55 protein-coding genes, 2 tRNA genes and 1 other annotated feature (2 of these 58 running past the window's edge) are annotated in these 56563 nt (G+C 53.5%); of the genes, 29 read left to right on the forward strand and 28 right to left on the reverse strand.

What is annotated here, in order from left to right; all coding sequences use genetic code 11:
• The 4 genes from CKL79_RS09235 to CKL79_RS09245 form a co-directional block, all read right to left on the reverse strand.
• Positions 1 to 1416 carry the beginning of a chemotaxis protein CheB gene (locus CKL79_RS09235; RefSeq protein WP_121969295.1) on the reverse strand. 2799 nt of this gene lie to the left of the window's left edge, so 1416 of the gene's 4215 nt are visible here — the first part of the coding sequence; the start codon lies at positions 1414 to 1416; its stop codon lies beyond the left edge, outside the window.
• Positions 1417 to 1624: 208 nt separating this feature from the next.
• Positions 1625 to 1777, reverse strand: a complete 153-nt coding sequence (locus tag CKL79_RS23155; protein WP_170944016.1) for a hypothetical protein — start codon at positions 1775 to 1777, stop codon at positions 1625 to 1627.
• A gap of 38 nt (positions 1778 to 1815) precedes the next feature.
• Positions 1816 to 2415 carry a dCTP deaminase gene (gene dcd, locus CKL79_RS09240; RefSeq protein WP_121969296.1) on the reverse strand — a complete coding sequence of 200 codons (600 nt, stop codon included), beginning with the start codon at positions 2413 to 2415 and terminating at the stop codon, positions 1816 to 1818.
• Between the two features lie 65 nt (positions 2416 to 2480).
• Positions 2481 to 3032 (reverse strand): P-loop NTPase family protein, encoded by a 552-nt coding sequence (locus CKL79_RS09245; protein ID WP_121969297.1) that lies wholly within the window; start codon positions 3030 to 3032, stop codon positions 2481 to 2483.
• Between the two features lie 171 nt (positions 3033 to 3203).
• Here CKL79_RS09245 and rph point away from each other — a divergent pair, with 171 nt between their 5' ends.
• The 3 genes from rph (at position 3204) to CKL79_RS09260 (ending at position 6984) form a co-directional block, all read left to right on the forward strand.
• A complete protein-coding gene (rph, locus tag CKL79_RS09250) occupies positions 3204 to 3926 on the forward strand; it encodes a ribonuclease PH (protein WP_121969298.1) in 723 nt (240 codons plus the stop codon).
• Between the two features lie 104 nt (positions 3927 to 4030).
• A complete protein-coding gene (locus tag CKL79_RS09255; RefSeq protein ID WP_121969299.1) occupies positions 4031 to 5542 on the forward strand; it encodes a UbiD family decarboxylase in 1512 nt (503 codons plus the stop codon).
• Positions 5543 to 5697: 155 nt separating this feature from the next.
• Positions 5698 to 6984 (forward strand): cation:proton antiporter, encoded by a 1287-nt coding sequence (locus CKL79_RS09260; RefSeq protein ID WP_121969300.1) that lies wholly within the window; start codon positions 5698 to 5700, stop codon positions 6982 to 6984.
• Positions 6985 to 7002: 18 nt separating this feature from the next.
• Here CKL79_RS09260 and CKL79_RS09265 read toward each other — a convergent pair whose 3' ends face one another.
• From CKL79_RS09265 to pgl, 4 genes are all read right to left on the reverse strand, one after another.
• Positions 7003 to 7692, reverse strand: a complete 690-nt coding sequence (locus CKL79_RS09265; protein ID WP_121969301.1) for a lecithin retinol acyltransferase family protein — start codon at positions 7690 to 7692, stop codon at positions 7003 to 7005.
• Positions 7693 to 7782: 90 nt separating this feature from the next.
• Entirely contained in the window at positions 7783 to 8163 is a 381-nt protein-coding gene (locus CKL79_RS09270; protein WP_121969302.1) for an FHA domain-containing protein, read from the reverse strand.
• Between the two features lie 64 nt (positions 8164 to 8227).
• Entirely contained in the window at positions 8228 to 9028 is an 801-nt protein-coding gene (locus CKL79_RS09275; protein ID WP_121969303.1) for an FHA domain-containing protein, read from the reverse strand.
• Positions 9029 to 9084: 56 nt separating this feature from the next.
• The gene (gene pgl / locus CKL79_RS09280) at positions 9085 to 9840 is read right to left on the reverse strand and encodes a 6-phosphogluconolactonase (protein WP_121969304.1); all 756 of its coding nucleotides are present in this window, start codon (positions 9838 to 9840) and stop codon (positions 9085 to 9087) included.
• Positions 9841 to 10009: 169 nt separating this feature from the next.
• Here pgl and CKL79_RS09285 point away from each other — a divergent pair, with 169 nt between their 5' ends.
• Both CKL79_RS09285 and CKL79_RS09290 read left to right on the forward strand, forming a co-directional pair.
• A complete protein-coding gene (locus tag CKL79_RS09285; protein ID WP_121969305.1) occupies positions 10010 to 10792 on the forward strand; it encodes a glycosyltransferase in 783 nt (260 codons plus the stop codon).
• Positions 10793 to 10927: 135 nt separating this feature from the next.
• A complete protein-coding gene (locus CKL79_RS09290) occupies positions 10928 to 11710 on the forward strand; it encodes an HpsJ family protein (protein WP_121969306.1) in 783 nt (260 codons plus the stop codon).
• A 29-nt stretch (positions 11711 to 11739) separates the two neighbouring features.
• On the opposite strand, the gene CKL79_RS09295 is transcribed toward CKL79_RS09290, so the two are convergent.
• On the reverse strand, positions 11740 to 12570 hold the full coding sequence (locus CKL79_RS09295; protein WP_121969307.1) for an SWIM zinc finger family protein: 831 nt from the start codon (positions 12568 to 12570) through the stop codon (positions 11740 to 11742).
• A 106-nt stretch (positions 12571 to 12676) separates the two neighbouring features.
• On the opposite strand from CKL79_RS09295, the gene CKL79_RS09300 reads away from it, so the two are divergent.
• On the forward strand, positions 12677 to 13432 hold the full coding sequence (locus CKL79_RS09300) for a DUF4058 family protein (RefSeq protein WP_121969308.1): 756 nt from the start codon (positions 12677 to 12679) through the stop codon (positions 13430 to 13432).
• Positions 13433 to 13470: 38 nt separating this feature from the next.
• On the opposite strand, the gene CKL79_RS09305 is transcribed toward CKL79_RS09300, so the two are convergent.
• Complete coding sequence (locus CKL79_RS09305; RefSeq protein WP_121969309.1) at positions 13471 to 14877, reverse strand: aspartate ammonia-lyase; 1407 nt, start codon at positions 14875 to 14877, stop codon at positions 13471 to 13473.
• A 128-nt stretch (positions 14878 to 15005) separates the two neighbouring features.
• Between CKL79_RS09305 and CKL79_RS09310 the strand changes: the two genes are divergently transcribed.
• Positions 15006 to 16517: a DEAD/DEAH box helicase family protein gene (locus tag CKL79_RS09310; protein WP_121969310.1), complete on the forward strand. Its 1512-nt coding sequence runs from the start codon at positions 15006 to 15008 to the stop codon at positions 16515 to 16517.
• Positions 16518 to 16549: 32 nt separating this feature from the next.
• On the opposite strand, the gene CKL79_RS09315 is transcribed toward CKL79_RS09310, so the two are convergent.
• Complete coding sequence (locus CKL79_RS09315; protein WP_121969311.1) at positions 16550 to 19543, reverse strand: tetratricopeptide repeat protein; 2994 nt, start codon at positions 19541 to 19543, stop codon at positions 16550 to 16552.
• A 197-nt stretch (positions 19544 to 19740) separates the two neighbouring features.
• Here CKL79_RS09315 and CKL79_RS09320 point away from each other — a divergent pair, with 197 nt between their 5' ends.
• Complete coding sequence (locus CKL79_RS09320; protein WP_170944017.1) at positions 19741 to 21357, forward strand: SagB/ThcOx family dehydrogenase; 1617 nt, start codon at positions 19741 to 19743, stop codon at positions 21355 to 21357.
• Here CKL79_RS09320 and CKL79_RS09325 read toward each other — a convergent pair.
• From CKL79_RS09325 to CKL79_RS09335, 3 genes are all read right to left on the reverse strand, one after another.
• Complete coding sequence (locus CKL79_RS09325) at positions 21326 to 22225, reverse strand: NAD(P)-dependent oxidoreductase (protein ID WP_121969313.1); 900 nt, start codon at positions 22223 to 22225, stop codon at positions 21326 to 21328. The genes CKL79_RS09320 and CKL79_RS09325 overlap by 32 nt on opposite strands.
• Before the next feature lie 146 nt (positions 22226 to 22371).
• Positions 22372 to 22581 carry a hypothetical protein gene (locus CKL79_RS09330; protein ID WP_121969314.1) on the reverse strand — a complete coding sequence of 70 codons (210 nt, stop codon included), beginning with the start codon at positions 22579 to 22581 and terminating at the stop codon, positions 22372 to 22374.
• Positions 22582 to 22906: 325 nt separating this feature from the next.
• Complete coding sequence (locus CKL79_RS09335; protein WP_121969315.1) at positions 22907 to 23452, reverse strand: metal-binding protein; 546 nt, start codon at positions 23450 to 23452, stop codon at positions 22907 to 22909.
• Between the two features lie 137 nt (positions 23453 to 23589).
• On the opposite strand from CKL79_RS09335, the gene CKL79_RS09340 reads away from it, so the two are divergent.
• Positions 23590 to 23662, forward strand: a tRNA-Val gene (locus CKL79_RS09340).
• Positions 23663 to 23731: 69 nt separating this feature from the next.
• On the opposite strand, the gene CKL79_RS09345 is transcribed toward CKL79_RS09340, so the two are convergent.
• The 5 genes from CKL79_RS09345 to CKL79_RS09365 all read right to left on the reverse strand — a co-directional run bounded on the left by CKL79_RS09345 (position 23732) and on the right by CKL79_RS09365 (position 27854).
• Positions 23732 to 24454, reverse strand: a complete 723-nt coding sequence (locus tag CKL79_RS09345; protein WP_121969316.1) for a molybdopterin-dependent oxidoreductase — start codon at positions 24452 to 24454, stop codon at positions 23732 to 23734.
• A 36-nt stretch (positions 24455 to 24490) separates the two neighbouring features.
• Positions 24491 to 25105, reverse strand: coding sequence for a cytochrome b/b6 domain-containing protein (locus tag CKL79_RS09350; RefSeq protein ID WP_121969317.1), 615 nt, complete (start codon positions 25103 to 25105; stop codon positions 24491 to 24493).
• Between the two features lie 20 nt (positions 25106 to 25125).
• A complete protein-coding gene (locus CKL79_RS09355; protein ID WP_121969318.1) occupies positions 25126 to 25863 on the reverse strand; it encodes a cytochrome c biogenesis CcdA family protein in 738 nt (245 codons plus the stop codon).
• A gap of 18 nt (positions 25864 to 25881) precedes the next feature.
• Entirely contained in the window at positions 25882 to 26478 is a 597-nt protein-coding gene (locus CKL79_RS09360; protein ID WP_121969319.1) for a thioredoxin family protein, read from the reverse strand.
• 95 nt (positions 26479 to 26573) lie between these two features.
• The gene (locus CKL79_RS09365; protein ID WP_121969320.1) at positions 26574 to 27854 is read right to left on the reverse strand and encodes a DUF389 domain-containing protein; all 1281 of its coding nucleotides are present in this window, start codon (positions 27852 to 27854) and stop codon (positions 26574 to 26576) included.
• A 91-nt stretch (positions 27855 to 27945) separates the two neighbouring features.
• On the opposite strand from CKL79_RS09365, the gene CKL79_RS09370 reads away from it, so the two are divergent.
• Positions 27946 to 28449 carry an MFS transporter gene (locus CKL79_RS09370; protein WP_240518764.1) on the forward strand — a complete coding sequence of 168 codons (504 nt, stop codon included), beginning with the start codon at positions 27946 to 27948 and terminating at the stop codon, positions 28447 to 28449.
• Here CKL79_RS09370 and CKL79_RS09375 read toward each other — a convergent pair.
• Positions 28446 to 29480 (reverse strand): CHAD domain-containing protein, encoded by a 1035-nt coding sequence (locus tag CKL79_RS09375; protein WP_170944018.1) that lies wholly within the window; start codon positions 29478 to 29480, stop codon positions 28446 to 28448. The genes CKL79_RS09370 and CKL79_RS09375 overlap by 4 nt on opposite strands.
• A 547-nt stretch (positions 29481 to 30027) precedes the next feature.
• Here CKL79_RS09375 and CKL79_RS09380 point away from each other — a divergent pair.
• On the forward strand, positions 30028 to 31854 hold the full coding sequence (locus tag CKL79_RS09380) for an MASE1 domain-containing protein (RefSeq protein WP_121969322.1): 1827 nt from the start codon (positions 30028 to 30030) through the stop codon (positions 31852 to 31854).
• Between the two features lie 61 nt (positions 31855 to 31915).
• Here CKL79_RS09380 and CKL79_RS09385 read toward each other — a convergent pair whose 3' ends face one another.
• Positions 31916 to 32581: a class I SAM-dependent methyltransferase gene (locus CKL79_RS09385; RefSeq protein ID WP_121969323.1), complete on the reverse strand. Its 666-nt coding sequence runs from the start codon at positions 32579 to 32581 to the stop codon at positions 31916 to 31918.
• Between the two features lie 1183 nt (positions 32582 to 33764).
• On the opposite strand from CKL79_RS09385, the gene CKL79_RS23160 reads away from it, so the two are divergent.
• From CKL79_RS23160 to CKL79_RS09405, 4 genes are all read left to right on the forward strand, one after another.
• Positions 33765 to 33908, forward strand: coding sequence for a hypothetical protein (locus CKL79_RS23160; RefSeq protein WP_170944012.1), 144 nt, complete (start codon positions 33765 to 33767; stop codon positions 33906 to 33908).
• A 271-nt stretch (positions 33909 to 34179) separates the two neighbouring features.
• Complete coding sequence (locus tag CKL79_RS09395) at positions 34180 to 35121, forward strand: PstS family phosphate ABC transporter substrate-binding protein (RefSeq protein WP_121969325.1); 942 nt, start codon at positions 34180 to 34182, stop codon at positions 35119 to 35121.
• A 198-nt stretch (positions 35122 to 35319) separates the two neighbouring features.
• Entirely contained in the window at positions 35320 to 36150 is an 831-nt protein-coding gene (locus CKL79_RS09400; protein WP_121969326.1) for a hypothetical protein, read from the forward strand.
• A 145-nt stretch (positions 36151 to 36295) separates the two neighbouring features.
• A complete protein-coding gene (locus CKL79_RS09405; RefSeq protein ID WP_121969327.1) occupies positions 36296 to 37375 on the forward strand; it encodes a hypothetical protein in 1080 nt (359 codons plus the stop codon).
• A 16-nt stretch (positions 37376 to 37391) separates the two neighbouring features.
• On the opposite strand, the gene map is transcribed toward CKL79_RS09405, so the two are convergent.
• Positions 37392 to 38222: a type I methionyl aminopeptidase gene (gene map / locus CKL79_RS09410; protein WP_121969328.1), complete on the reverse strand. Its 831-nt coding sequence runs from the start codon at positions 38220 to 38222 to the stop codon at positions 37392 to 37394.
• Positions 38223 to 38389: 167 nt separating this feature from the next.
• On the opposite strand from map, the gene rplS reads away from it, so the two are divergent.
• The 8 genes from rplS (at position 38390) to rplL (ending at position 42647) form a co-directional block, all read left to right on the forward strand.
• A complete protein-coding gene (rplS, locus tag CKL79_RS09415) occupies positions 38390 to 38752 on the forward strand; it encodes a 50S ribosomal protein L19 (RefSeq protein WP_121969329.1) in 363 nt (120 codons plus the stop codon).
• A gap of 81 nt (positions 38753 to 38833) precedes the next feature.
• A tRNA-Trp gene (locus tag CKL79_RS09420) sits at positions 38834 to 38906 on the forward strand.
• A gap of 199 nt (positions 38907 to 39105) precedes the next feature.
• Positions 39106 to 39363 (forward strand): preprotein translocase subunit SecE, encoded by a 258-nt coding sequence (secE, locus tag CKL79_RS09425; protein WP_121969330.1) that lies wholly within the window; start codon positions 39106 to 39108, stop codon positions 39361 to 39363.
• Between the two features lies 1 nt (position 39364).
• A complete protein-coding gene (gene nusG / locus CKL79_RS09430) occupies positions 39365 to 40030 on the forward strand; it encodes a transcription termination/antitermination protein NusG (RefSeq protein ID WP_121969331.1) in 666 nt (221 codons plus the stop codon).
• A 164-nt stretch (positions 40031 to 40194) separates the two neighbouring features.
• Positions 40195 to 40620 (forward strand): 50S ribosomal protein L11, encoded by a 426-nt coding sequence (rplK, locus tag CKL79_RS09435; protein WP_121969332.1) that lies wholly within the window; start codon positions 40195 to 40197, stop codon positions 40618 to 40620.
• A 79-nt stretch (positions 40621 to 40699) separates the two neighbouring features.
• The gene (rplA, locus tag CKL79_RS09440; protein ID WP_121969333.1) at positions 40700 to 41428 is read left to right on the forward strand and encodes a 50S ribosomal protein L1; all 729 of its coding nucleotides are present in this window, start codon (positions 40700 to 40702) and stop codon (positions 41426 to 41428) included.
• Between the two features lie 20 nt (positions 41429 to 41448).
• Positions 41449 to 41630: a sequence feature (ribosomal protein L10 leader region), on the forward strand.
• Positions 41631 to 41679: 49 nt separating this feature from the next.
• Positions 41680 to 42207, forward strand: a complete 528-nt coding sequence (gene rplJ / locus CKL79_RS09445) for a 50S ribosomal protein L10 (protein ID WP_121969334.1) — start codon at positions 41680 to 41682, stop codon at positions 42205 to 42207.
• Positions 42208 to 42260: 53 nt separating this feature from the next.
• Positions 42261 to 42647, forward strand: a complete 387-nt coding sequence (gene rplL, locus CKL79_RS09450; protein WP_121969335.1) for a 50S ribosomal protein L7/L12 — start codon at positions 42261 to 42263, stop codon at positions 42645 to 42647.
• A gap of 347 nt (positions 42648 to 42994) precedes the next feature.
• Here the strand turns inward: rplL and CKL79_RS09460 are convergent, their stop codons facing one another.
• From CKL79_RS09460 to CKL79_RS09485, 6 genes are all read right to left on the reverse strand, one after another.
• Positions 42995 to 43270, reverse strand: coding sequence for a MoaD/ThiS family protein (locus tag CKL79_RS09460; RefSeq protein ID WP_121969337.1), 276 nt, complete (start codon positions 43268 to 43270; stop codon positions 42995 to 42997).
• 42 nt (positions 43271 to 43312) lie between these two features.
• Entirely contained in the window at positions 43313 to 44617 is a 1305-nt protein-coding gene (gene thrC, locus CKL79_RS09465; protein WP_121969338.1) for a threonine synthase, read from the reverse strand.
• 300 nt (positions 44618 to 44917) lie between these two features.
• The gene (locus tag CKL79_RS09470; RefSeq protein WP_121969339.1) at positions 44918 to 45358 is read right to left on the reverse strand and encodes a hypothetical protein; all 441 of its coding nucleotides are present in this window, start codon (positions 45356 to 45358) and stop codon (positions 44918 to 44920) included.
• A 36-nt stretch (positions 45359 to 45394) separates the two neighbouring features.
• Entirely contained in the window at positions 45395 to 46180 is a 786-nt protein-coding gene (locus CKL79_RS09475) for a HAMP domain-containing sensor histidine kinase (RefSeq protein WP_121969340.1), read from the reverse strand.
• Between the two features lie 48 nt (positions 46181 to 46228).
• Positions 46229 to 46825 carry an L-threonylcarbamoyladenylate synthase gene (locus CKL79_RS09480; protein WP_121969341.1) on the reverse strand — a complete coding sequence of 199 codons (597 nt, stop codon included), beginning with the start codon at positions 46823 to 46825 and terminating at the stop codon, positions 46229 to 46231.
• A gap of 71 nt (positions 46826 to 46896) precedes the next feature.
• Complete coding sequence (locus CKL79_RS09485) at positions 46897 to 47655, reverse strand: chitin deacetylase family protein (RefSeq protein ID WP_240518765.1); 759 nt, start codon at positions 47653 to 47655, stop codon at positions 46897 to 46899.
• A gap of 112 nt (positions 47656 to 47767) precedes the next feature.
• On the opposite strand from CKL79_RS09485, the gene CKL79_RS09490 reads away from it, so the two are divergent.
• From CKL79_RS09490 to CKL79_RS09515, 6 genes are all read left to right on the forward strand, one after another.
• Complete coding sequence (locus tag CKL79_RS09490) at positions 47768 to 48712, forward strand: VOC family protein (protein ID WP_121969343.1); 945 nt, start codon at positions 47768 to 47770, stop codon at positions 48710 to 48712.
• A 61-nt stretch (positions 48713 to 48773) separates the two neighbouring features.
• Positions 48774 to 49250, forward strand: coding sequence for a DoxX family protein (locus tag CKL79_RS09495; RefSeq protein WP_240518768.1), 477 nt, complete (start codon positions 48774 to 48776; stop codon positions 49248 to 49250).
• Positions 49251 to 49425: 175 nt separating this feature from the next.
• Positions 49426 to 51300, forward strand: a complete 1875-nt coding sequence (gene treZ / locus CKL79_RS09500; protein ID WP_121969345.1) for a malto-oligosyltrehalose trehalohydrolase — start codon at positions 49426 to 49428, stop codon at positions 51298 to 51300.
• Between the two features lie 69 nt (positions 51301 to 51369).
• Positions 51370 to 54183, forward strand: coding sequence for a malto-oligosyltrehalose synthase (gene treY / locus CKL79_RS09505; protein ID WP_121969346.1), 2814 nt, complete (start codon positions 51370 to 51372; stop codon positions 54181 to 54183).
• A gap of 9 nt (positions 54184 to 54192) precedes the next feature.
• The gene (locus CKL79_RS09510; protein ID WP_121969347.1) at positions 54193 to 55458 is read left to right on the forward strand and encodes a TldD/PmbA family protein; all 1266 of its coding nucleotides are present in this window, start codon (positions 54193 to 54195) and stop codon (positions 55456 to 55458) included.
• Between the two features lie 91 nt (positions 55459 to 55549).
• Positions 55550 to 56563, forward strand: the start of a protein-coding gene (locus CKL79_RS09515; protein WP_121969348.1) for a hypothetical protein. It continues 1578 nt past the right edge of the window; the window shows 1014 of its 2592 coding nt (coding positions 1-1014); the start codon lies at positions 55550 to 55552; its stop codon lies off the right edge, out of view.

A 56563-nucleotide genomic window follows, 5' to 3' on the forward strand; every position in this document is an offset into this window, starting at 1 on the left:
GAGACTGTAATGAAACAGCGACATCAGGCGTTTTTGCAGCGGGTCTGACAAATAAATCAGCACGTTGCGACAGCTAATTAGATCGAGATTGGAGAAGGGGGGGTCGCCTACTAAGTTATGACGGGCAAACACACACAGTCCGCGGATAGCGCTGCTAATTTGATACCCACCGCTAGGTAAGGACACAAAGAAGCGGCGTTGACGCTCCGGTGAAACCCCTTTCATCTCGCTGTCTAAATAGAAGCCGGATCTGGCTTTGCTAATGGCCGTTTCGCTGATGTCGGTGGCAAAAATCTGAATCGGCGGCACGGTCGCCTGATCGTCGAAAAACTCTAGCAGGCAAACGGCGATCGAATATACTTCTTGCCCAGTGGAGCAGCCTGCCACCCAGATCCGCAGCGGCGCATCGAGCGATTTGTTTTCGCTAATCTTGGGGAAAATCTGCACCTTCAATTGTTCAAAGACTTGGGGATCGCGGAAGAAACTGGTGACGTGGATCAGAATTTCTTCATACAATGCCTGCACTTCTTCCGGATGCGCTTGCAGATATTCAGCGTACTCTTCCAGGCTTTCGAGTTGATACAACACCATCCGGCGCTGCATCCGGCGATTTAAAGTGTTCGGTTTGTAGCGCGTGAAATCAACCCCGGTTGTTGTCCGCAAGAGCGCAAAGATTTTCGCCAACGCATCACCCGGCGGGGGCGGCACCTCCTTCACCGCTTGGATTAGATCTGCGGCAAACAACAAGGGGCTGCGGCTCAGTTTGGTTAGTTCTGCGGCGATTTGTTCCGGCGGCAGCACAAAATCCACGTTGCCCGTCGCCACTGCCGTATTTGGCATACTGTCGAACTTGGCTGTACTTTCGCACTGAGCAAAGGTGACGCCGCCAGCCACCTTGACCGCTTTCAACCCATGGGAACCATCGCCATCGGTGCCGGATAACACGACGGCGATCGCTTTAGTGCCGCGATCAAGCGCTAACGACTCAAAAAACGCATCTCCCGGATGATGTTTCCCATTAGTTTTCTGTCGCGGAACTAGATGTAGCAGTCCGTCCTCCAGCGTCATCTGGGTGCCGGGCGGAATCACGTAGATTTCGTTTGGCTCGACTGTCATCCGGTCTGTCACCTGCTGCACAGGCATGGTGGTAGCTCTGCCCAAAATTTCAGACAGCAAGCTTTCGTGGTCAGGCGATAAATGCTGAATCAGCACGAACGCCATGCCCGTATCGGTGGGCAGGTGACAGATCAGTTCCGTAAATGCCTCTAATCCTCCGGCGGAAGCGGCAATACCCACTACTGGAAAGGGAGCATCGGTTTTGAAGGATTGCTCCGAGTCCATGGTTTTAATCGCAACCGCTTGTGAGTCACTCGCAACGAGCGCGCCAGATGAATTGTCTTCGGAGGGGGACATCATGATTTAAGGGTGGCGATCAGCTCGGCAGGGTGAATTCAACGGTCTTTTGTAAAGTCTGGCTAGCCGTTGAGTTCACTACGACGCAGCCGACGCCAATACTTTTTTGTCAGTCAGCCAGGTGGAAACCGCTTGTTTCCTACCTTACTACTTTTTTTGCGAGGAGACTCGTGAGGGAAAAATCGATAAAGCAGCCATTACGCACAGCTTTCTACCAGCAGCTTTCTACCAGCAGCTTGCGAATCACCTGCGCATGGGACTTTGATATCTGCGATCGCTCTTCACACACCTGCGCCGACTGGCAGCGATCGCGCCCCTCTGCGTTTCTGGCCATCACCAGCGCCACATTAGCGCGCTCTTCCATCGCTCTCATTACACTAAGCGCTTTTTGCCCAATGCCCTTTAAACGCGAGCAATGGTGACGGCTTCAGGCTGGTCTTGATACTTACCGCGCCGGGCTTCGTAGCTGACCTGGCAGGGCTCGCCTTCTAAAAACAACAGTTGCACGACGCCTTCGTTGGCATAGATCCGGCAGTCAGCGCTAGAAGAATTAGAAAACTCCAGCGTCAAGTAGCCGCGCCACCCAGCCTCAGCGGGCGTCAGATTAGCGATGATGCCACAGCGAGCGTAGGTGCTCTTACCAATGCAGACAGTGGTGATATTGTCGGGCATTTGCAGCCGCTCCAAAGCCACGCCGAGCCCGTAAGAATGCGCGGGCAAAATAAAATAGCTGCCGTTCTCATCTTGCTTGAGCTTAGTCGGCTCCAGATTTTCAGGATTGAAGTTCTTAGGATCGATCACCGTGCCGGGCACATGGCGAAAGATGCGAAACTCATTTGGCGATAGGCGAATATCGTAGCCGTAGGAGGAGAGGCCATAGCTAATCACCGGCGTCTCGTGAGGCTGAGATGAAAGCTGCGCCCGGCGAATCAGCGACGGCTCAAAAGGCGCAATTAGGCCCTGGCCAGCCGCTGTTTTAATCCACGCATCGTTTTTGATCATTTGAATGTCTCCTACTACTTAAAAGCTGTGTGTATACGCTGACGAGGCTAAGCTAAACCACAGTCCTAAACCACATAGTTTCGCCGAAATTCTGTAATCTGATCGGCGACTACCAGCAGCGAATCGGGCATCTGCGGCCCGGTCAAAATCACTTCTACATGAGCGGGGCGATGCTTGAGCAGATTTAATACTTCGTTTTCTTTAATCAGGCCAAAGTCAATCGCCAGGCTCAGCTCATCGAGCACGATCAGCCCGTATTTACCTTCGTTGACGACAGCTTGAGTGTGCTGCCACAGGGCCAGTAGCGCGGTCTGAGCCTCGGCAGTCACTTCAGGCCCGCTAATGCACTCACAGCATCCACATCTGATCCAGTCGAGGTTTTGACCCATCTGCGCCGGATGCTCCGGGCCCTGACCAATGCCCCCCTTTAAGAACTGAACCACTAAGACAGGCACACCCTGTTCGGCCACGCGCATCGCCTGCACCATCACATTGGTAAAAAAGGTGCGGTGCTGCGAGATAAAGACCTGCACCGTACCTTCGATGGCGTGAAGCATGGGATGGCGACGGACAGGGGGGAAGGGGTCGCCGGGCAATGCTCTAAGCTGGGGAACCATAGGGCCGTAAGACGGATGACCAACCAAATATAGCGTATTAGGGCGATGATCTAGCGACGATTACGCTACATGTTGCAAATTAGCCCTGTGGTATGGCAAAGGACGAATTACGAGGTACATGCCCTACTGAACGGTCTATGCTGAACGGTGGTAGCTATGTAGTGACTCCTTATGGCCTGGCAACGCCCCGACAACCGACAGCCCGATCAGCTGCGACCCGTTAAGTTTGAACGACAGTTTACCCAGTATGCAGCGGGGTCTGTGCTGGCTCACTGTGGCAATACGCGGGTGTTGTGTACTGCTTCTGTAGAGGAGGGGGTGCCGCGCTTTCTCAAAGGTTCTGGCCAGGGCTGGTTGACGGCTGAATACCGGATGCTGCCGGGGGCGACGCAGACGCGCAAGTCGCGTGAATTTATGAAGCTGTCGGGGCGCACTCAAGAAATTCAGCGGCTGATTGGGCGCAGCCTGCGGGCGGCGCTAGATTTGTCGGCGCTCGGTGAACGGACTATCACCATTGATGCCGATGTGCTGCAAGCGGATGGGGGTACACGTACGACGGCGATTACCGGGGCTTATGTGGCGCTCGAAGATGCGATCGCCCATCTCCTCAAATCCAACGCGATCGCCGCTTCCCCCCTCCGCCACCAGATCGCCGCCATTTCTGTGGGCCTGCTAGAGGGCAAACCGTTTTTAGACCTCAACTATCCTGAAGACTTTGCCGCCGACATTGACTTTAACGTGGTACTCAACGAAAAGCTGGAATTCATTGAAGTGCAGGGTACCGCCGAGGCCGGTAGCTTTACCCGCGCTCAGCTCAATGCCATGCTCGACTACGCCGAAAAGGGTATTGGCGAACTGATGCAGCTACAAAAAGCGACCTTAGCGGGTGCATAAACCCAAAAGCTCATTGGTTCAAATCCGCTCAGAAAAATTGGTATCACCCGCTATAAGTGTTAAATTCTCTCCATAATTAATACCGGCCTTTATACGGTTCCACCATGGCGAAGGATCTACGAGATTTTCTCAAAACAGTTAGGGCGCGCGGGCAGCTCATTACCGTCCAGGCGCAGGTAGATCCCGATCTGGAAATCGCCGAGATTGCTAACCGCCTCTTGCAGGCCGGGGGGCCAGCAGTCCTGTTTGAAAATGTCAAAGGATCGCCCTATCCGGTTGTCGTCAATCTGCTAGGAACCGTCGAGCGGGTGTGCTGGGCGATGGGTATGGAGCACCCAGAAGAGCTAGAGGTGCTAGGTAAAAAACTGGGCATGTTGCAGCAGCCTAAGCCACCGAAAAAAATCTCTCAGGCGATTGACCTGGGCAAGGTGCTGTTTGACGTGGTGAAAGCTAAGCCCTCCCGCGACTGGATGCCGGTCTGCCAGCAGGTAGTCACGCTAGACGACAAAGTAGACCTGACCAAGATTCCGATGATCCGCCCCTACCCTAAAGACGGCGGAAAGGTGGTGACGCTGGGTCTGGTGATTACTAAAGACTGTGAGACCGGTGTGCCCAATGTGGGGGTCTATCGCTTGCAGTTACAGTCTGCCAATACGATGACGGTGCAGTGGCTCTCGGTGCGGGGCGGGGCCAGACATCTGCGCAAGGCGGCAGAGCAGGGAAAAAATCTGGAAGTGGCGATCGCCATCGGCGTAGACCCATTAATCATTCTAGCGGCGGCTACCCCCATCCCAGTAGATCTTTCAGAGTGGCTATTTGCGGGTCTGTACAGCGGCAAAGGCATTTCGCTAGCCAAGTGCAAAACGGTCGATCTAGAAGTCCCTTCGATGTCGGAGTTTGTGCTAGAGGGCACCATCACCCCGGGTGAGACCGCAGCCGATGGCCCCTTTGGCGATCACATGGGCTACTACGGCGGGGTGAATGACGCGGCGCCGCTGATTCGCTTTCACTGTATGACCCATCGTAAAGCGCCGATATACCTCACTACCTTCAGCGGTCGCCCGCCCAAAGAAGAAGCGATGATGGCGATCGCCCTCAACCGCATCTATACGCCGATACTTCGTCAGCAAGTGACAGAAATTGTCGATTTTTTCTTGCCGATGGAAGCCCTCAGCTACAAAGCGGCCATTATCTCCATTGACAAGTCCTATCCGGGACAGGCCCGCCGTGCGGCGATGGCGTTTTGGACGGCGCTACCCCAGTTCACCTACACCAAATTTGTGATCGTCGTGGACAAAGATATCAACATTCGCGATCCGCGCCAGGTAGTGTGGGCAGTAACTTCTAAGGTAGACCCAATCCGTGACGTGTTTATCTTGCCCGACAGTCCGTTTGACTCTTTAGACTTTGCTAATGAACGGCTAGGGTTAGGCAGCCGCATGGGCATTGACGCCACTACCAAAGTATCGCCAGAAACCGACCATGAATGGGGAGAGCAGCTGGAATCTGACCCAGAGATGGCAGCACTGGTCTCGCAGCGCTGGCAGGAGTACGGCCTCGGTGATATTCAGCTCGGCGAAGCCGACGCCAATGTATTTGGCTACGATATGCATTAATTTTTTAGCTAGGTATAGACCCAGCCCCTATAGTCTATGTTCTGCGACATACGACAAGCTGAGTGGGGTAGTGGAGTATTAGATCAGGCGCAGCCAACCGGATATGCCATAGCATTGGCGTTGTCGCTATTTTTCTATCCCTGTCTATTAGCCTTATGGATGACAAGCTAGTCTTTTACATTGCCTTTGGAATGGCGGTGCTCGGCCTGACCTGGTTGCCGAATCTTCGTGGGGCTCGCTTTATTAATGTGCCGCTGATTTACTTTCTGCTAGCCCTACTTCTGTTCAGCCAGGCTTTGGGCCTACCCGAACTCGACCCGGTCGATAATGAAACTCACACTATTGTCGTCGAGTACCTGACCGAAATTATTGTCATTATCTCCCTCGCTGGAGCCGGATTAGCAATTGACCGGACGTTTCGGCTGCGCGGTTGGGAGTCAACCTGGCGGCTGCTCGGTATAGCGATGCCCCTCTCAATCAGCGCGGCGGCGCTATTAGGTCACTGGCTGTTTGGCTTGCCGCTGGCAGATGCGATTTTACTAGGGGCTTGTCTGGCACCCACCGATCCGGTGATGGCTAGCAGTGTACAGGTGGGGCCCCCCAATGAAGGTGGCGAAGACCCGGTACGCTTTGGCCTGACAACTGAAGCGGGGCTCAATGACGGGCTGGCCTTTCCGTTTGTTTACCTGGCCTTAGGCGTTGTTGACCACAAAGGTCAACTAGGCCCCTGGCTGTTTGAGTGGGCTGCCTATGACCTGGGCTATAGAGTAGTGATGGGCGTCATCGTTGGGATCGGCGTCGGCTGGCTGATAGGCCACTATGCGTTTCGTGTTTCCGATGAAGCGGTGCGCGAAGAATCCCGCGAAGGGCTGTTCGTCACAGCCGCTATCTTTTTGTCTTATGGGCTGGCCGAAGCACTGCACGGCTATGGCTTCTTGGCGGTGTTTGCAGCAGCGGTGGCCAGTCGGCAATACTTTTCAAAAAACCATGAGTATCACCGCAAACCCTATCAGTTTGCCACTCAGCTAGAGCGCATTTTTGCGGGGCTGCTGCTGCTGGCATTGGGTGGCTTTGTCGCAACCGCTGATCTGGGGTTGCTCACCTGGAAAAACTTTGCTTTTGCGGCGCTGTTTATGCTAGTAGCTAGACCAGTGGCGGGGTTGGTTTCGCTGGCCGGGCTGAAGATGAGAGGACTAGAGCGTGTGGCAATCTCCTTTTTAGGCATTCGTGGCTTTGGCTCGTTTTACTACTTGGCCTATGCTCAAAACAATGGATCTTTTCCTAATATGGATCTGCTCTGGAGCATTGTCACGCTAACGGTGCTGGCGTCGCTGCTGATTCACGGCAACAGCGCTAATCTGGCGCTGACATGGATAGACAATCGGTACTATCACGGTCGAAAACGGTTGTCTAGTTCGCCCAAAAAAACTCGCCGTCAGTGACTTCAAGCCAGCTAGCCATCAAATCAGACGGCTCTGTACCAGGGTTTGGTTTTGCTCTAGAGATAGCTGCAACTCTGAAAGCTGGCTCAGGTAGGTCTTGATGCCTTCGGCCTGCTTTTGGGCGGCGACTTTACGATGCAGGGCAGCGCGGGCGAGATCTTCTCGGCCTTTGGCTAGGGCGCGCTGGGCTACCCGGTGCCAGGCCAGGGTGTCGTCGGTGGCCGCTTCGTATTGGGGCAATAGGGTGCGAGTGGCGATCGCTACATTACTCAGTGCCTCCTGAAACAGGAGCATAGTCTGCTCAGGCGGCTCACCTTGAGCGGCGCGATTGACCAGGTCGCTGACTTGAGGCTGCTTAATCTGACTGGGGTCGAGGCCAAAGTTGCTGAGCTGAATGCACTCGCTGCGGCCCGTCTTGCACCAGTTGGCAAAATGCTCGCAGTTATTAAAAAATAAGTCGTACTGGCGCTCACCCAGACGGCTTTCGGCCCGTCCAATGACCACCTCGGGGATAAAGGCAGTCGCTGGCTGCGCTTTGACATAAACCCGGCTGCCTCGGGCAAATCTGTCTCGGGGCGTGCGGGCAACGGTGGCCTCGCCGACTTTGCTGTAGTGAATAACGCCCTCACTGCCGCAGTCAATCCCGTGGTGCTCGTAAGGAATGCCGATAATCTCACGGATTGCGTAGATCTGGTCGCCCCTGGCCATAAGTCTTTAAAGCGCGCTGATTTTTTGGGTCAGCTCAAAATTTAGCACGCTGAGGGGGGTAGGGGGCGCGGGGGTGCTTTTTGTGAGATCTTATTTGGCTGTCTGCTGTTGCTTTGCTATCAGGGCATGGATGGATGACATGCCTTTGGTTTGGGTGATGACGTTGATTTGAATATTGGGGCCTGAGCGCGCTAGTCGAATCACCAGACCATCGTGTACGGGCCTGTGCTCAATTCGCTGACCGGCCAGGTAGGTGCCATTGGTGCCGATATTGTGAATTTCCCAGCCGTCTTCACCCTGCCGCAGCTCTGCGTGATGGCGGGAGACGACGGCGCTGTAGAGAACAACATCATTACTGACGGAGCGGCCAATGCGGACGACAGGCTCTTCTTCAAAAGACCAGCTCTGCACGGGCGTTTTATCGACGGGGTGCAGCAGAGACAGCGTGATGACGTTATTTAAAGCGGACACAGCGCAACACCAAGCGAAAAGGACATATATTCAGACATAGCCGCCAGGGGAGGGCACCTTCCGGTTAGCCAGCGGCCTCAAAGACAAAGCTGACTTTGTCGCCTTTGCCAAGGGCAATGCGATCGCCCGGACGCAGCCGATGACGGTTGCCCGCCGGTAGGGGTAACCCATTGATGTAAGTGCCATTGGAGCTGCCAACATCTTCGACGTAGTAGACATCGCCTTCGACGCGAAGGTTGGCATGCACCCGTGAAACAATCTCTGAGTCGGGAAACCCGGAGACATCAATATCGGGCGGCGTTTGATCGTTAGGTTTCCCAATTCGGATAAGAGATAGCTGTCGGGGGAGTTCGATTGGGGTGTCGGTTTGTACCTGTCGGAGGCGGGCGGTGAGGGTTTGGAGCTGGGTGGCGTTGGCGGGGGGCTGGGGAGAGGGGGGACTGGGGAGAGGGGGGGAGTTCTCTGGGGATGTGCTCTCTGGGCTGGCCTCGGCAGGTTCTGGTGGCGCGGCGCTGCTGATAGGTTCGGGGGTGACGAGCGGATCGGGCTCTATAAGATCGGGTAGCTCAAAGTCTGGATCGCTGCCTGAGCTTTCGCTAGTGCTGGGTTCCCCTGTGCTGCTTTCACTATCGGGATCGATAAAGTTTTGAGTTTTGATGGTTGAGTCGGGCGCTGAGACCTCGGCACTTGGGCTGGTAGCTGTCTCCCTGAGGTCAGCGCCGCATTGTCCGCAAAAGCTGGCATTGGCTTGAATGGCGGCTCCGCAGCTAGGGCAGGCTACTGTGGCGGGGAGGGGGGTGTAGCAGGCTTCGCATTGGAGGGCTCCGTCGGGGTTTTGGTGGTTGCAGTTGGGGCAGGTGATCATGGGGAGGAGGGGAAAGGGGAAAAGGGGAAGGGGAAAGGGGGAAAGGGTGGCTAAGTCTAGAGATCGTTGGGGTTGAAGGGTTTGGGGAGACCTTGGCCAGCAGCGGCGTCGAGTAGCCAGTGTTCACCGTTGGCAGGTTCGATCAGTTTGCTGGGGTAGTCGTGACCGTCGGCTGCGGTGGAGAAGACGTGAGCGATCGCATCTTGCTTGTTTTCGCCCGCCACTAAGAAGACGACTTTGCGGCCCTGATTGATCAAGGGCACGGTGAAGGTGATGCGGGGTTCGCCTTCGTGGTTGCCGACGGTGACTAAGCGATCGCGCACGTCTAAGGCTTCGGTATGCGGAAACAGGGAGGCCGTATGACCGTCGTCGCCCATGCCCTGTAACACAAAGTCTAAGGCGGGAAATTCGCCGGGCTGAGTTTGAAAGAATGTTTTTAGGGTTTCTTCATACTTAGCGGCGTCGGCTGCTGGGTCGTCAGCGCTGGTGGGGACGGGAAAGACGTTTTCGGTCGGGATCGGCACTTGATTGAGCCAGGCTTCTCTGGTCATACGGGCGTTGCTTTTGGGATCGTCTTGGGGAACGTAGCGCTCATCTCCCCAAAAAACGTAAATTTTTTCCCAAGGCAGATCTGCTTTAGCTAGCAATTCGTAGAGCGGTCGGGGTGTGCTGCCGCCAGAGAGGGCCAGGGTGGCGCGATCGCGCTGGGCGATCGCTGTTTCTATCGCGGCAACGGTCACCTGATAGGCCCGATCAATCAGGGCGGCCTTGTTGGGCAATACTTCAACGATCGTGTCAGTCAGAGAAGGCATGGCGGTCTCCTGTGGGTATTTATTGATGGGGCTTAATCTGGCTTTCAGCAGTCTCTAATCATCTTGAGCTAACCTGCAGCTCAAGATTAGCGCGGTGCCTGTGGTCTACTGCCTACCCTTTGGTAGGGCTAAAATCATCTATGGCACGCAATGTACAACTTCCTAGCCTATGTTCTCCGTTGTTTTGCCTTGTTTTAACGAATCTCGCTACGGTTATTTGCCCAAAATTTTAGAGAACCTCTGCCAGCAGGCGGGCGATAAGCAGATCATTGCGGTGGTTAGCCCTAGCTCAGATGACACCCTGACGATTGTTAGACAGTTTCCGGTAGACGTGATTGAGATAGCGGCGAGCAACCGGGCGCAGCGGCTGACTGCCGGGATTGAGGCCAGTAGGGGCGATATTGTTTTACTACACCATCCGGCGACGCTGCTGCCTGAGGGTGACGCTTTGATTCAGGCGGAAGCAGCACTGACAGCGGCTGGGGCCGTGTGGGGCGGGTTTACCCATAGCTTTGATCTTGACCACTGGCTGCTGCGGTTTACCTCGTGGTATTCGACGACGCAGCGATCGCAGCGACAGCGCATTCTCTATTTAGATCACTGCATTTTTGCGCGGCGGCAGGTGTTGATGAGCCTTGGCGGGGTGCCCGATATGGATATTTTTGAAGATACGGCGCTGAGCCTGGCGTTGGGCAAGTGGGGTAAGCCGGCGATCGCGTCGGGTAAGGTTGTCACTTCAGCGCGGCGGTTTCAGAGCCGGGGCATTTACCGGCAGGCGCTGACTAATCAGCTACTCAAGGTGATGTACCATGCCAAACTGGACCCCAAGCGGCTCAACTGGCTCTATGAGGGTAAAAGTCAGATCAATGTCAGCTATCCTGTGAACCATTCAGAGGCTACTGAGCACCGCGATGCTGCTTACACCGAATCACCTGAAGTTGAGCAGCACTAGCGCTGAAAATAGCTAATCTTGAGGCCTGATTGAGGTTCGCTATTTCATCAACTTTGATTTATTCTGTTGAGACTGTAATGACTGTGACCACCTTCAAGCGCAAAATGGTGTGATTGCACCTCTAGCTAAATTTTTATGACCTCTCCACCTCCTACGACTATCCCGTCGCCGCTGGCCGCGATTTCTCTCAAGCTAGTGGGAGCGATCACCATCTTGGCTGCCCTGATCGATTTTATTACGCTGCTGTTTCCGCCTGAGTTTGGCGATCGCGCCTGGCAGCTCGCGACCACAACTCAGCTCGTTGATCGGGGCATTGTGCCGCTGGTGGGAATCGCTCTCCTGTTTACTGGCTACTGGATCGATAGCAGTCTGGGCAATGCCCCCCGGCGAGTGAGCCTAGCGACCGATCCCCGGTTTTGGGTCTGTCTGCTGGCCTGCTTGCTTGGGCTGGTTTTTCTCTTGACGGCGGTGCTCCACCCCAACAATGTGCGCTTGCAGAGCCGTGATGCGATCGCTCAGGTAGAGGCCGAAGCGCAGCAAGCCTCTTCTGAGCTAGAAGGCCGCCTGAATGCCGATATCTCTCAGCGTCGGGCTCAGATCGATGCGCTGTTACAAGATGAGGACCAGCTGCAGGCAGCGATCGCCAGCGACAATCTAGACGAGGCGCAGCGAGCCCAAATTGAGCAGTTCCGCGACGATCCTGAAGCGCTGAACGAATTTCTCAATTCTCAAGTCGGTGAAGCCCAGACTCAGTTGCAAACCCGCATCGGTGAGCAAAAGCAAGATGCGACCAAGCGGCTCCGATCAGAAGCGCTAAAGGCAACGATCCGGGTTACCCTCAGTAGCTTACTGCTGGCAGTTGGCTACACGTTTATCGGTTGGGCCGGACTGCGCCGTCTGCTGTCTATCGTTAGCTAGGCTGACATAGCCCGCGTCAGTGTCGCCAATCAACTCAGAGCGGTCATCATCGCCTGCTGAGCGACCGCCTGGTACAGCGTTTTGAGATGCGTCATGACGATCTGAGCTTCGGTAGCGGCTAGCGGCAGGTCGCCAATGACTTCGAGCACGGTTTGCTCGGCAGGCGTGATGACGACCAGAGATGAGTCCAGCGGTACATCATATTGCCAAAAGTCGGCTACTTGTACAGTGGAAGCAGTGCGAGGGCGCGGCTGGACTGGGCTATCGTTTGCATCGGTAGGTGCAGCGGTGACCTCTCCGGCCTGGGCCATTGCCTGCTGTCGCTGCTGACGAAGCGCATCCAGAATTTGTTCTTTGGTCCGGCCCCGCAGCTGAAAGAGCACGAAAGGATCTTCGCGAAAGAAATCGCCGAGTTGATAGTAGACAGCCGCGATATGCTTACAGGGATTTTTGGGATCGGGGCAGCTGCATTTGGAATTGACATCGGCTAGCGTGAAGGGAAACAGGCTCAGGCCGTTGCTGGTAAAGACAGCTTCGATATCGTCGGGCATGACCCCGGCCAATAGCTGAGCGGAGTAAAGCGCCTTTTTGCCTAGTGTGTCAATCACAAAGCCCCAGTCTTCGTCAGCAAAGCGCTCGATCCAAATGGAGAGCTGATAAGGCTCGGTAGCCGTGCCCTGGACGCTAGCGTGAACTTTGGAATTCTTGAATTCGAGGCTGAGAATGTTGCCTTGTCGGGCATAGTTGCGGCCTCGCTCCAGGCGCTTTTTAAAGCGGTAGGAATTGAGCAGGTCTACCCATTGCTGTACCCACCAGGCGTCTTCGGTGGCGGCGGGCGGTTGGGTGGTGGTGTAGGTCATGGGGAGATCAGTAGCTGAGATTGGTATTTTAACGGATCGGCGGTAGCGCTGTGAGCGGAAGATATTGGCTCCCTGCCCGGTCGGGCGTAGTCTCTCCAGCTAGACCATGACGACTGCGCCGCCGTTTCCGGGAATGAATCCCTACCTTGAGAGCCCATATCGCTGGCCAGAAATTCACCACACGCTCATTTCTGAACTGGCCAGAACGCTCAACCTGCAAATAGTTCCTAAATATCGGGCAGCGATTGAGATACGGGTCTACATTGATACGTCACTGGTCGGCATTCCAGATGTTTATGTGCAAGAGCGGCCAAAGCAACCTGTGCGATCATCCGCAGTGGCTATTTCTACAAAACCCGAAAGGGTGATGCTGCCGACACCCTGTGAAGTGACAGAAGGTTACTTGGAAATCAGAGAGCCTGCCACAAAGCGAGTGGTCACTGTAATCGAGGTGCTCTCACCCGCCAATAAGCGAAAGGGAGAGGGCCGTAAGCAGTATCTCAAGAAAAGAGAGGCTGTTCTCAGCAGCGCCACTCACTTTGTAGAGATAGATCTGCTTCGACGGGGCGAGCCGATGCCGCTTGCTAGTGGGCAGCAGGCAACCTACCAGATTTTAGTCAGCCGCGCAGACGAGCGTCCTAGCGCAGAGCGTTACGCCTTTGACTTGCGCGATCGCCTGCCAAAGTTTTTGCTGCCGCTAGATACAGAAGATCCAGAACCTGCTGTAGATATTAAGGCGCTGCTCGATCAGGTTTGCCAGAATACGGCTATCGATATCGATATTGACTATACAGTTCAGTCACAGTCGCCCTTGTCCGACGACGACTTTGCCTGGTTACAAGCGCTGTGCCGCCATGACTAGCGGTGGCGATCGCACTATTCACAGTCAACTATTCACAGTCAATTTTTCTCTGTCGGCATCTGACTCATCTTCTGCAAGTCTAGGACTTCATTTAGCGTCGTTTCATCCATCAGCTCATGCTCTAAAACGAGCTGACGAAGGGGCTTGCCAGTTTCGAGCGATTCTTTGGCGATCGCTGCCGCGCTCAGATAGCCAATATGCGTATTCAAAGCCGTTACTAGCGCCAGGCTGCCCTCTGCGTAATTCATACAGCGTTCAGGAAAGGCCGTGATTCCCTGCAGACAGTTCGTGTCGAGTGCTTCCACTGTGTTGCCTAAGATCTCGATGCTGTGGATCAAGTCATAGGCGATCAGCGGCATCATCACGTTGAGTTCGAGCTGTCCGGCTTGGGCGGCAAGGGCGATCGCACTGTCATAGCCCATCACCTGAAAGCACACCATTGAGGTCATTTCGGCCATTACCGGATTGTATTTCCCCGGCATAATTGACGAACCGGGCTGTACAGGCGGTAGCTGAATTTCCTTCAGACCAGTTTTAGGGCCAGAGTCGAGCAGACGCAGATCGTGAGAGATTTTGATCAAATCTTGCGCCAGGTTTCGCAGGGCGCTGCTGACCGCTACAAAAGGAGCCATACTCTGCATTGCGGCCATTAAGTGCGGCGCAGTCGTCATCGGCTGCTGGAGAAAATCGCTGAGCAGCTCGGCCACGCGACAGCGATAGCGCGGATGCGTGTTGAGCCCGGTGCCCGTAGCGCTACCGCCCAATCCTAAGACGGCGAGTTCTTCAGCGGCAGTCTTAATCCGGCGATTGTGCCCGGTGAGAATATGCTCCCAGGCACGGAAGCCTTCACCCAAGCGCACAGGAACCGCATCTTGCATGTGAGTGCGACCTGAGCGGACAACGTCTTGAAACTCGGTAGCTTTGGTCTGCAGGGTGGCGATTATCCCTTCTAAAGCCGGATACAGCGAATGCTCCAGCGCTAAAATGCCGCCGACTCGAATCGCCGTGGGAATGACATCGTTGGTCGATTGGCCATAGTTTACATGGTCATTGGGGCTGACCCGGCTGTAGTTGCCTTTGGCATCGCCGAGAATTTCTAGCGCGCGGTTGGCCAACACTTCATTGACATTCATATGGTGAGAGGTGCCCGCCCCGGCCTGGTACACATCGACGACGAACTGATCGCGCAGGCTGCCGTTTAAGATTTCATCAGTCGCCTGGACGATGGCCTTGCTGATGTCAGCGGGGATGCAGTCGAGTTCGCCATTGGCGATCGCTGCTGCCTTTTTAATCAGCAGGCAGGCATCGACGTAGGTTGGCAAAGGTCGCAGTCCACTAATCGGAAAATTTTGAACGGCTCTCAGCGTTTGAATGCCGTAATAGGCCCGTTCGGGAATCTCTAGCTCCCCCATCGAGTCTTTTTCAATGCGAACTGTTGCAGTCATCGCCAATAGCCTTAGCATAGATGTAAAGATTTTAAGGCCCTATTGCCATAAAAACATCTGAAAAGTGAGAAGCGCAGGGCTGCTGGCCGATCTCTGGCTTATCCAATACGTTTGAAACGACTGCAACTATGGCTAGAATGCCGACCCTCAAGTTTGATCGCGGTACCTTAGTGCTGCACCCACCGCCGAGGGGCAAAGCCTGGGTTGACTACGCGGTTTGGGATGATCGCATTGAGCGCTTTCGGGTGCCTGCTGACCAATATCGCCCGCTGGTAGAGGCGCTGCGAGCTGAGGGCGTGCGTTTTGAAGACAAGGTGCAGACGTTTGAGCCGATAGATTTGCGCTCTGAGCTGATCCTGACGCCCTATGCCCATCAGCAAGAGGCTTTGCAGGCTTGGAAGGAAAATGCCCGGAAAGGGGTCGTGGTGCTGCCGACCGCAGCGGGTAAGACCTATCTGGCGCAGATGGCGATGCAGGCGACGCCGAGGCGAACGCTGATCACGGTGCCGACGCTGGATTTGATGCATCAGTGGTATGCCAATTTGGAAGCGGCGTTTCCGGGGGTAGAGGTAGGGCTATTGGGGGGCGGATCGCGCGATCGCTCGCCCATTCTCGTCGCCACTTACGACAGTGCCGCCATCTACGCCGAGTCTTTAGGCAATCAGTATGCCTTGCTAATCTGCGATGAGTGTCACCATTTGCCCAGCGACTTTCACCGCAGCATTGCCGAATACTCCATTGCGCCCTATCGTCTGGGGCTAACGGCCACACCAGAACGATCTGACGGTCGGCATGAAGACTTAGAAAAGCTGTTGGGCGCTGTGGTTTATCGTCGCACGGCTGAGGAACTGTCAGGAACGGCCTTAGCTCCCTATCAGATTGTGCAGATCAAAGTGCAGCTGAGTGAGGAGGAGCGCGATCGCTATGCCAAGCTTCAGCAGCAGCGCAATGATTTCTTGCAAAAGTCCAACATTTGGCTGAGTAGCCCGGAAGGTTGGCAGCGCTTTGTGCAGGCCAGTGCCCAGTCGCCTGCCGGTCGTCGGGCAATGCTGGCTCACCGCGAGTCTAAAAATATTGCCCTGGGGACAGCTGGTAAGCTCACGCTGCTAGAGGAGCTTTTGAACAAGCACTATCCTGAACGCACGCTAATTTTTACCAACGATAACGCCACCGTCTACAAAATCTCTCAAGACTTTCTCATCCCAGCTATTACTCACCAAACGCCCGTTAAGGAACGTCACACCATTCTGCAAAAGTTCCGCAGCGGCGACTACAGCGTGATTGTAGTGTCTCATGTGCTGAATGAAGGGGTAGACGTACCCGATGCGCGAGTGGCAATTTTGCTCTCAGGCAGCGGCTCTCCCAGAGAGTATATTCAGCGGTTGGGCCGGGTGCTGCGTAAAGGCAGCGATGGCAAAATGGCGCTGCTCTATGAAGTCGTTGCTGAGGAAACCAGTGAAGAGGGCGTCTCTCGTCGCAGGAGGCAACAGCCCGCACCGCCAAAGCCCAACACCGGGCAACTGTCTCTTATTCCCGATTCACCTATTCCTCCAAAAACACCGTATAAAGTTGTTGAGTTTCCAGACACTCATCGCCGTGCAGCGGAAGATCCAGCCAAATGGACAGAAAGCGATCGCTAATGTAGTGAGCTAAGTGGCCAAAACCATAGCGTCTATTGGCCGACTAACTCCTTAAACCAATCGTCGCTCCAGATATCTTCAAAGATTTCGTCGGCGAGGGCTTCTTGCTTATAGCTGGGTTCTAGTCGGACGGCCTGCTGAAGGTTTTCCAAGGCCATATCGTTTTCGCGCTGGAGGGCGTAGCAAAGCGCGCGGTTGTAGTAGGCTTTGGCGTAGTTGGGGTTGGCGGCGATCGCTTTATCAAAGCTCTTCAGCGCATCTCTATCTCTCCCTAGCTTCATCAGCACATAGCCCCGGTTATCCCAGGCTTTGGCTAGCTGAGGGTTAAAGCGGGTGGCTTTGTCAAAAGAGGCGACAGCTTCTTCGTAGCGCTCTAGTTCGGTCAGGGCCAGACCGCGATTTAGCCAGGCGACGGCGTCGTTTGCTTGGAGGGTAACTGCCTGATCAAATGACTCGAAGGCTTCTTTATGCGCTTGCAAGATGCCAAAGGCAACGCCCCGATTTACCCAGGCTTCGTGATATTCGGGGTTGATATCGAGCGCGCGATCAAAGGCGGCGATCGCCTCTTCTCGCTGACGCAGACGGCTGAGCACCATGCCCTGATTGAGCCAGGCTTTGGCGTCGGTCGGCTCTTGCTCAATCACGGTATTAAACGCACTGAGGGCCTCTTCATAGCGGCGCTGTTCTCGTAGCAGCAGGCCGCTTTGATACCAGGCTTCGCTGTTGCTAGGGTCGAGCCGGGTGACTTCGTTCAGAGCGGCTAAGGCGTCTTCTTTACGGCCTAGCTCGCTCAGGCAGCGACTGCGGCTAAACCACAGATCCGGATTGCCAGGCTGCACTTCTAAGGCGCGGTCGTAGGCGGCGAGGGCAGCTTCATACTGTTTGTTTCCTAGCTTTTGGTCACCGTCGGCGATGAATTCGTCTGCCGTCAAAAACAGCTCAGGGCGATTGTCTTTGAGCCGGTTAACCTGCTCGGAGAGATCGGCAAGCTGAGTTTGGGAGGTGCTCATAAAGGAATCGGCGACGTACTCGGGGGTGACTTTCCCGAGCTGTTGCATAATCTGTTGCTTTTCGGCTTCGGCTTCGGCGTTGAGCGCTGAGAGCTTGGCCTGAATTTCTTCTTTGGTTTGAGTGACAGCGGCGATCGCCTGCTCTTGGCGCTGGTTCATGCTGCCCTGCAAAGCTTCTAAGGTCTGAGCAAATTTTTCTTCGATTTGCCCGAGCCGGGTTTGCGCAGCCTGCTGCCGCTCAGCGGCGGCCTGAGCGAGTTCGCCGATTTGTTCACCCAGGCGGGCGTCAAAGCTGTTGAGCTTTTCGATGATCACATCGCGTCTGCCAAAGACGGTGTTGCGCACGCTGCCGAGTTCGCCGGTAAAGCTGCTTTCAATTTCTTTGAGCGATCGCAATAGCTGCTGCCGTTCGCTACCAATCCCGGTTTGCAGCTCGTTTAGCTCGCGGGTAAAGTCTCCCTGAAGCTGTTGGACAATATCCAGCGCCTGATTACGCTGTTCGCCGAGATCTGTCTGCAAGCCGGTGAGCTGGTCGGAAAACGTGCGCGCTGTTTCTGTTAGCTCAGTGTAGAGATGGGTTTTGCGAGTGTCCAGATCGTTGCCTAAGTTGGCGAGCTGGGCGCGAAAGCCTTCGGCAGTGGCTTGCAACTGCATCACTGTATGGCTGCGCTCTTCGCTGACGCCTGACTGCAGATCGGAGATTTGCGACTTAAAGTCATTCGCCACCCGATCCATATCGCCTAAGATAGTGCCTTTACGGCCTTCGACATCGGCCTTGAGCGTGGCAAACTGGGTTAAAAAGCCATCGGCAGACTGGCGAAAGCTCTGCATCATATTGGCTTTGCGGCTTTCTACCTCATTGCGAATGGCGTTGAACTGCTGCTGCAATTCTTCGGTAGAGCGCTGAATGTTTTGCAGCGCCAGATCGCGGTGGCCCAGGGCGCTGGCCTGAATCTCCGAGAGTTCTTTGACGACTTCTTCTTTGGAGAATTGGAGGTCGGCGATCGCCGCATCACGCTGCTGCTCGATCTTCGCCTTGGCAGCGGCTTCTGCCTCACTGAGCTGCGGGCCAAACTCATTGCTCAGCTTCACCAGCCCAGAAATCACCCGCTCTTTTTCTGCAATAGTCTCTGCCTGCAGACTACCGAGTTGGTCAGAGAGCACCGATTCTTTTCGCTCAATTTCATCAAAGAAAGCCGTTTTGCGACGCTGAGTCTCTTCTTTAATCACGCCTACATGACGAGAAAATTCGGCTTCGGAAGTGGTAAAGCGCTGCAATATACGCTGACTTTCTACCGCGCTCTCAGTCCGCATTTCTTCTAAACGCTGTTTGGCCTGAGCCTGCATCTCTACCGTCATTTTGGCAAAGTCAGCAGCGGTCATCTCTAGTCTGTGCTGAATGCCTTCTAGCTGCTGCTCCCAGTTTTTAGTCGTTTGCCCTTTAAATTCGTCTAGTTCTTCGATTAGCTTGTATAGCACTTCGCGCTGGGCGACGACTTCACGCTGAAAGCCGCTGGAGCGCCCTTGCAGTTCACCCGAGAGATCGTCTGCGTCGGCCAAAATCCGGTTGAGGCTACGGGTCGCATTGTGTACTTTGTTCTCTAGCTCAGTCATTTCATTGAGCTGAGTGCGAACGACTGTAGCGACTTCGTTGACCACCGAGCGCCGCAAAAACCACAGCATGACAATGCCAATACCGAGCAAGAGCACCAGCGCCCCTAGCATCACGGCAAACAGCGTGGTCGCACGGTCAAGCGTCTCTTCAGCCTGCCGCTGCTGTAAGGCGCTCGCTGGAATGGGACCTGCTGACTCTACGGCTGGTTCCACTGTCTGAGAATCGACCGTCTGAGAATCGACCGTCTGAGCCTCGTCTGTCTGGGCCAGTGCCAGGCTGGTAGCCCTAAAGCTAAAGCTCTCTGCACTGGTGCCTACGCTGGTTAACGCGCCTGCTAGCCCGCCCACAAGCAAACTGCTGATGACCATCACCAATCGCCAATTTTTCTGATTCCCCTGCATGGGCGACCCCTTACTGTGCGCTGACTGTGGCTGACGTTCGCAGTTTGCACTAGCATTCTACCTGAATGGTCAGGTTAGCAGATATTTTGCCTCGCTTCCCTGACCTCTCCGCTCCCTTACACCCCTTCCTGCGGCTATATTGAGTTAATCAAAGAGACAAGCCTTTACATAGTTACCCCTCCCCTCCTCAGCTGCCAATGGCCGATTCGATTGCCCAGCACTACCATCAGCGCACCAAGTACGATCCGGAGACCATTGCAGCTAAAGGTCAGGGTGGGCTGAACTGGGCGCAGCAGCCCCTGCCGTACAAAGACTATAAGCTGGGCCACAGCATAGACCTGAAGCCTTATCTAGAGAAAGAACCGCCCGCCGCCGATGATGATTGGCGCTGGTGGCAGCGACTCTCTCGGCTGTTAATTGACAGCTATGGGCTGACGGCCAAGGTGATGACCTATTCTGGGGAGCCGATGTATTTGCGGTCTGCGCCGTCGGCGGGGGGGCTGTATCCGGCTGAGATTTATCTGGTGTCGCGGGGAACCGCTTTGCTGCCAGCAGGGCTGTACAACTATCAGGTGCGGACGCATTCGCTGTGGCGCTATTGGGATGACCATCCCTGGGCAGACCTGCAGGCGGCTTGCTTTTGGCATCCGGCACTAGAAACGACGCAGCTGGCGCTGGTGGTGAGTGCCGTTTTTCAGCGTTCGGCCTGGCGCTATCAGGACAGGGCCTACCGGCGAGTGTTTCTCGATACGGGTCATCTGCTGGGTAATTTGGAGGTGGCGAGCACTCTCTGTGACTATCGGCTCCACTTAATCGGCGGGTTTGCTGACGAGCAGGTCAATCAGCTTCTGTATTTAGACGGGGCTGAGGAAAGCGCGATCGCCCTACTCGCCTTAGCCGATCTCTTCCAGGTCAATCAAAATCTATCGCCTGCCCGTAGCGCTTTGCCAAGCCCGATTCATACCGATATTGTGCCGGTTGACGATGGCGAGCTGCTGGGCTATCTGCATTTGCATACGGCGATCGCTGCCGACGCTGGTTTTGGTCAGCTAGAGCAAAAGAGTAATGATTCTCACTTGCCGACGCCGATGCTACCGGCTGATTCAGCCCCGTCCCAATCGCTAGCTCAAGCCAATGCTCGCAGCGCCGATAAGTACAATTTTCCGTTTGGTATTACTGTCTCAACAAAGACTCAGCCGATTCTGTGGGGCGATGGCAACGCCTCTCCACCGGAGAATCGCCTCCAGGCGCTAGAAGATACCCTGCTGGCCCGCCGCTCGACCCGTCGCTATACAGCGGCCCCTTTAGGCCGCGCTGATCTATTTGCCCTGCTCGATTTTGCCTACCATCCGGCGCACTACCGTCTGCAAGAGTTTGACCAGGCTCCTGACTATTTCGACCTGAGCCTGATTGAGACCTTTGTTGCCATTTCAAACGTGGAGACATTGGAGCCCGGCTGCTATTACTACGCGCCGCAGGCCGAAGAGCTGAGACAGATTCGTTTTAACCAGTTTCGCAAAGACCTGCATTATCTCTGCCTGGGGCAGAATCTGGGTCGCGACGCGGGCGCGGTGATTTTCCATACGGCTGATCTGGCGGCGGCGGTGGCTAAGTATGGTGACCGGGCCTATCGCTACCTGCATATGGACGCGGGGCATTTGGGTCAGCGCCTGAACCTGGCGGCGACTCGCCGTCAGATCGGGGTTAGCGGCATCGCGGGCTTTTTTGACGATCAGGTAAATGAGCTGCTGAGCATTCCGGCTGAAGAAGCGGTGCTCTACATTACGACGGTTGGCCAGAAGGCTGATCGCTAATGCCGCCGGGCTCGCGTACGCTGCGGGCGATCGCCGAAATATCTTCGTCACCATAGCCTCTGGCAATCAGGCCGTTTTCTATCTGTTCTACATAGGCGGCCATCGGCAGCGGCAACCCGAGATCGCGGGCGGTGTCTAGCGCTATCTTCAAATCTTTTTGATGCAGCCGTACCCGAAATCCGAGCGGATAGTTATTGGCAATCATGTTGCCAGAGCGGTTGGTCAGCCCCCAGGAGCCCGCTGCGCCACTGCCAACGGCCTGTACAACCTTCTCCATATCCAACCCCGCCTTTAGCCCCAGGCTCATGCCCTCAGCGACCGACCAGTAGGTACCCGCTACGATGATTTGATTGATGGCTTTGGTGGTTTGCCCTGCGCCAATGGGCCCGACGTGGGTGACTGTGCGGCCCATTGCTGTGAGTACTGGCATTGCTCGCTCTACGTCCGCCGCCTCGCCGCCCACCATAATTGAGAGGGTGCCCTGCTGTGCGCCTTCTGAGCCACCAGAGACGGGCGCGTCGATCATGCGCATCTCCTTTTTGGCCAGCGCCTGAGCGATGCGCCGGGTGACTTCGGGGCTGATGGTAGACATGTCGATTACCAGGGTGCCGGGGCGATCGCTGTGAATCACGCCAGACTCTCCCAAAATCACCGCCTCTACATCCGGGCTGTCGCTCACACAGGTAATCACAATCTCGGCAGCTGCAGCAGCTTGCTTGGGCGACTCAGCGGCGGTAGCTCCAGCGGCGATGAGCGATTGTTCTTTTTCTCTGGTTCGGTTGTGCACAGTGACCGAATGACCTGCCCGTAAGAGATTGCGAACCATCGGGTCGCCCATAGTGCCCAGTCCGATAAATGCGATGTCCATAGAAGTAATGGCCAATACCAACAGTATCAATAGTAAGCATGAAAAAGTCCCTAGCTTTGTTAGGGACTTTCTCTAGATCGGCGCTAAACCGTTATTAACAGTCAGTGACTGCGCGGTCGTTCAAGTGTGATAATTTAAGCGATCGCTTACTCAGCCGCACAAGGATCAGCAGGCTCTTCCATTGCGCCTTCTTCTCCCATGGCAGGATCTTCCATTGCAGGATCTTCCATTGCGCCTTCCTCAGGGGCAATTTCTCCAGTTGCATCAGGTTCTGTTGTCTCGGGGCCACAGCTCGCTAGGGTGCCAACGCTGAGAACTGAAACGGCAGCTAGAGCAGCTAAATACTTAACTTTCATTGAATTATTCCTGGTGGGGGGTGGTTAAGGCTGAAAGCGATATCAGCTTAGGTGAACGGCAAAAGTGCCGCCCTGATCGACAACTTAGACTTTGCAATTGTGCATTGTCAAGCGGGGGAAAAAGTGAGAATTGGCTGAGACTAGTAGAGAGTCAGGGTAAGGGCGATTTATTACTTTTCGGTCATTTTTCGGTCATTGTTTTGTCATTTTTGGCTGTTTATCTCCGGTCGTTATCGCGTTGTTATCAACATGTTATCAACAGCGGCTCGTCTGCGTGATTCGCTCTAATGAAATCAGTTGTCATTATTTCAGCATCCCTTAAACTCTAAAACCTCCGAGGCGGCTTCCGGGTTTTCTTCTGCTTGTGCTGACGGCGCTTGCGTCCGATTTGGCTGCCTATGGTATCACTGACTGAGTGACTGACGGCCCCTAGCTCTAGGCCGATCAATATCGCTAGCCATTCTGTGAGGTAGTGGTTGATTAAAAAGCGAAACGTCACGCTGAGATTTTGCCAGGTGAGCCGAGCATCCCACAAAACGTTGAGAACTTCGGCGATCGCAATGGTGAATAGGGCTATCCATACCGCCAGATAGACTACCCGTAGCGCGGTGCCCACAATCGGTCCGTGAGAGAGTCGGGAGCGGTGTCTGAGCGTCTTTTGATAGGGTAGCCAAATCCAGCGCAGCAGCCCCCACCGTTTGTACTGGATAGATCGAATGTCTAAATCAGGGCCGAGCATAAACCCGCCGACTAAAAAAGACAGCGCCGTGATGATGGTGAGCGGTAGGCTGTTGGTCGCCAAAAAGGCGAATCCAGCAATTAGCGGGAGGCACCATAGCGTTATTTTGTCGTGGGTTCGACCGGATGGCATAGGGCACAAGAGATGCAACACCCTATAGAGTAATACGGATGAATTAGTTAAGAGAAAAAATGTCGGATTTTGCTGATCGGTGCGTTTCTTATTCTGCTATTATTTTATTTCGGCGGTGCGACTTTGCACTGTACCGAGGGCGGTTAGCTCAGTTGGTAGAGCGCCTCGTTTACACCGAGGATGTCGCGGGTTCGAGTCCCTCACCGCCCATACGCTACAGTCTACGCTCGCAGTCTGTACTCAAAGATTGTGGCTACAGAATTTGGCCATAGCATTTTCCTACAGCCCAGCAAACCACTCATAGCCCCGATCTTCCCAGTAGCCCTGTCGCTCTGATAGATCAGCTGTGAAGGTAATGCGGGTGACCCATTTGCTGTGTTTGTAGCCCAGCTTGATCGGCGCGGCTAGCCGCAGCGGTGCGCCATTTTCGGCGGGTAGCGGTGCGCCATTCTTTTGATAGACCATCAGCGTTTGGGGGTGCAGAGCCGAGGGCAGATCCCAGCTTTCGTAGTAGTCATCAGCAGATTCAAAGTAGACGTAGCGGGCTTCAGGCCTGGGTTGCACCAGTGCCGCAATATCTTGTAGCCGAACGCCGCCCCACTGCACAATCGCGGCCCAGCCCTCTACGCACACATGGCGAATGACCATCGTTGTCAGCGGCATTGTTTGCAAGTCTGCCATGCTGAGCTGCATCGGTGAATTGACCGCGCCATCAACGGTGAGCTGGAAGGTGTCTGGGTCAATTTGCGGCGTGCCATTGAATGAATTGATCAGCAGCGCCTCGGGCTGAACCGCGCTGGCAGCATATTCTGGCGCAGGGGTTTGGGGGCTGAGCAGCAGTTCTTCAACCCGCTGATTGAGCGGCTCAAAGACTTTGCTCACCTGGCGAGAATAGAGCGGTGCGCCACAGCCATTGAGCAGCAGACCGGCACCAGAGAGCCCAGACAGTTGCAGCAGTCGGCGGCGAGTGAGGATGCGGCGAGGGGAAGAGGGGAGTTGCATAGGGCTGGGGGTGGAAAGTTATTGCGTGCATCTTTCTCAGGTGAAGATGGATTTGACCAGGCGAAACTGACCGACTTTTAGAGCCAGCAAAGAGTGCGCAAAGGTGAACAAAACCACAGTGGGCACCGTAATGAAGTGAACCGTGCGGAGGATCTGCCAGTTGATAAACAGCGCTGAGAGCCAGGAGAATTGAACGGGCTTGTACATGGCCAGGCCAGAGGCGACCGCTAGCACCAGCACCGGCATGATCCCCGTGTAAACCACGCGATGCCAGGCATAGTTTTTGCGCTTGGGGTTTTTCCCGGTCTGCAGCACCTGAATATCGCTGCTAGAGGCATACCGGCGTTTCCAGCGGCGCGTGATAAAGATATAGATGCCATATATCAGCAGATTCATCGAAAATAGCCACATCGCGGCAAAGTGCCAGTGGCGACCGCCCGCTAGCCAGCCGCCAAGGGTAACAGCCACCGGAAAATGCCAGCCTGCTCGCCCGCCAAAGACCGGGTTGGCATTATAGATTTGCAGGCCGCTGGTAATCATCAGCGTCAGGCTAATGATATTGAGCCAGTGAAAGATTTTGGTAAAGAGGGCTTGCTTAGGGGCAGGCGGTGTCTTTTTGGGGCGTCGTGCGGGTTCTGAAGAACTGCTCATAGGTTGTGACCAAAAAGTTGCTACAGGGGTAAGGCTGGAAAAAACGGCGCAAGCCAAAGCTGAATTTGAACATCCCAACCGAGGAGAATAGCGATCGCCGTACTCACTACAATCGCCCCACCTGCTCTCTGTAATTTGCGACTGTGTGCACGCAGCGCTAACAATCGACGGCTGAGATATCGCCCACCATAGGCAAATACTAACATGGGGATAGCAGCCCCGATGCCATAGAGCAACAGCAGTAAAAATGCGCTTTCGACTTGATGATCAACAGCTGCCAATACTAGAATGCTGCCCAGCACCGGACCAGCGCAGGGAGTCCAGAGTAAGCCGATCTGAGTGCCCAGCCAAAACTCTCCTGTTAGGCCAATTCGCTTTGGTTCTTGGTCTGATTTTTTATATTTACGCTTGATTGGTAGGTAGCTCAAGAGTCGGTAGCGCCACTGGGGGTAGCGCCACTGTAGGTAGTAGCGCCACTGTGGGAAGAGAGTCAGCAAACCAACAGCTAAGAGGAGTATGATCGCCCCCGTTCTCAGTAGCCCCGCCAGGTGAGTGAACCAGCTAGCGGTAATCCCCAACAGACTGCCCGTCAGGGCAAATCCGCTGACGAGACCGAGTACTAAGGCGATAGGGCCATAGCGATGAGACTGGAGCGATCGCCCGACAATAATCGGCAAAACAGGCAAAATGCAAGGAGAAAAAGTGGTTAGCAATCCGCCCAATAATGCCAATCCTAAAGAGAGCGAAGAAGTCACCACAGTTGCAACACCCGATCCCTAAGCTAACAGCTGGCGAATGGTTTGTTCTGTCTGGTCGTAAGCGCCCTCACCAATATGGTCGTAGCGGATCATGCCGTCACGATCTGCCAAAAATAGATGGGGCCAAAACCGATTGCTGTAAGCTCGCCAGGTTGTGAACTCATTGTCAATCGGCACAGGATATTTGATTTGATGATCGGCTAGCGCCGCTTCGATATTACCGACCTCTCGCTCGAAGGCAAATTCAGGCGTGTGAATACCAATTACCTTTAGCCCTTGGGCTGCATACTGCTGATGCCAGCGGGTGATATAGGGCAGGGTACGCTGGCAGTTAATGCAGGCAAACGTCCAGAACTGGATAAGCACAACGCTTCCTTTCAAGTCAGAAACGGTTAAGGGCTCAGAATTTAGCCACTGGCTGATCCCCTGAAACTCAGGGAGCTGCATTTGCGCTGGTAACGGCGGTAGGGTTGCTGCAGGCGGTGGGCTGAGCGCGATCGCACGATCAGGTAACGCTATCTCATAACGCAGCAATGCTCCGGCGGCTCCCGTCCCTAAAACGCCTAAGCCAAAGTACCAGAGCAGCTGGCGTCGCTGAAGCAGATGTTTATTCATTGGATTACCAATCTTGCACTGACTCAGTCAATCATCACCCTGCGAGAATGGGCTTAGCGATGGCTTAGAGGTTTCTGAGAGATGTGTTCGTAGCGTCATGGCGGCGGTTCGAGCAGCGTCACGCTGACCAGCGGTGTGACATTAAAGCCCTCGCTCAGCAGCTGACTTTGAATTTCTTTTGTCAGGCGGCGGCTCGTAGAATCAGCAGCAACATTCTGTCCTTTTCTGGGCTGCACGTAAACATTGCTCAGCAGCGTATTTTGACTGGCAATATCGGCATGAGTAAAGCGCACGTCGCTTTCGACCAGGCTGACGTACGGATCGTTTTCGATCACTTTTTGAATGACAGCAAAGGCTCTCTGGGTGCGGCTAGAGCGCAGCAAATGAGGCGAGCTAGAAAACTGCCAGCCAAGCAGTAGGGCTAGGGCTAGCCCCGAGATGCCTAACACAATCGGAAAAAACTGCCGCTTGCCACGAGCGTATACCGCGCCTTGCGGTCTAAGACCGTACAGGCGAAAGACCAGGGCGCAGGAGATATTGATACCTGCGAGCTGAAGCAGCAGTAAGAAGATGCCGCTGATGACCATTTCTGGCTTTTGAATTGCGATCGCCATCCCAATCAATCCTGCGGGTGGAGCTAGCGCGGCTGCAACTAACATGCCAATCGCCGTCCCTGAGACCAGGCTGCTGCGCTCCGACTGCACAAGCTGCAAGGCCCCGGCCACACCGCCTGCTAAGGGCAACAGCACAGCCGTCGCAGAGACTTCGCTGGTAGAGATCATTTGAGCGGTGGCGGTCGTCTGGCCAAAGAGCAGACTGAGCAGCAGCGTCGCGCTAACGACTACGGCAAGCGCCACAAAATAACGCAGCAGGCTACGCTTCAGCAGGTCAAAATCACCTCGGGCGGTGGCGATCGCTACGTTCATCGCCGGGCCACCAAAAGGGGCAATCAGCATGGCCGCGACCAATAAAAACACGCTATTGGTATAGAGCCCAATCCAAACGATGATGCCTGCGATCGCCGCATAGGCCAAAAAACTAGGCCAGGAGCCAATACTCTGCACACCCTGCAAAAAAACTTCGATAGAGCTGCGCGGCTGCACTTCTTTAAGCCCTTTCGGCATCTCATCAGTCGGCAAATGCATTGATAAGATGGCACTCGGTAGCAGCGAGACCTCAGCCTGCGGTAGCTCTTTTTCTAGCGCATCTAGCAGATCACCGACCTGACGATTGGGCAGAAGGACAGCGATATTTTCGATTGGCCCAGCAATACCCGTGGCCGCAGTGAGCGATAGATTGCTCCCATCGCAGCGCTGAGCTAGCCTGAGAACCTGTTCGCCGTAGCCTTGAGGAACTTGAATTGAAAGCTGACGCATAGGCTATGGCGCTCGATTCTTAGAGGATTGCGGATGCTCGCTCAGACTAGAGGATTAGAAGGAGCCCTGTCATAGGCCAACAGGCAGACGTTTGCCCAGAGCTGTCATCATCATCTTTAGTCAGAAGGAGCGCCGCCTCAATTCTTGCTATGGTGGCAAAGTGACCAACGCTATAGAGCGGCCCTGTCCGCTGTCACAGGTGTTTGCCTTAGAGCCGCTGCGCAAACGCTTCAGCATTGTCAATGTGTTAGTCGGAGCGCTGGTGGCGCGAGGAATTTTGTTCATGCTGATGCCTGCTCTGCCCAATATTGTTGCTTTTTCCGTTTTGCTGGGCCTATTTGGGCTGGTCAATGCGTTTCCGATGCCGCTGATCGACTCCATTCTGTCCACCCGCAGCAATCAGCGCGAGCAGGGCGAAGTTCTGGGACTCAACGCTTCTTACCTGAGCATGTCTAACGCTATTGGCCCAGCGGTTTCTGGCCTGCTGGTCACCGCTTTTGGCTATGCGATGCCCTTTTGGGTGGCGGGCGCACTGACGGTGATGATCGCAGGATTTGCGATTACCTTGAAAACGCCAGAGCCTGAAGCGAGCTAAGCGATCGCCGCCTCTTTCAAAGCCTCTCCCGGCAAAGTACTGCGCAGCTTCAGATACTTCCGCTGGTAGGGCTGCCACTGCTGCCACAGTTCCAATCGCGACGTTTGAAACGCGGCCTCAAGGGTGGGCAACTGCTGCGGCCAGTCTGACCCGAGTTCATCGGCAAGAAACTGACTGACCACAATTTGATCTTGCAACTGACCTAAAATGCTCTGAAGGTTGCGAAATTCTCTTACCTGAGCGGCGTAGGTAATGTCGTAAAGCCCTCTGAAGAACTCCGTTTGGTAGCGAATGTCTTTGATCTGTTTGCGCAAGTCGTGAAGGCGATCGCCCTCTTCCTTGAATAGTTGATTGAGTTTGGAGAGAGAAATATTGCTGATGGGAACAGTCTGATCGTTATGCTTGCGAGTAGCCACTAACCAGCCAGAATGCTGCAATAGTTCGGTGATAGGTGAAACAATTCGCGTAGCGGCGGCTCGCTGAGCTGGCTGCTGAGCGGCGGCAGAAAAAACAGGTTGCTCTACCCACCTTTTAAACAGACGAGTGAGCTTTTTGTAGGTCTTCTTTTTAAGAAACTTTTCTAAGCGAGAAAACTGCTTTTTGCGGCGTTTCTTTAGCTTTTTTAACAGCGCTTTTATAGTTTTTCTTTCGGTTTTGCTTAAGTCGCTGTCAGTTGCGCTGTTGTTTTCTTCAGGCTTGACCAGCGTTTGCTCAAACCACTGCTGCATCACGTCTAAATCGCGAACTTTTCCCAGGGCTTTGGTAAGCTTGCCTACGGCTTTAGAGGGGGAGACCTGCTCGCCACTATCGGTACCTGGCTGAGGATCGCCGATCTCGACGACATCTGAAAAGAGGTTCAGGGCCGAGCGCAGCCGCCGGGTGCCGATGCGCATTTGATGCAGGGGCTCTGGGTCGGTGTCGGCTAGTACTTGCGATCGCAGCTTAAACACCCGCTTCGACTGCTGCCGAATGATCTGATACCCATAGCCTCCCAGCAAAGTCTTGTCTTGGGCAATTTGTTGTGAGGTCATCGGTGTTAGGGCCATATGTTATTTGGATTTGGGGCTTCTCAGCGCTTCTTCTCAGCGCTTGTGGAGGAGGTGTTTTATGAGCGTTTCAGCTAAACGCCGATACCAAACTTCTCTACTAGAAGCACTCCTTATCAATATGCGGGTTGTATATTATAACGAGTTTCTCGATTGGCTTGGGCAAGTCGTTATTTTCTTTAAAGGTTGTGACTGAGCGATCGCTCCTCTATGGGCAAATGTCATGACGGATACCCTGAGGTAGATATTGGGTATTCCTTAAAGTCCTTAACGCCCTGCGGCTGTGGTCTTGCGGCTGTGGTTTTAAGGTCAGGGGGCTGATGGCCCTGTTGAGTCGGTTACTCCCTAGACGCTTCAGCTCATAGGAAAGATGTTTCGTTACCTGGCAGAGCATCCTTGAGCCGCCAAAGCGTCATGCTAGCTTTGATGGTTAGTGGCTAGCGCTTTTTTTGGGCATTCTGCCTACGTAAGCTGAGCCCAAATTATGGGCCTATATTAATCTCTCTGCAATACCTGAGTACCTGATTTCAAAATGCCACCCTTTAAAGGCCTACTTAATCGCCTTCTGTTCAATAGAACCTCTGCCATCAGCCTGATGATTTTGTTGCCGGTACATTTTTGCCTGGCAAAAATATCGGGAATTTTTGCTTTTGAAGATGCTACCGCCATCATTTGGCCTTCTACCGGCATCTTTTTAGCCGCGACGCTGATACTGGGCTACAAGGTCTGGCTGCCCATGTTCATTAGCGATTGGATTGTGGGCGAGGTGCTGTACTACAAATTTCTCCCGCTTAGCTTCTCTATTGCTGCTATCGATACGATTGAAGTGGCTTGTGTGGGCTTGGTGATTCTACACTTCGTTAAGCGCAGGTACCCCTTTGATCGGGTCAATAGCACCTTGCGGTATATGTCGCTGCTAGTGCCTATCCCGTTGGTGACTGCTGGCTTAGCGATCGCCACGCTCTGTCTCTTTAGGGTGAGTGAGTGGAATGGGTTTTGGCTAGCCTATAAGGGCTGGCTATGTGGAATGCTCACTGGCGGAGTCGTGATTACGCCTTTGATTCTCTGCGTCTGGCACTCTATTCAAAAAAGGGCCTGGCGGCTTCCGGCTGCTCAGCTCGCAGAGTTTAGCGTTGTCTTTGGATTACTCATCCTGATTGGTCTGACGGCTTTTTCGGGGGCGACGCCGGTTGAATACGGACTAATTTTTCCGCTCATCTGGTCGGCTATTCGCTTTAGCCCTCGCGAATCAGCTTTTTTGGCAGTGGTCATGAGCGCGATCGCCATTTACCAAACCCTACATGGCCACGGATCTTTTGCCCAAGACGAATCCACTCAAGCAGCCGTTTTACTTCAGCTATTCATCGCCTCTCTAACCATTGCAGCACTGGTTTTATCAGCAGCTATTCAAGAAAACCGGCAGGCCAATGACAATCTAAGACATATCAACGAAGATTTAGAAAATCGGGTAGAGGGCCGTACCGAAGAACTCAGCAATGCCCTACGAGAGCTGAGAAAAACGCAGACCCATCTTGTTCAGCAAGAGAAAATGTCGGGCCTGGGTCAAATGGTGGCAGGTGTTGCCCATGAGATTAACAACCCGGTCAACTTTATTCACGGAAATCTGACATACATTCAGCAGTATGCTAAAGACATGCTGCACCTCATTCAGCTCTATCAGCAGCATTTCCCCCATCCGCCTGCCGAGATCCAAGCTGAGCAAGAAACTATTGACCTAGCGTTTTTAAAGCAAGACTTAGCCAAAGTCTTAACCTCTATGACCATAGGAACGACCCGAATTACGGAGATCGTACTGTCGCTGCGCAACTTTTCTCGAATGGATGAATCTGAATCTAAGGTCGTTGATATCCACGCAGGTATAGAGAGTACGCTGATGATTTTGCAGCATCGGCTCAAAGCTTCCTCTCAGCGACCCGCCATTAGCGTCGTTCGCGACTACGGCCAGTTGCCCCTCGTCCAGTGCTACGCTGGCCAGCTTAATCAGGTATTTATGAATCTTTTGGTCAACAGCATCGACGCCCTAGAAACAGATCTACTCAACCACCCCAACGCTGACAAATCACCACAAATTACTCTCCGCACTGAAGCCCGCGCCGACAGCATCACCGTCAGCATTGCCGATAATGGGACAGGGATTTCTCCAGACGTGAAAAGACGCATGTTTGATCCGTTCTTCACCACTAAAGAGGTAGGCAAAGGCACTGGCATGGGTATGGCTATTAGCTATCAGCTGATTACCGAAAAGCACGGCGGTAAAATTGAGTGCTTCTCCGAAGAAGGCGCTGGTACAGAGTTTATGATTGAAATTCCGATCTGTCTCTCTGCCGATGTCACGTAGCGGCTTTTGCTAAAGCGATCGCTACAGCGTTTTAAAGTATGGGGCTCAAGGGCACGCGAGACTATATTTTTCGGTATTTAATAATCATGCAGGTCGGGTAAATGACGTCAGCAATCACTTGCTCGCTCGCCGGAAAATCCATATGTTCTTCAAACAGTTCAATGCTCGTATTTTTTAGGAGCCGGGCATGAAAGTATTCCATCAGGGTGTGTCCTGGCTGAGATAGCTTAATTGATCGGTTGAAAATGTAAGAAGTTACGTTTCGCTTGGCGAAGTAATCACCATTTTGATCGTTGATGTAGCTTTCCAAGAGCTGAGTGACCGGATGCTTTGCCAAAATCAGCAGAATGCCGTTGGGCTTTGTCACTCGAACCATTTCTTCAAGTGCGCCGGGTACCTGATCTGATGCCTGAAGCGCGTAATAACTGGTGATGATGTCAAAGGTATTTGCCTCGTAAGGAAGTTCGTTCATACTCCCTACAGCAAAATTGCCGCATTCTCTGTCTTTTGCTAGCGCTATTTGTTTTTCTGAGACATCTAAACCGTAGACCTTAGCCCCCTTTTCTGCATAGACGGCGGCATCCTGCCCAGACCCACAGCCGATATCAAGCAACTGCTTTCCGGCTAAAGGTTCGGTTATCAGGCTATAAAAATGCGATTTCATCTCCCTTTCTAAATCGGCTGACCCCTTGGCATATTTTTCAGCAAACTCGTTGTAATTAGTCATAGATTGTGCTCACTTCTGAAAGACCATAAGATAGCCCGGAACACTCGCATGCTTAAATGAGGGAATAGTCAGCTCTGTCGCCTGTATTAGCGATAAGTCGCTAAATATCTCTTCGACTTCAGAAATAGAATAGTGGATGAATGGAGACTGCGACCAAGTAGGATGCAGCAAACAGTGCCTGCACGGGCCAAAACGAATGCTCCGATACTGATGGCTTCGCAGCCGATCATAAGCGTAATCGTAGATGACGAGCCTACCGTTTTTCTTTAGAACAGACCTGATAGACCGCACTAAGAGGTTTCTGTGGGAAGTGTCGGCGATCGTACTAAAGACGCCAAACATTGAAAACATATCGACTTTTAGGGTTTTAGCCAGCTCGGCAAGCTTGTCAAAGTGGTGAACCGGGATGGGGGTATCTTTCTGCATATGAGCTATGCAGTCGCGTGAGACTTCAATGCCTGTAAGATTTTTAAATCCTCGTTCCCTTAGCTGGCGAAGATTTCGGCCTCTGCCAAAACCAAAGTCAAGGATAGATTGATCTGTCTGTGGGAGAGAAATGGGTAAGTCTAACAGGCCAGGGATATTTGAATGATCTACCCGATGGAAACTATCCCAATAAGAGATATCTGTTTTAACTCGCAGTAAACTTGTCATTCCAACAAGGCTCCAAAATTTAGAAGTCTTCGATCTGGTGGTCTATGCGCTGATGATTTGGAGAACTCTATTCAGGAACAAACTTGATTCACTCTCGATAGCTTGATTCACTCTCGATAGTTAAAGATGAGAAATAGTTGAAAACACGGATATGACTTTATCAGGATCGTAAACATACCTAACAGCGAGAATATACTTAGGTGAGACAACGGATATTCCATCGTATCCCTCAGTTATTTGCACGTATTCTTACGGATGCTTTGTGACCCTACTTAGGCATCTCTAAGGTTTTCAGCAGGGGTTTTCAGCCGGCTTATGGTGTGGTGGATGCGATCGCGCCTAAGAAAAGTAGAGAACCCGGCTTGATCGATCTATTTCGCTAGGCTGCGCGCTCAGTATCGAGATATTACGGCAGTTGCTGATATTTACATTGCTTAATAGGATGAATAGATGCGTATCTGGCAAATCATGTGGTTGAAATATGATTTAACGATTGCCAGCGCTTTTTACTATTCTCAGTTAGGCATACGTGGCTTATATCAGTGCTAATTCAACCAAGAAGGAAGAACTCCAGGCTTGGTTTTCAAATGTGCCAGCAGATTTGCTAGCGGGTGCTGTGGTCGCTCTGGCACTGATTCCCGAGGCGATCGCTAGCAAAAGACTCAGCCCGTAAAGCTAAGCCTGTGAGTAGACAAACTGCTCGCAGGTTTTTTAAATGCATAGCCCCTTTAACGGATACAGAGAGCCACGTTTACAGAGAGGCCACGTTCAAAGCGGTACTTCTCCGCAGCCGCTTATAGTGCCCAGATCGCGCCCAGACCGCTCTGTCTTTAGCAGCTATTAAGCCAATGTTAATCTCCTGATAACCAACTAGCCCTGCTGTCTTAAACTCCCCCCTATACATTGCACCTTGGCCATGAATTTGAGCTTAGGAGCTTTCAACAATGACAATCAGCGGTAAGCAGTTTTCAGGTAAGTTCAAAGTCTTAGGGGCCACCACAGCAGTAGCAGCAACGCTGGGTCTGACTTCAACAGCAGTCTTCGCTCAGAGCAATCTCATTTCTATCGACGGCTCTAGCACGGTTTTTCCCATCACCGAAGCGATGGCTGAAGAGTTTATGACTGATAACAGCGACGTTAGCATCAGCGTCGGCGTTTCTGGTACGGGCGGTGGCTTTGAGAAATTCTGTGCGGGTGAGACCGTGATTTCAAATGCCTCGCGGCCCATCAAAGACTCTGAAGCAGAGAACTGCGCCGCCAATGGCATTGAGTACGAAGTGATTCCGGTCGCGACTGACGCCATCACCGTAGTCATCAACCCCGAAAACGACTGGGCAACCAGCCTCACTACTGAAGAACTCAACACTATCTGGGCACCCGAATCAGAAGGTGAGATCACTAGCTGGAATCAGGTCAACCCTGACTTCCCTGACGAGCCTATCAACCTGTATGGCCCTGGCGCAGACTCTGGCACCTTTGACTATTTTACCGATGAAATTATGGGTGAAGAAGGGGCAAGCCGAGGTGACTACACTGCCAGCGAAGATGACAATGTGCTGGTGCTAGGCGTCTCTCGCGATGTCAACGCGCTGGGCTATTTTGGAATGTCTTACTACCTGGAGAACCAGGATTTGCTGCAGGCGGTCGGTGTCGCCAGCGAAGAAACCGGCGGTGTCCCCGTTGTTCCTTCTCCTGAGACGATTGCTGAGTACCAGCCTCTGGCCCGCCCGATTTTCATCTATGTCAACAAAGAAGCATTGGCTGAGCGCTCTGAAGTCAGCTCATTTGTTGAGTTTTACCTCAATAACGCTGAGTCAATCGTGCCTGAAGTCGGCTATGTAGCTCTGCCTCCCGCTGACTACGAAGAGTCTCTAAGCAAGCTCTAATTTGCCTAGTAGATCATTTGCGTATCCGTTCAGTCTGCCAGTTTTTCGATGATGTCGAGTTGCTGGTAGTGCTGGGCAATCTCGCGGGTTCATCAAAATCTACTTTTGCCTTGAGGCTCTCAGCCACTTCACACCGGCTGAGCTTCAGGGCTTTCCCTATGTTTAGCCTGACTTTCGACGTTCACTTGTTTTGTGCCGATGGCTCCTTCTGCTGAAAACAGATCGTCTCTGGGTGAGCGATCGCCGCTCCGCCTCATCACTGACCGCTTCACGATCAGCCAGGTGCTACACCACCCACTGACCTGGCTGGCAGTAGGGTTTCATGCGCTGCTGCTGGTAGTTCCCTTTGGTCCGAGCCCATCCGCCGCGCCGCCCGAAACGATAGAGGAGGAAGCGCCCGAGGAGGCCGCTATCGATATCTTGAGCCTGTCAGAAATTTCTACTCCTGAGCCACCTGCCCCACCTGCTCCAGAAACGCCCCCCGCGCCTCCCGCTGCTGCTGCGCCTCCATCCACTTCGCCTCGGTCTGCGCCTGCTGCTGCTGCTCCCCCCGCTGCTGCGTCTGCCACTGCTGCTCCCCCTGCCCCGGGGCCATCTGCACCGGCTACGCCAGCAGCAGCGGGCGATCTGCCCCCGCCCTCACCCGCCTACGACCCGTCCGCAGATCAGGAGATCTTTATCGGCAATCTGGGGGCGATTGGGCTAACTGACTATACGGCTGCTCAGGGGCTGCCTGAGACTAGATTTTTTCGCCATCCTGAGAATGCTGGCACCTTTTTGAATGGGAACGCGCCAGCAGCAGGGGCTAAGGATGCCCGCTGGATGGATAAAGGGCCGGATGATGTCTTAAGTCAGTTGAAAACTACCTATGGGCCGAGTGGCATCGTCTTCAACCAGCTAGACAACTATGGCGGTGAGTTGCTGTATCAGCTGGTGACGGCTGAGGGTCAACCCTTTATGTACATCAGCCTGGTCAGCTTGAAGGGGTCATCTCTGCTGGTGATCTGGCAAGGCAACCCGCTGAGCTGATGGAAAGGCAGCGCTATGCTGGGGTAGACGTTAGCGGTTGCTGACAAAATAGATTTCGTTAAAATTTCCGCAGGTTGCGATCGCCCCGCTGTCCTGTACTAGCCGCCTTTACGGGCCGTTTTTAAGAGCACTGAGTTATTCCCTTATGAAGGTCGTTCAATTTATCTATCCGATGTTTCTGGTAGCCCTGGGTATGCACGCCCTGCTGCTGTTTGTGCCGATAGGTGGGGCCGTGCCAGAGCCGATAGAAGAAGACGTGCCTTTTTCTGATCTCACTTCTGACCTACCTGATGAAGCGTTAGGGCCTGACCCGTCAGAAGCCCTTCCCGTGCCCGATTTGAATGTGTCTACGGCATCGCCTGATAGCGCAGCATCGGCGATCGCACCCAGCCAGATAGCCGGTTTAGCCGCCTCTGTGCGCCCGGCAGCGCCTGCGCCCCGGCAGCCAATTGCTAGAGCTACCGCAAGACCGACTCCCCCCGCTACCCGCTCAGATACAGCTACCCGCACCGAAGATGCGGCATCTCAGCCCAATACAGCTATTCAGCCAACTCCTCTCCTGCCCGATCTCTCAGCGGCTGACCAAGATCCGGCGGAGAGCGCTCCTGACGAACCGATTTTAGAGAGTGACCCCAATGAAGAGGCGGCCAGTTTGGCAGCATCTGACGGATCAGCCAGACCCGCTAACGGATCGATTAGCGGTCTGATCGCCTCAGCTCGCGGCAAGCTCCCAGCGTCCCTGCGGCAACTAGCAGCGGCCTTTTCCAAAGCGCTGGACTATAACCCCGAGGGGACTGATGCAGCCAGCGCCGAGCAAGAACTGATTGACTGGCAGGCCAGTATCCGCCGACAGGCCAATGGTGACGGCGTAGAAAATATCGGACCGATCCAGGTCGCCGACCTTACCCAAATCAGCTACCCCATCGAATCGGCTGAAAAGGACAATGGGCGGCCCTTCAGCGTCTGTCTAGAAAAAGCCCCTCACGATGCGGAAATTGGCGTTCTGTTCGACCCTCAAGGGCAGATTGCCGGTGAGCCTAAGCTGATTCGCAGTACGGGCTACAGCGCCTTAAATGAAGAGATTATGGCCACGATTGCCAGCTACGAAGATTTCCCAGCCGACCATCAGTCTAAAGCCTATACCTTTGGAGTCGGGGTAGATTACGACGCCGATGCCTGCGTCAGCTTAGGAAAACTGCTGCCATCTGGTCAATCTAGCCAGTAGCCCAGCGATCTGGTGGCTATAGCTGGGTGCGATCGCTCAAAATCTCATAGCCTGTCTCAGTGACCAGCACCGTATGCTCCCACTGTGCCGATAGGGATCGATCCAGGGTGACGACCGTCCAGCGATCGCTCAGCGTTCGCGTGTGTTTAGTACCCTCATTCAAAATTGGCTCAATTGCCAGCGTCATCCCCGGCTGCAGCGTCACATTCGGCGCTCGATTGGTGCGAAAGTTAAAAACAGAAGGCTCCTCGTGCAGATTGCGCCCCACCCCATGACCGGTAAAGTCTTCCACCACCGTAAATTTATTCGCCTTAATCGAATCTTCAATCGCCCCGGCAATATCTAGCAGCGTATTGCCCGGCTTGACTTGATCAATGCCCGCATACAGCGCCTCTTCAGCGGCCTCAGCGAGCTTCTGTGCCGCCGGTTTGACCTGGCCCACCAAGATCGTCACGCAAGAGTCGCCGTGAAAGCCTTCGTAATAGGCTCCGGTGTCAATTTTCACCAAGTCCCCTGACTTGATGACCTTGCGCTTACGCGGAATGCCATGCACCACCTCATTATTAATGCTGGCGCAAATTGAGGCAGGAAACCCGTGATAGCCTTTAAAGCTCGGTGTTGCCCCTAGCCCTCGAATCCGCTTTTCGGCGTAGTCGTCAAGGTCAGCGGTGGTCATACCTGCCTGCGTCATTTCGCTGATTTCTTTTAGTACCGTCGCCACAATTTTGGCGGCTGAGCGCATGGTCTCAATCTCTGAGGCCGACTTAATCTCAATGCGTTTACCGGCTTTTACCCTCAGTGCAGGGGAAAAAGAGACGCTGGGCAGTAGGTCGGTGAAAAAATTCATGGGTTATGAAACTAAAGTGGCGAAAACTAAAATAGCTGCAAAAAAACGAGGTAGATAGACGGTCATGGGCGACAGTCCGTCTTCTATCGTAGCGGTTTTTAGTTTGCCTCTTCACATTCTCTCTTTTTTGCTATAACCTTATAGACTGTGCGCTTTTAAGGGCTGTCATGAACGCTGAAGCAATTATCCGCTCTATTGAGTCGGAATATATCAAAGACGATCTTCCTAAGATCTACGTTGGGGATACAGTTCGCGTCGGAATGCGAATTGTCGAGGGTGGCAAAGAGCGCATCCAGCCCTATGAGGGCACCGTGATTGCTATGCGCAATGGCGGCATCAATGAGACCATTACAGTGCGCCGCGTCTTTCAAGGTATAGGGGTAGAGCGAGTCTTTTTACTTCACGCCCCCCGAGTTGCTACTATTACAGTAATTCGCCGGGGCCGGGCTCGTCGGGCGAAGCTCTATTATCTGCGTGATCGCGTCGGTAAGGCCACTCGACTCAAGCAGCGGTTTGACCGCGCGCTATAGCCGATGGCCATGGCCTTTTTTGGCTTTGCTGTAGAGGATAGTGACCGCGCTAACCTCTACAGCCGCATCTGTATAAGCTATGCGTCCTTAGTTCAGCTGGTAGAACGTCGGTCTCCAAAACCGAATGTCGGGGGTTCGAGTCCTCCAGGACGCGCTTTCCAGATGTTATGGCCTGCCCAAAAGGTGATATGCCCAAAAGGGATCGGCGTGCAGCAGCTCATAGTTGATCCACTGGGCAGATTTGCTGTCTGGCTGGGCAATCGGTCTGAGCAGCTACAGGGCTGAGCGGTTAGCATGGTGTTACCAGCACAGTTTTATTTGAGCCTTATTTGAGCGGGCGAGGACTTACTTCAGTGGCAAAAAAAGATACCAAATCAGCCGCCGACAGCAGCGTCAAGCGATCAGCCGATCAGTCCAAGAATGGCTCTGAGAGCTTCGATGCCGCCGCTTTTAGCCGGGGTACTCGCGAAGAACTCGCCAAGGTAATCTGGCCGACTCGCCAGCAGCTAATTAGCGAATCTGCCGCTGTGATTTTGATGGTGGGGCTATCGGCAACGCTGATCTACTTCATAGATAAGCTATTTGGCTGGGCCTCTAGACAGGTTTTCTAATATGACTTACGCATCCGACAATTCCAACTACAGCAGCGATTTTCCAGAATCGCTAGAAGCAGACACGCTAGAAGACGGCGTAGAAGAGCAGCCCAAGCGCAAAGAACGACCGCGCTGGTACGCCGTGCAAGTCGCCTCTGGCTGCGAAAAAAAGGTCAAGCTCACGCTGGAGCAGCGAGTAAAGACCTTCGATCTTGCGGGTGCCATTCTTGAGGTGGAAATTCCTCAGACGCCAGCGGTGAAGATGCGCAAAGACGGCTCTCGCCACAATATTGAGGAGAAAGTCTTTCCGGGGTACGTGCTGATTCGCATGCTGCTAGATGACGACGCCTGGCAGGTGGTCAAAAATACGCCGCATGTGATTAACTTTGTGGGGGCTGAGCAGCGGCGGGCACAAGGTCGCGGTCGCGGCCATGTAAAGCCGATGCCGTTAAGCCCTGGCGAAGTTAAGCGCATCTTTAAGCAGACTCAAGAGCAGGCGGCTGTGGTCAAAATTGACATGGCAGCCGGTGACAAAATCACTGTGCTCTCTGGGCCGTTTAAAGACTTTGAAGGGGAAGTGATTGAAGTGAGCCCCGAGCGCAGCAAGCTGAAAGCCCTGCTCTCAATCTTCGGTCGCGATACCCCAGTTGAGCTTGAGTTTAATCAAGTGAAAAAAGAATCGTGACTTCGGCTGCGCTCAGTCACCGGATCGGGGGAATGGGTGCTGGCTTCATAGGCTCTGTATACTCAGAAAAGTCCTTGAAGAGCTGAACTTATGCTCAGCCACCCGAGGGCTGAGCGTAGTCAAAGCCCGGTCTCACAAAGCGTTCAATTAGTAAGAGTTAATCAATGGCAAAGAAGGTAGTTGCGCTCATTAAGCTGGCGATCCCCGCCGGTAAGGCGAACCCTGCGCCGCCGATCGGCCCCGCGCTGGGTCAGCACGGCGTCAATATCATGGCATTTTGTAAAGATTACAATGCCAGAACGGCTGAGAAAGCTGGTTTGATTGTACCGGTTGAAATTTCTGTCTTTGAAGACAGAAGCTTCACCTTCATTCTCAAAACCCCGCCAGCTTCAGTTTTGATCAAAAAGGCGGCGAAAATTGAAAAGGGATCGGGCAATCCTAGAACTGAGAAGGTAGGGTCAATCACCCGCGCTCAGCTCAAAGAAATCGCTGAAACCAAAATGCCTGACCTCAATGCCAACGACATTGAGATGGCGATGAATATCATCGAAGGCACTGCTCGCAATATGGGCGTTGAAGTGGCAGGCTAGCTGGCCCTTCAAAGATCAGATTCAATTAACAATCCTATCGGGGGAGAGGCATTTGCTTCGCTACTGACCCCAGAAAAATATGGCAAAAATTTCTCGACGGATGCGGGCGCTCTACGAAAAGGTAGATAGCGAACAAACCTATCAGCCGCTAGAAGCGGTGGCCCTGCTCAAAGACACCGCAACGGCAAAATTTACCGAATCGGCAGAAGCCCACATTCGGCTCGGTATTGACCCTAAGTACACAGACCAGCAGCTGCGGACGACGGTAGCGCTACCTAAAGGCACCGGTCAAGATGTGCGAGTGGCTGTCATCGCCCGAGGTGAGAAGGTCAATGAGGCCAGTGAAGCCGGCGCAAACATGGCCGGTTCGGAAGAGCTAATCGAAGAAATTAGCAAAGGCATGATGGACTTTGATGTGTTGGTGGCCACGCCCGACATGATGCCCAAGGTCGCTAAGCTGGGCCGGGTGCTTGGCCCTCGCGGCCTGATGCCTTCTCCCAAAGGGGGCACGGTGACTTTTGACCTGGCGCAGGCGATCGCTGCCTTTAAAGCGGGTAAGCTCGAATTCCGCGCTGACCGAACAGGCATCGTTCATGTTATGTTTGGTAAGGTCTCTTTTTCACCAGAAGACCTGCTAGAAAACCTGAAAGCGCTGCAAGAAACGATTGATCGCAATCGCCCCTCCGGTGCAAAAGGCCGCTTCTGGCGCACAGTTTCAATTTCGGCGACGATGGGGCCTTCCATCTCAGTTGATGTGCAGGCACTGCGCGATTTGAAACTAAGCGAAGTAATCAGCCAATCTACTTAAAGCAGCCCATGATTCAATCTCAAAATTGAATATAGCTACCAGAGACAGCAGGTGCGCTCGATAGTTTAACTATCAAACCGCTCAATTTCCTGCCGAGGTATGCGGTTGAAGCGTTTCTTCTGTGATGTTTATATAACGTCAGTAAAGCTTCAATACGTTTGCCTCGATCTGGTTTTAAGGTCGAGGCTTTTTGCTGGCTACGGTTTGCCCATCGGGGCAAAAAAATCTAAACAAAAAGGAGGTGAAATAGAATGGGAAGAACGCTAGAGAACAAGCAAGAGATTGTCACTGAACTCAAAGCTCTTTTAGACGAGTCAGAGTCTGCCTTTGTGATCGACTACCAGGGTCTTTCGGTCGGTCAGATGGGCGATCTGCGCAATCGGCTACGGGAGTCAGGTGCAGTCTGCAAAATCTCTAAGAACACTTTGCTAAAGCGGGCAATTGACGGCCAAACTCAGTGGCAAGAGCTAGAGTCTCTGCTGACGGGTACGACGGCAGTCATGCTCACCAAAGAAGACATTGGTTCTGCGGTTAAGGCTTACAAAAAGTTTCAGAAAGATACCAAAAAGACTGAGCTGCTTGGCGGTGTGCTGGAAGGCAAGCTGCTCAACCAGAAAGATTCTGAAGCGCTCGCTGACCTGCCCACTAAAGATGAGCTATACGCCAAGATTGCGATCGCCATCAATGCTGTGGCGACCAAAGTGGCTGTGGGCATCAAAGAAGTTCCGGCTTCGATTGGTCGTGGCATCAAAGCCTACGCCGAGAAAGATGCTGAATAAGCTCTGCTCAAATATTTACACTCAATTTTCAACCTACTCAAGGAGAACAAAACATGTCTGCTGCAACTGATGAAATTCTAGATAAGCTAAAAACCCTCTCTCTGCTAGAAGCTTCCGAGCTGGTCTCTCAGATTGAAGAAGCCTTTGGTGTCAGCGCGGCTGCGCCTGTCGGCGGCATGATGATGGCTGCTGGCGGTGGCGGTGACGCTGAAGAAGTCGAAGAAAAGACTGAATTCGACGTGGTGCTAGACGAAGTACCGGGCGACAAGAAGATCGCCATCTTGAAAGTCGTTCGTACCCTCACCGGCCTCGGCTTGAAAGAAGCCAAAGGCATGGTAGAGTCTGCGCCAATCACCGTTAAGGAAGCGATTCCTAAAGACGCCGCTGAAGAAGCGAAGAAGTCGCTAGAAGATGCGGGCGCTAAAGTGACTGTTAAGTAAGCTAGCTAATGGCTCACTGAAAGCGAGAGTTTGGAAAACAGAAGGCAGGTGTTGGGTTACGGCCAACTTTTGTCTTACAGAAGGGAGCTAGGTCTACTGGCTCTCTTTTTGTTTGTTTTGTATTTCTTCAACCAACTGGGCAAAAGCTTTAAACGACTGAAGCTCGGGCTTGATGTCGGGCCTCGCTGGGCAATGAGCGGGCAGCTCAGCGTGCGCCCGGGATCATCGCGCGGAGAAGGAGACAGGAGACAGAGGAACCACGCCTATTGCCTACTGCCTCCCCACAAAAAAGCCACCGCAGAAAACCACAGTGACTTCTTTCGCAATGCGTAATCAAACAGCGATCGCTAGCCACCCGCGACAGCAGGCACAATGCTCACTTCATCGCCGTCTTTAAGAGAGGTCTCTTTGTTGTCTAAAAAGCGAATGTCTTCGCTGTTGACGTAGAAATTAACAAACCGGCGCAGCTCTCCATTGTCGTCACAAAGACGCTTTTTGATGCCGGGGAATTTGCTCTCTAGCGTGTTCATCAGTTCAACAATGTTGCCGCCATCGCACTCAACGGTGGCTTCGTCATTGGTAAACTTTTGCAGGGGGGTCGGAATTAAAACCTTAACGGCCATGTCTCTATTGGGGTGTAACTAAAAAACGGGGAAAGGAATAGACTATACCTGAGTTTGCTGCCACTCTAAGCGGTTGAGGGTGTTGGCGCGCTCCCAGGCCCGCTCAAAACTGTCTAGCTTGGGCTCAATGGTGAGCGGCTCGCCGATATAGCCCTGTACGGCTTCGGTAGTCTTCAGACCGTTGCCGGTGATAAAGACAACCGTTTTCTCTTCAGGATCGATTTTACCGGCTTCTACCAGCTTCTTCAGTACGGCGATGGTCGTACCGCCCGCTGTTTCGGTGAAGATGCCTTCGGTCTCAGCCAGTAGCTTCATGCCAGCGATAATTTCAGCGTCGGTGACATCTTCAATTTGGCCGTTGGTTTTCCGGGCCACATCCAGCGCATACATGCCGTCTGCCGGGTTGCCGATCGCAATTGACTTAGCGATCGTGTTGGGCTTGACGGGGGTAATGAAATCGCGCCCCTCTTTGAACGCCTGAGAGATAGGAGAACAGCCCTCAGCCTGTGCGCCGCTAAAGCGAACGGCTTTATCTTCTACTAGCCCCGTTTTTACAAATTCATTGAAGCCTTTGTAGATCTTGGTGTAGAGCGAGCCAGAGGCGCAGGGAACGACCACATGGTCAGGCAGTTCCCAACCGAGCTGCTCAGCCACTTCAAAGCCTAGCGTCTTTGACCCTTCGGAGTAGTAGGGGCGCAGGTTGATATTGACAAAGCCCCAGCCGTGGGTGTTGGCGACTTCGGAGCAGAGGCGGTTGACCTGGTCGTAGTTGCCTTTAACGGCCATCAGGGTAGGGTCGTAGATTAGTGTGCCGAGGATTTTACCGGCTTCTAAGTCGGCGGGGATGAAGACGCAGCACTCTAAACCGGCATGGGCAGCGATCGCTGCTGTAGAGTTCGCCAGGTTACCTGTACTCGCACAGGACACGGTCGTAAAGCCCAGTTCTTGAGCCCGAGTCAGCGCCACAGAGACCACCCGGTCTTTGAAGCTGAGCGTGGGCATGTTGACTGCGTCGTTCTTGATGTATAGATTTTTTAGGCCGAGCTGACGGGCCAACCGGTTGGCTTTTACCAGCGGCGTCATGCCCGTGCCAACGTCGATGGGGGTATCGGTTTCGACCGGCAAAAAGGCTTTGTAGCGCCAGATGGAGTGGGGGCCAGCGGCAATCGTTTCGCGGGAGACCTGACGGCGAATAGCGTCGTAGTCGTAGGCGACTTCTAGCGGGCCAAAGCAAACATCTTCGCAGACGTGCTTAGCGCCGAGGCCATACTCTTCGCCGCACTCTTTACACTTGAGCGCTGTAAACGTTTTCTGCGAAGTAATCAGTCTTTCGATGGCTTGAGTCATGGTAACCCCCTTATAAGTCTTGTCCAGGCTGGTCTGCTACGGCGTGAAGTCAGTGGTAAAACAGGCGTCCTGTACCTATTTCTACCGAAGTGAAACGATGCTAACACGCCAGAGATCGCGCAGCAAATAATCCCGACTATTTTAGTCGGGATTAAAATATAGATAGAAACACTGTGGCTGTGGCCACCTCTTTCAGAGGGATTCGACAGCCAGAGCGATGCCGCTAGATGGCTCAAAGGACAAGGCGGTCAAAGGCCAGTCGGCCTCTGCTGTAAAATCAATGGTTGCTATTAGTTATTTCTATAGCTGTGGATCGGATGAGTGAGTGATCGCCTCTAGCTGCCGCCAGTCCTGCGCTCTCACCATCCATTTATTGAGATTTACCTTTTCCCGACTGCCTGCTTCTGAGTAGCCACTCTCTATATACAAGTGGCTCTTTTCTGTATACAGATGGTTAAAAGACTCAAAGGGGTAGCGCTTGACGACCTTGCCAATGGGGTTGTAAACCGTCAGCCGATTGGGAGCCACTGTAAAGTAAGGGCGCGTAAGATATAAGTAGCCAAATAGAAACGCCGCCAGGCCAATCACAATGGCAACGTTGAACTGATTATTCAGCAGCATCAGCCACAGGCTGACTAGAGTAGCGATCGCGCCTAGCAATATCAAAGCGATTCCTATTAAAGGGTTATAGCGGCCCTTAAAGTGTTCATCTTCAGTGGGCGCAGGCGATGAGCGCGTCATGTCGAGTCCTGTAAACTGCTCGGATAAAATGCTGGGCTACTGAGGAAATATACATTGCAAGTAGCTCCGCCCATCCGCGTCTGGATGCGGCTGGATGGAAAATTTACCCTTGATCAGTGGTAGAGCCGTATGGGCCGTTGCTAAGACTAGGCCGGTAGAGAGATGGATATTTTCAACAGCGAGCCGTGAGCTAGTCAAGAGATCTGCTGAAGCATCAGCGTGCTGGTCACCTGATGAATCTACGGCATCGGAGATATTGTCAAGTTCGGTCTGTAGGTCTGCAGCGGGGCGATCGCATTCAATCACCACTGCCACCGCCTGATCCCTTTGTTCTACAAACAAGCGCAGCGTTCTACTGTAGGCAATCGCGTCTTGAATGAGGCTGATTAAAGTGTTCTTGAGCCATCGAGCGTCGGTATAAACTTCTATCTCTTGAGCTGGCAACTCTACTGTGTAGCGCACGTTTTGATTAGCCGCTTGCAGAGTCGTAAACATCTCTACCTCTGGCAGCACAAAGCCTAGATCCACCGCTTCTAGTCGGGGTGGTTCTCTCCCCACATCTAGCTTAGACACGGCTGCAATCTGGTCAAACAGAGCCAGCATTTTTAGCGCAGCCTCTTTAGACTGGGCGATGAACTCTTTCTCTTCTTCGGGGCTGTCGCACAGGTCTTCTAAAATTAGCTGGTGCAGACTGACGATAGTGTTAATGGGCGATCGCAACTCGTGAGATGTGCGGGCCAAAAAGCCGCTCTTAAACCGTTCGAGCGCTAGCAGACGTTGATAGGCTAGCTGTAGGGCTGAGTAATCTTCTGGGGAAGTCATGGGGGTTAAAAGTGACGCGAATTATCAGCGTAACTCGAAATCTCGCCGCTATAGCCTGACTTCACCCTGACGCAGTATCTGCCAGCCGCTGCCAGTCCACTGAGCGACGGTAGAGGGGGTGCCGCTGGCCGTAGCCTGCTGCGCAGGGCTAGGTTCAAACGCTTCCGTAGGGAGGGTGAGGGCCGTAGGAAAGGTACGGGCAATATCAGCCACTGCGGTCAAAGGCGACTGCCCCGAAAGGTTGGCGCTGGTCGTTGCGAGTGGGCCAGTGCGAGCCAGCAGGTCTAGCGCGATCGGATGGCTAGGGACGCGGATGCCAAGGGTGCCGGTATTTTGAGGATTTAAGGTGGGGGGGGTGCGATCGCTGGCAGGCAATACCAGCGTCAGTTGCCCTGGCCAGCAGCGATCGGTTAAGTCTTTCCAGATCTCATGAGCCGCCGCGTCGCCCGCTACATAGGGCAAAAGGTCAGAGAGAGAAGCGCCCATTAACACCAATGGCTTATCTAACGATCGCCGTTTGGCCGCGTAGATCAAATCGGCGTGCTCAGGGCGACTAGCCAGCGCGGGGACGGTGTCAGTCGGGAAGCTGATCAGCGTTGGGGTTGCCAGCGCCTCGACCATTTGAGTAAGTGAAACCTGAGGCATAGGGAAGTTTGGAGCAGCGATGCCAAAGCTAGATGCTAATGCTATGGCACTGCGCTGGCCGCTAGAGATAGCTATAGCATTTTACCTTGAGCCGCTTCGACAAGTCCGGTGACGGTGGTGATGCGGTAGCCTCGGGATTGAAGAATAGGGAGAATCTTTTTGAGGGTAATGACAGTGCGATCGCCCCTGCCCTCATCGCCATCGTGCAGCACAATGATGTCGCCTGGCTGCACGGTCGCCAAAATAAACGCAGCGGCAAAGCGAGCAGAAGATACATGGGTATCGTAGGGAAACACCGAGCCCAGCACCAGCTGATAGCCGTGCCGTTGAGCAATGTTCACCATTTCAGCGCTGTAAAATCCCATCCCTGGCCGCAGCCATCGCAGAGAAGTATCGATCTCCTCCAGGTAAGGCAGTAGGGCCTGCTCAGCAGCTAGTAAATCGGATTCAAAGGCAGCTGGCGTCAGCCGAATACTGGGTTCATCCGCTGTGAGATGGTTGCCCAGCTCGTGCCCAGCGCGGACAGTTTGCCGCACCACTGCCTCGTGGCCGGGTAGATGAGCGCTGATGTTAAAGAAGGTGGCCCTAGCATCGTAGCGGGCAAGCACTGCCAACATCTCTGCGGTCGCCGGACTGGGGCCATCATCTATCGTCAGGGCAATCAGCTGAGGCGCAGCTGGTAAATCTGATAGGTTCGCCGCGTACAGCGCACCGGGCTTGATCTGAGCGGCGAGGGTAAACAGCCAGCGGGGTTGAGTCAAGAGGTAAAGGCTAACCAGCAGCGCCAGCAAGCCATACAACGACTTTTTGAAGCGTCTTTTCGTCGTCACCAGCTGCCCTAAACTTCTACGGGTCAGATCATAATGCACCCACAGCCACCACCGTATCACAGCAGGAATATGCAACAATACTGAGGGCAAAAGACATAAGGAACTGCTAACTATGGCGTCTCCCTCCAGCGTAAGCATTCAGGCGGTACAGGCGATTGGCCTCACAGTTTCTGATGCAGGCCGCGCTACTGACTTTTTTACGGGCGCGTTCGATTTTAAAGTGGTTACTGATAGTGTCATCAGTGGCGACGAAGCCAGCTATCTGTACGGAGTGCCCAAGGCTCAGGTTCGCATTGTGTCTTTGCGGCTAGGTGAAGAAACCATTCGTCTGATGGAGTTTTTGGGCGTTGACAGCAAGCCTGTACCGGCTGACAGCAAGAGTAACGACCTGTGGTTTCAGCACTTTGCCATTATCGTCAGCGACATGGACAAAGCCTATGCTCAGCTCCAGAAATTTTCATTTACACCGATTTCTCCTGAGCCGCAAACGCTGCCCAATGACATTCGTGCTTTTAAGTTTAGAGATGCTGACGGCCATGCGCTAGAGCTATTGCAGTTTCCGCCGGGCCTTGGCCCTGACCACTGGCAGGCTAAAGACGCGCTGTTTTTGGGGATAGATCATTCGGCGATCGCTATCTCCAGCACCGAGCGCAGCCTGGTGCTGTACCGCGATCTGTTGGGACTGACTCACCAGGGCAGCATGACCAACATCGGCATTAAGCAAGAGACGATGGATAATCTCTTTAGCGCCAAGGTCATTGTTACCTCACTGACGCCTGCTGCTGGGCGACTGGGCGTAGAATTTTTAGACTATCTCACACCGCCGGGCGCACGGCCTTTTCCGCTCGATCAGCAGACCAGCGATCTGGTACATATGCATTTTGAGCTGCTAGTAGAAGATATTGACGCGGCAGTAGAAGCCTTAGAAGAGGCTGAAAAGACCCAGGTGCAGTTTGTCTCGCCCAAAGTGATCGACCTGCCAGAAACCATGCCGTTTAAGCAGGCAGTGCTATGGCGAGGGCCAGATGGCCACAATGTGCTGCTGGTGCAAAACTAGAAGATTGTCAGGTGAGAACAAGATATGAGAAAAAGATAAGAGGAGAGATCTATTGGAAACGGTGAGTACGCTGCTATCGGCGCTGTATCCTGACTTCATCGTAGGGCCACAGGGCTATATGCTGCTGTTGTTTCGCGCAGTCGTGGGGGTTTTATTCATATTGCACGGGTTGCCTAAGCTCAAGCATTTGAAGACATGGTCAGAAGCGTTGGGCGCGCCACTACCGCTGTGCTTTTTGTCAGCGGCTTTTATGGTGGTAGGGGGCACTGGGCTAATTTTGGGCCTGCTGACGCCCTTTGCCAGCGCGTCTATTTTGGTGTCGATGATCTATGCGATTGTGCAGGAACTGATCAAAGGCGATCCGATGGTGGCCCCTGATCCTTACCTGCTGGGCGAATATTACGAAGGGCCAGAGGGACAAAAGGGCGAGCCGCCCAGTTATGAAAAAGCGCTGATCTTTAGCTTGATGCTGATTTTGCTAATTTTATTCGGGCCGGGCGCATACTCGCTCGATGCGCTGCTGCTGATTGGCGCGTAATAATTGGCGTTTAGAAGGAGCGCGCCAAACTTGGACTGAACGGCACTGATAGAACGCCCCTCATGCTTGAGGGCTATTTTTATGTCCGTAGATAGCCGTACATAGTGAGTCCTTTTGGTATTGTGATGGCCAATATCATTACGACTGCAGAATTCTACACGGCGAGCCTGGATTTATGAGAATCGGTGCAAATTTTGACGACGGCTGTAAATTCACGGTGTGGGCACCGCTGCTAGAAAAGGTGTCTGTAGAGGTGAAGAATGAGGCCGGGGCAGTCACTCATCTGCCGATGACTCAAGATGAGCAGGGTTACTGGCATGTCAGTGCGCCCAACCTGCCTGCTGGCACCCGATATCTCTATCAGCTAGAAGAGGGCGAAGAGGCGTGGCCCGATCCTGCCTCTCATTTTCAGCCGGAGGGCGTGCATGGTCCTTCAGCGGTGGTGGATCACGCTCAGTACAAATGGCAGGATGACGGCTGGCAGGGCGTTCCGCTGACTGACTACATTATTTATGAGCTGCACGTGGGTACGTTTACACCCGAGGGTACGTTTGCAGGGGCGATCGCTCGTCTGCCTGACCTGGTAGAACTTGGCGTTACCGTCGTCGAAATTATGCCCGTGGCTCAGTTTCCAGGTGCTCGCAACTGGGGCTACGATGGCGTTTTTCCTTTCGCCGTCCAAAATTCATACGGCGGCCCCGATAGCCTGAAGCAACTCGTCGATGCCTGTCATCGGCACGGCCTAGCGGTAATCATGGACGTGGTGTACAACCACTTTGGCCCCGAAGGTAACTACACTGGTAAGTTCGGCCCCTATACCACCGATCACTACCGCACGCCCTGGGGCAGCGCCATCAACTTTGACGATGCCTACAGCGGCGGCGTTCGCAACTACTTTATTGAAAACGCCTTGATGTGGCTACGCGACTACCACATTGACGGGCTGCGGCTAGACGCAGTTCATGCCATTTACGACTTTGGCGCGAAGCACTTTTTACAGGAACTGGCTGAGAAGGTCGCTGACTTTGCGGCGGGTCGCCCCTCTCCGGCCTATCTAATTGCCGAAAGCGATCTCAACAATCCTCGGCTGACTCGCCCGGTTGAGAAGGGTGGCTATCAGCTCGATTCTCAGTGGAGCGATGACTTTCACCATGCGCTGCACAACCGGCTGACGGGTGATGCCATGGGCTATTACCAGGATTTTGACAGTTTGGAAGCGCTGGCGATCGCCTTCAAACACCGCTTTGCATACGACGGCAAATACTCCAGCTTTCGCAAGCGGGCTCACGGCGCACCGGCACCGGATCTGCCCTCACCGCAGTTTGTGGTCTCCAGCCAAAACCATGATCAGATTGGCAACCGGATGCTGGGCGATCGCTTCTCTACCCGCATTCCTTTTGACGGGTTAAAGCTGGCAGCAGGCGCGACGATTCTTTCTCCCTACTTGCCGATGCTGTTTATGGGCGAGGAGTATGGCGACCCGGCTCCTTTTCTGTACTTTGTCGATCATGGTGATCCCGGTCTGTTAGAAGCCGTTCGCAAGGGCCGAACGTTGGAATTTAAAGATTTTCATGCCAGCGGTACGCCGCCCGATCCGGGTAGCGTTGAGACCTTTAAGGCAGCTACGCTTGACTGGTTGACTGTTGAAGAAGAAGGTGAGCGATCGCAGCAGGCTACTCTACGCAGGTTTTACCGGCAGCTGATCAAAGTGAGAAAGCAGTGCCAGATCATGACACCCTCTTACCCAGAAGATTTGACAGTAGAACATACAGACCCTGTGCTTTACTACCGGCGCACTTTGGCAATCGGCGATCTGCTCTGTCTAATGAACTTCAGTCAGCAGCCTGAGAAGGTTGAGCTACCCTTAGGTACAAAAGTTTGGCATCAGCAAATCAACTCTGCCGATGCTCAGTGGTCTGCGAGCAGTTCAGCAGACCAGGCCAGTGATGCTACCGGACCCCTTCCCGAAACGCTATCGGCGAGTTCTCCTTCCACCCTGGTTTTAAGTCCCTTAAGCATCGCCCTCTATCAGGCTGAATCTAGCGCCTAACCGTCGGAGCTGCCGACTGGCAGCCGCTTCTGCGTCTTCTCAATGTCTCTCCTAACCTAGCCGTGACCCATGCGTATCCCTGTTGCTACTTACCGCCTTCAATTCAACCCTGGCTTTACGTTTCACCAGGCCAAAGAGATTGTTGATTATCTCGATCAGCTAGGAATTTCTGATATTTATGCCTCGCCGATTTTTGCAGCCCGTAGCGGCAGTCAGCATGGCTACGACGTGGTCGATCAAAACAAGCTCAACCCCGAACTGGGCGGGATGGAAGGATTTGACCTGCTGATAGAGGAGTTGCAGGAGCGAGGCATGGCTTGGCTGCAAGATATTGTGCCAAACCACATGGCCTACGACGGCCAAAATCACTATTTGATGGATGTGCTAGAGCATGGGCAAGACTCTCAGTACATTGACTACTTCGATATTGAGTGGGAGCACTCCTATGCCGATATTCAAGGTAAAGTGCTCGCGCCAATGCTGGGCGATTTCTATCACCGCTGTCTGGAACGGGGTGAAATACAGCTGAGCTATCACGCCGACGGGCTGAAAGTTAACTACTACGGCTTACATTTTCCGGTGAGGGTAGAGTCTTACGCGAGCTTTTTGACTTACGAAATCTCGTGGCTGCGGCGACAGATGGGCCGACAGCACCCTGACTATATTAAGCTAGCCGGTGTTTTGAACACGGTCAGAAGTACTTTTCCAGATACAAAGGGACGAGAGCGCCGAGATCAGGCGCTGTTTGTGAAGCATTTGCTGTGGGAGCTGTACGAATCTAACAGCGAAATCAAAGGCTTTATCGACCAAAACATTGAGGCTTTCAACGGTCAGCCGGGTAAGCCTAAAACCTTCGACCTGTTGGATCAGCTGCTGCTAGAACAGTTTTACCGGCTCTCTTTTTGGAAGGTAGGGGCAGAAGAACTTAACTATCGCCGGTTTTTTACGGTCAACGAGCTGATTTGTCTCAAAGTAGACAATCCTAAAGTGTTTGACCAGACCCATGCGCTGATTCTCGACTTGGTCAGAGCGAAAAAGCTGAACGGCCTGCGTATAGACCATATTGACGGGCTGTACGATCCGCTGAGCTACTTAGAGAGATTAGAAGAGAAAACAGACGGCGTGTATACGGTCATTGAAAAGATCTTAGAGCCGGGTGAGCGACTGCCGGATCATTGGCCGATTCAGGGGACTTCGGGCTATGAGTTTTTGACATATGTCAATAGCGTTTTTTGTCAGCAGCAAAACCAGCGCCACTTTACGCGGCTTTACCGGCAGTTTAGCGGTTTGCGAGATGGTTATGACAAACTCTTTTTGGAGAAGAAGCGGCTGATTGCCGACACTAACCTGGTGGGCGATATTGACAACCTGGCTCGCTTCTTAAAACAGGTGGCTAGTCAGTATCGCTATGGCCGAGATTTGACGGCTAATGGCTTAAAGACGGCGATTCAAGAAGTCTTGGTGTCTTTTCCGATCTACTGTACTTATATCAACCAGCGAGGCAGCTCTAAGAGCGATATTGAGTACATCAAAGAGGCGATCGCGGGCGCAAGAACCCGTATTCCGCAGCTGCTGAATGAGCTAGAGCTAATCGAGCGATTCTTAGTGCTGGGGTATGAAGAGTCTCTGCCTTCGGAAGAGCGGGCGCAGTGGCTGCATTTTGTCATGCGACTGCAGCAGTTTACCGGGCCGCTGATGGCCAAGGGCGTAGAAGACACGCTGTTTTATGTATATAACCGGTTCATCGGACTGAATGAAGTCGGCGGTTCGCCCGACCGGTTTGGTATCTCGCTGAAGACTTTTCACGACTATAACTGCTATCAGCAGGAGAGCTGGCCGCACTCGCTCAATGCCACCTCTACTCACGACACTAAGCGCAGTGAAGATGTCAGGTCGCGCCTGAACGTGCTCTCTGAACTGCCCGAAGAATGGGAAACAGAGGTCAAAGCCTGGAGCGAACTCAACGCCGATAAAAAACAGCTCGTTAACGATCAGCCCGTGCCCGACCCTAACGACGAGTACTTTTTATATCAGACGCTGGTCGGAGCCTACCCGTTTGACGACAAAGAGCTGCCCGCCTTTCGCGAACGGGTGAAAGACTACGTGGTCAAAGCCGTTCGCGAGGCCAAAGTGCATACCGCTTGGCTGCGGCCCGATGCTGACTACGAAGCGGGCTATGTCAGCTTTGTCGAAACGCTGCTGACCCCTGGCAAAGACAATGTTTTTCTAGATAAGCTACAGCACTTCCAAAAGCGCATCGCCACTTACGGCATCTACAACGCGCTGGCTCAGCTGTTAATTAAGCTAACGGCTCCGGGAGTACCAGACTTTTACCAGGGCACTGAGCTGTGGGACCTGAGCCTGGTAGACCCTGACAATCGTCGTCCGGTAGATTATTCCAAGCGTCTTAAAGCGCTGCAAGAGGTGCAGGCTCAGTGGCAGCGACAGCCTACCACACTGATGAAAAACCTGCTGAAGAACCGAACGGATGGCTGCATTAAGCTGTTTTTGACGCTGCGCGGGTTGGCTGCTAGAAACTATTTCCGCAATGTGTTTAGAAGCGGCGACTACCGACCGCTGGCGGTGACGGGTGACCATGCTGACCATGTGATTGCTTTTATGCGACACAAAGGTGAGCATACGGTCGTGACGGTCGTGCCCCGGTTTTTGACGGGTTTAATTCAGCCGGAGACGCTGCCCCTGGGTAAACAGGTGTGGGGCAATACGGCCATAGCCCTACCGGCAGGCGGGCAGGCTAGCTGGCAAGATTGGCTCACCGGGAAGTCTGTGGCGGTGACCGAAGAACTGCTAGTGGCTGAATTGCTCAGTCAGTTTCCGGTGGCGCTGCTGGTGAGCGAAAACCACCGCCCGGAGGACGCCTAGCGAATCGGTATGGAAGATTTAGCTGAACGGCTGCTGGCTGGGGCGATCGCTGCTGGCGCTGAAGCTGCCGAGGTGTTTCAATCGAGTTCGCTCGCCAGACCCGTGATTTTTGAGGGCAATCGGCTAAAGCAAGCAGAAACATCTCAGGCAGAAGGGGTAGCCCTGCGGCTCTGGCGTGACGGTCAGCCGGGGTTAGCCGTTGGCTATGGGCCGATAGACTCACAGACTTTAGTCCAAAAAGCGCTGGCGATCAGCACACTGAATGCACCCGAAACGCCGAATCTGACGGCTGGGGAAGCAAAAGATTTTGGGGCTGTGGGTACAGCTGTAGAGACTCAGCAGCTAGTGGACTGGGGGCGAGAGGCGATCGCTCAAATTCGCGACCGTTTTCCTGACGTGATTTGCGAAGCGGAGCTGTCTTGCGACCTCGAAGAGACCCGGCTGATCAACTCTACCGGGCTAGACTATCGGGCTCAAGATACGGCCCTTAGCGGCTATATCAGCGCTGAGCTGACCCGCCCGGATGACTTTTTGAGCGCGGGGGATGGCAGGGTTCATCGTCATGCTTTAGATATGAGTGCGATCGCCGGCAGCATCATTCAGCGCTTAGGCTGGGCAAATCGCACCGTTGCGCCGGTGACCGGTCAGGTGCCGGTGATTTTTACGCCCGGTGCGGCCTGGCTGCTGTGGGATACGCTGCGAGCGGCGCTGAACGCTAAGCGAGTGGCCGAAGGCACCTCTCCCTGGAGTCAACGGCAGGGCGATCGCGTAATAGCTGAGGCAATTTCCTTGCGTCAAGACCCAACCGCTGGCCCCTATAGCTGCCCGTTTGACGATGAGGGTGTGCTTACCCAGCCCTTGATGTTTGTTAAAGCTGGCGTTTTAGAAAATTGGTACGGTGACTTAGCTCATAAGACTACGGGTAACGGCATTCGCCCTAGCCTGGGCAGCTACCCAACGCCGGGACTGATCAATCTATTGGTCGCACCTGGCCATCTAGACTGGCAATCTCTGGTGGCTGCGCAGCAAGAAGCGGTGATTGTCGATCAGGTGTTGGGAGAAGGCGGCGATATCACTGGCGACCTCTCTATTAGCCTGGAGCTGGGCTATCGCGTCACTCAGGGCGAGATTGTTGGTCGGGTGAAAGATACGATGGTGTCGGGCAATGCCTACAGCGCGCTCAATCATTTGATTGGGCTGGGTAGTGAGGCTGAATGGAGTGGTTCTACTTATACGCCTGCGGTGGTGGTGGATGGGTTGTCGGTGACGGGGTAAGAGGAAAGGGGAAAGGGTTTTGTCTCTTATGGTAGATGACGAATCGCTCGGAATCTTTCTAGCGTAGGAGACTAGCTAGGCGGTCGGGTAGATGTTTTTTTCGCTATTTGCAGGGCTGATCATGGCGTTTGCCTTTCAGCTGCTACTGACGAATCTGGGAGTAGCGCTGGGGCTGTCTACCGTTGGCTGGGCGATCGCGCCCCGTGACAAGAAAGTCGAGGATGAACCCGCTACCGAGGAGGCCACTGCCAAGGAGTCCGCTGCCGAGGAGTCATCGGTGGCGCTGCCTGTCAGCCATCTGCTGGGGTTTGGGGTGACTTTGAGCCTAGCAACCGTTTTATTTGGCTCAGCTTTTTTGGCCACTGAGTTTAGCAATATCATCCTGCCGAGGCAGGGGTTGATTTTTGGGGTGATGCTATGGGCGGCCTATCTGCTGATTTTAATCTGGATTAGTTCGGCGACAGTGTCGAATGTGGTTGGCTCTGTGTTTGGCGTGGCGGCGGGGGGTATTCGCCGTTTGTTTGGCGCGATGGGGCAGGTGGTTTCCTCAGGTCAAAGCGAAGATCTTTCTGAGGCTGATAGATTTGAGATTCTGACTAATGAGCTTTCTGCGGCGATCGCTTCCCAGCAGCAGCTTCCTCAACTGCTGAGCCAGGAGAGAGAAAAACTGGTGAGAGAGATTTGCGATCGCGCTAACCTTGCCCCCAACCAGGCCGAAACGCTATTGGAAAGTCTGCAACCCTCGCAACCAGACAATAGCGCTGAGATAGCGGCAGACTCAGACGCTGTCTCAGAACCGATTTCAGCGGCGGTGACACCAGCCACAGCGGTCTCTTCTTCTAAAAGTATGCTGGCTCAGGCAATGCCCGATTGGAGACAGCTATTGCGCTCGGCCCTCAATCAGATAGACCTGTCCGATTGGGACATAGAAAAGCTCTGGCAAAAATTTCAGAGCTTTACAAATGAGACGACAACTTTCAGCGTGGTCAGTCTCGATGTAGAAGATTATCTGCTAGAAACGCCGCGCTGGTCTTTGCAGTCTGAAGCGCTAGCAGAAGAGTTTGCTGAGCGGCTGTATGACCTTGAGGCTGAGCCTGCTCAGGTA

The organism is Leptolyngbya sp. BC1307 (assembly GCF_002286735.1).
In the GTDB taxonomy this organism is placed as follows: domain Bacteria; phylum Cyanobacteriota; class Cyanobacteriia; order Phormidesmidales; family Phormidesmidaceae; genus Phormidesmis.

Bases quoted from the DNA above. Each gene is read 5' to 3' on its own strand.
- CKL79_RS23155 (WP_170944016.1), bottom strand. From the start codon at position 1,777: ATGGAAGAGCGCGCTAATGTGGCGCTGGTGATGGCCAGAAACGCAGAG.
- dcd (WP_121969296.1), bottom strand. From the start codon at position 2,415: ATGATCAAAAACGATGCGTGGATTAAAACAGCGGCTGGCCAGGGCCTA.
- CKL79_RS09245 (WP_121969297.1), bottom strand. From the start codon at position 3,032: ATGGTTCCCCAGCTTAGAGCATTGCCCGGCGACCCCTTCCCCCCTGTC.
- rph (WP_121969298.1), top strand. From the start codon at position 3,204: ATGGCCTGGCAACGCCCCGACAACCGACAGCCCGATCAGCTGCGACCC.
- CKL79_RS09255 (WP_121969299.1), top strand. From the start codon at position 4,031: ATGGCGAAGGATCTACGAGATTTTCTCAAAACAGTTAGGGCGCGCGGG.
- CKL79_RS09260 (WP_121969300.1), top strand. From the start codon at position 5,698: ATGGATGACAAGCTAGTCTTTTACATTGCCTTTGGAATGGCGGTGCTC.
- CKL79_RS09265 (WP_121969301.1), bottom strand. From the start codon at position 7,692: ATGGCCAGGGGCGACCAGATCTACGCAATCCGTGAGATTATCGGCATT.
- CKL79_RS09275 (WP_121969303.1), bottom strand. From the start codon at position 9,028: ATGATCACCTGCCCCAACTGCAACCACCAAAACCCCGACGGAGCCCTC.
- pgl (WP_121969304.1), bottom strand. From the start codon at position 9,840: ATGCCTTCTCTGACTGACACGATCGTTGAAGTATTGCCCAACAAGGCC.
- CKL79_RS09285 (WP_121969305.1), top strand. From the start codon at position 10,010: ATGTTCTCCGTTGTTTTGCCTTGTTTTAACGAATCTCGCTACGGTTAT.
- CKL79_RS09290 (WP_121969306.1), top strand. From the start codon at position 10,928: ATGACCTCTCCACCTCCTACGACTATCCCGTCGCCGCTGGCCGCGATT.
- CKL79_RS09295 (WP_121969307.1), bottom strand. From the start codon at position 12,570: ATGACCTACACCACCACCCAACCGCCCGCCGCCACCGAAGACGCCTGG.
- CKL79_RS09300 (WP_121969308.1), top strand. From the start codon at position 12,677: ATGACGACTGCGCCGCCGTTTCCGGGAATGAATCCCTACCTTGAGAGC.
- CKL79_RS09305 (WP_121969309.1), bottom strand. From the start codon at position 14,877: ATGACTGCAACAGTTCGCATTGAAAAAGACTCGATGGGGGAGCTAGAG.
- CKL79_RS09310 (WP_121969310.1), top strand. From the start codon at position 15,006: ATGGCTAGAATGCCGACCCTCAAGTTTGATCGCGGTACCTTAGTGCTG.
- CKL79_RS09315 (WP_121969311.1), bottom strand. From the start codon at position 19,543: ATGCAGGGGAATCAGAAAAATTGGCGATTGGTGATGGTCATCAGCAGT.
- CKL79_RS09320 (WP_170944017.1), top strand. From the start codon at position 19,741: ATGGCCGATTCGATTGCCCAGCACTACCATCAGCGCACCAAGTACGAT.
- CKL79_RS09325 (WP_121969313.1), bottom strand. From the start codon at position 22,225: ATGGACATCGCATTTATCGGACTGGGCACTATGGGCGACCCGATGGTT.
- CKL79_RS09330 (WP_121969314.1), bottom strand. From the start codon at position 22,581: ATGAAAGTTAAGTATTTAGCTGCTCTAGCTGCCGTTTCAGTTCTCAGC.
- CKL79_RS09335 (WP_121969315.1), bottom strand. From the start codon at position 23,452: ATGCCATCCGGTCGAACCCACGACAAAATAACGCTATGGTGCCTCCCG.
- CKL79_RS09345 (WP_121969316.1), bottom strand. From the start codon at position 24,454: ATGCAACTCCCCTCTTCCCCTCGCCGCATCCTCACTCGCCGCCGACTG.
- CKL79_RS09350 (WP_121969317.1), bottom strand. From the start codon at position 25,105: ATGAGCAGTTCTTCAGAACCCGCACGACGCCCCAAAAAGACACCGCCT.
- CKL79_RS09360 (WP_121969319.1), bottom strand. From the start codon at position 26,478: ATGAATAAACATCTGCTTCAGCGACGCCAGCTGCTCTGGTACTTTGGC.
- CKL79_RS09365 (WP_121969320.1), bottom strand. From the start codon at position 27,854: ATGCGTCAGCTTTCAATTCAAGTTCCTCAAGGCTACGGCGAACAGGTT.
- CKL79_RS09375 (WP_170944018.1), bottom strand. From the start codon at position 29,480: ATGACCTCACAACAAATTGCCCAAGACAAGACTTTGCTGGGAGGCTAT.
- CKL79_RS09380 (WP_121969322.1), top strand. From the start codon at position 30,028: ATGCCACCCTTTAAAGGCCTACTTAATCGCCTTCTGTTCAATAGAACC.
- CKL79_RS09385 (WP_121969323.1), bottom strand. From the start codon at position 32,581: ATGACTAATTACAACGAGTTTGCTGAAAAATATGCCAAGGGGTCAGCC.
- CKL79_RS09395 (WP_121969325.1), top strand. From the start codon at position 34,180: ATGACAATCAGCGGTAAGCAGTTTTCAGGTAAGTTCAAAGTCTTAGGG.
- CKL79_RS09400 (WP_121969326.1), top strand. From the start codon at position 35,320: ATGGCTCCTTCTGCTGAAAACAGATCGTCTCTGGGTGAGCGATCGCCG.
- CKL79_RS09405 (WP_121969327.1), top strand. From the start codon at position 36,296: ATGAAGGTCGTTCAATTTATCTATCCGATGTTTCTGGTAGCCCTGGGT.
- map (WP_121969328.1), bottom strand. From the start codon at position 38,222: ATGAATTTTTTCACCGACCTACTGCCCAGCGTCTCTTTTTCCCCTGCA.
- rplS (WP_121969329.1), top strand. From the start codon at position 38,390: ATGAACGCTGAAGCAATTATCCGCTCTATTGAGTCGGAATATATCAAA.
- nusG (WP_121969331.1), top strand. From the start codon at position 39,365: ATGACTTACGCATCCGACAATTCCAACTACAGCAGCGATTTTCCAGAA.
- rplK (WP_121969332.1), top strand. From the start codon at position 40,195: ATGGCAAAGAAGGTAGTTGCGCTCATTAAGCTGGCGATCCCCGCCGGT.
- rplA (WP_121969333.1), top strand. From the start codon at position 40,700: ATGGCAAAAATTTCTCGACGGATGCGGGCGCTCTACGAAAAGGTAGAT.
- rplJ (WP_121969334.1), top strand. From the start codon at position 41,680: ATGGGAAGAACGCTAGAGAACAAGCAAGAGATTGTCACTGAACTCAAA.
- rplL (WP_121969335.1), top strand. From the start codon at position 42,261: ATGTCTGCTGCAACTGATGAAATTCTAGATAAGCTAAAAACCCTCTCT.
- CKL79_RS09460 (WP_121969337.1), bottom strand. From the start codon at position 43,270: ATGGCCGTTAAGGTTTTAATTCCGACCCCCCTGCAAAAGTTTACCAAT.
- thrC (WP_121969338.1), bottom strand. From the start codon at position 44,617: ATGACTCAAGCCATCGAAAGACTGATTACTTCGCAGAAAACGTTTACA.
- CKL79_RS09470 (WP_121969339.1), bottom strand. From the start codon at position 45,358: ATGACGCGCTCATCGCCTGCGCCCACTGAAGATGAACACTTTAAGGGC.
- CKL79_RS09475 (WP_121969340.1), bottom strand. From the start codon at position 46,180: ATGACTTCCCCAGAAGATTACTCAGCCCTACAGCTAGCCTATCAACGT.
- CKL79_RS09480 (WP_121969341.1), bottom strand. From the start codon at position 46,825: ATGCCTCAGGTTTCACTTACTCAAATGGTCGAGGCGCTGGCAACCCCA.
- CKL79_RS09490 (WP_121969343.1), top strand. From the start codon at position 47,768: ATGGCGTCTCCCTCCAGCGTAAGCATTCAGGCGGTACAGGCGATTGGC.
- treZ (WP_121969345.1), top strand. From the start codon at position 49,426: ATGAGAATCGGTGCAAATTTTGACGACGGCTGTAAATTCACGGTGTGG.
- treY (WP_121969346.1), top strand. From the start codon at position 51,370: ATGCGTATCCCTGTTGCTACTTACCGCCTTCAATTCAACCCTGGCTTT.
- CKL79_RS09510 (WP_121969347.1), top strand. From the start codon at position 54,193: ATGGAAGATTTAGCTGAACGGCTGCTGGCTGGGGCGATCGCTGCTGGC.